The following is a 57,322-nucleotide window of genomic DNA, read 5'->3' on the forward strand; positions in this document are numbered from 1 at the left end:
AAGTCGGCCGAGGTGGCCATCTGGTAACCGGCGCTGCGCTTGGCGTTGGTCGGGGAGTCGGTGCCCGCCGCCTGCGCCAGAATGACGTCACGCATCTGCACGTGGCGCTGGGTCGCCCCCAGACTGCCGATGCGGATGATCCGCTTGACCCCGAAGTCGTTCACCAGCTCGTGGGCGTAGAGCACCATGGAGGGGATCCCCATGCCGTGGCCCATCACCGAGATACGCTGGCCGTTGTAGTAGCCGGTGTAGCCCAGCATATTGCGCACATTGGTCACCTCGCGCGCATCGGTCAGAAAGGTCTCGGCGATATAGCGGGCCCGCAGCGGATCCCCCGGCATGATGACGGTCTCGGCGAAATCGCCCGGGTTGGCATTGATATGAGCGGTCATTATTGTTGTGCTCCAAGTTTGACTCGTGTGGATGAGGGCATCCTAGCCCCCGCTCCCTCGCCCCTTGCAGGACAAAAGTCCTGTTGCCCCGATCGAGATCCCAGTTCCGGCAACTTCTCTAGGGCCGCCCCACGAGCCCCCGTCGCCGCCGCTTGTTTGCTCTTAATCAGCTCTGCCCTTGCGGCAAGCGCCCCGTCACCCGCTTAGCGATAACGCCCCTGCACCCCAAAAAGCGCGGGGGGCCTGATGGCCCCCCGCAAACACACCGGATGAGAAAATGCCTTACTTGGCGGCGCTATCCTTCACGCACTTCTGGACAAAGCTGTTCTTGGCCGCGCCAGCCAGCTTCTTGTCGGCCGCCGCCTTCTCGCACTTGGCCGCCGGATCCATCGCCGCCCCCGTCTTCACGCACTTCTGGATAAAGCTGTTCTTGGCCGCACCGGCCAGCTTCTTGTCGGCGGCCGCCTTCTCGCACTCGCCGGTCGCGGCGCCAGCGGCATCTTTCACGCACTTGCCGACAAAGCTGGTTTTGGCGGCGCCGTTAAGCTTTTTGGCCGCGGCCTGCGCCTCGCACTGTAACTGGGCTGCGTCGTTGGCAAAGACCGGATTGGCCAGCAGTACGCTGCCGCAGAGCAGGCCGAACAGGATGGTACGCTTCATGGGAGATCTCCTCTCTATCTGGTGATGTGTTTGCATGGTCATATTTGCATGACGATGTGTTGCAAATGGCTGTGATTGCAACAGCTGATTGTTGCCGCAGATCCCCCGCCTCGCCAGCTGGGAGACAGAGCACAGGTCAACCATCGCCCGCACTATAGCGCCGATTACCGGAGAGGGATTGTCCCCCAGCCAGTCCTTCCTCAACAGCAAGCCATCCCTCTCTTCCCCGTCACACTCGCCAACCCCAATAAAACCAAGGGCCATGGGAATCCAGTGCCCGGTCAGGGCGATTTGTTGAGCCAGCGCAAAAAAGGCGATTTTTCTGATAGTTACGTCATTTTTTGACTGGCACGACCAGATTCGATTGGCCTATCATAGCCATCCGGTGCCTATTGAACTGTGATGGGTTACTGCCCTCGCTGGTTAATGGAGCATATTGGAAGCTGTAATCCAGGGGCGGTAGCATAGATTTCATGCACCACCCTAATTGCATATTTATTCATGCCTATGGTTATAGAAAATTACACTTCATTAAAAAAATGGAATATGTATGTCAATAATAAAAGAGAACCCTAATGTAGAATACATTCACATATCTAAAGTTAAACTTGAAGGAATACATAAGAGATATAACTTAGAAATAGATTTCAATGATGGCTTAAACATTTTGTACGGTCAAAATGGAACAGGCAAGTCAACACTAATACACATAATAGCGAATGTTGCTAACTGTGACTTTCTACGCTTTGCCTTTATAGATTTCAAAAGAATATCCGTTACATACTCTAACAAAAAAACTATACAAATAATTCAAAAGGCCGATGCAGGAGATAAAAAAATAACAATAAAATCTCCTGCTGGAAAAGTGTTCTCATTTAGCCAAAGAGATGCAATAGAAACTATCAGAGAGTCCGAAGACGAGAGATTTAACTGGACACCACAGCTTACATATAAGATCAATGAATTCATAAAAAAGAATGGCTTAACTATCATTGAAACATCATATTTCCCTGCGTTTAGAACGATGCTTGAAGCATGGTCATCTCAACGAGATCTCAATACTTCACATCCTGTATCATCAAGGGTAAATCGAGCCCGCAGTAACGAAGAAACCATTAGACAAGCAACAATGTTTTCAAGGAATTTATTTGGTCTATTTCTTCCTACGATCAACTATCCCTCACCACTGGAGATTGAGCAAAGTCTAAGAGATCAAATACGTGACTGTCAGATAAGAATTGCAAGATATGAAAGCTCAATTTTTTCAGACTCATTTGTTAAGGTTTTTTCCGCATTGCTTAATGGTAGTAGTATTGATATAAGTACAGAGGGTATTCTAGAAGAAATATCACAATTAACGACAGACTCCAACACAAGCAAAATGGGCGACTTTGAGGAAAACTCCAAAACCTATAAGGAATTACAGCAGTTAGTCAAGAATAGCTCTCAAAATGAAGAATTAACCATCAGTGCATCTGGCGCACTTGCAGTTTATAGAGATGCATTAAAAGAAAGAAGAAATTTTCAACAAGAAGCTTTTAGTGAAGTCGATAATTTCTTTGATGTTGTAAATTCATTTCTTGATAACAAAGAGCTATCTTATGCCTTAGATACAAACAGACGGGTTCCAAAGGTTGGATTAAAATTCCCTGATGATTCATGGAGCAGTATCAAGGTCATGTCATCCGGAGAGCGGCAACTTCTTACTATGTTATATTCTTTAAATAGAATGCGAAAAAATGCCATGGTACTTATTGATGAGCCAGAAATATCCCTTCATATAGATTGGCAAGAAGATTTACTTGAAAGAATGCTTGAACAACTAGGGAATCGACAGATTATTGTTTGTACTCACTCCCCTGCAATTGCTGCTGGATTTGAGGAATATATGAAAGAAGTCACGCCAATCTTCAGAGATACGTCAGACGATGACTCTGACTTAATGTGTGATGAAGAGGAACGTTTTTAATGGAGGTTAAGTACGACATCAATCAATATCTATTAAGCATCAAGATGAGTGCAAAAACAAGAATTTTAGTCGAGGGAAAGGATGATAAAAATCATGTTTGTAATTTGTTGATGTTTTTTAGCAAAAATAACAAAATAAAAATAGACACAGCAGAATCAATCAGAGCTGACTCTGCTGAGACGGGTAAGAATAATCGTGCAAAGTTAGACAAGATACACTCTTTGTGTGACTATATTAGCACACACCGAAATTTTTACATTCTACGTGATAGAGAATATCATAAGTTTCAATTCATTCCCTCAATTCTTGATGAAATGAATGAACATGAGTCTGAGGGGAACCTAAGCTGGACTATAGGCCACTCACTTGAAAACTATTTCTTTCAAGAGTCTATTATGCTGAAAGCATATAGGTTTATTACAGCGTGCGAGTTCAAAACTCATGCATCAGATCTATTTTCTGAAATTTTTTCTTCTGCACTTAAGATATCATCAGCCATTTCAGTCTCAGCCAAAAACATAGGAAAATCCTCCTACCCAATGGGAGTTATTTCTTGGAAGGACTTTACGATAACTGATAATAACAAACTAATATTAGATATTGACAACTGGAATAAGGACGACACCAGCATTATATGCAATGAATTCAAAGCAGAATTCAAAAAGAATTCCATGTCAATTAACAACGTCGATATCAATACAGCAAGAAGAGTTGGTAGAGGGCACACCCTAATGATCATGCTCCAACGTATTTACTCCGCATGTCTCTATCATATAGGAAAAAAAACCGATATTAAAAAAGCCATTGAATATGCAGATGAATTTTCAAAAATAAAAGAATCAACGGTGGCAGGCGCTCTTGGGGAAGCTTGGATCTCTTCAATAGAAAAAGGTAGTAGTAACTATCCTGTGAATTTGGTATCAGCAGTCCTTCCTAACCAATTTGTACAGCTCTAGTTATCACCTTACACAGGTTTGAATCTTGTTTTTTACGCAAAAAAATCTAGACTCAACGCCATCTCTCTGAGCCAGTCATTACACGGCTGGCTATTTTTATAATCAGAAATGTGGGCTCACGGCAAAACCACAAATAAATAATGTAAACAGTCTGGGTAATATCTGGTACATGCTCCAGTTTCCCACCCCGTAACAAAATCATCACCGTGAGAGACTAACAGCAAAGGACTCAGATGGTCAGCCAACACCTGAACAAACAGCAGCCAATGCTTAAGCACCTTTCCCTGTGCATAAAATAAAAAAATCCCCCGTCACTGGGGGATTTTTTATTTCTATCGGTTATCTCAGCTCAGCAGCTTACCCCACCAAAAACGCCCTTAACCGGGCAAACTCCGCTGGCAAATTAACGGAGAGCAGCGGCAGGTCGGCATGTTTGGCCAGCGGGCCGGGCAGCGGCACATCCAGATGCAGGATCTCGTCCACCGACTCCTTGAACTTGGCGGGATGGGCGGTGCACAGGACCCCCCCCACTTCATCCTCGGCCAGCTGTTCCCCCAGCAGATCCCAGGCAATGGCCCCGTGGGGCTCGCAGAGGTAATCCAGCTGGTGCAGCCGTTTCAGCGCAGCGCGGGTCTGGGCATCGTCACGCATGCCAGAACCCAGGGTCTCCAGCGCCCAGCCCTTGCGGCGGCAGAGCTCCTCTACCCGCGGCCAGTTGTTGGGACGGCTGACATCCATGGCATTCGACAGGGTTGCCACAGTCTGGAACAGCAAATCTAGGACATCCACCTCCTTGACGCGCCGTTGCTGGTTCGCAGGTTAGCTCCCCTGCCCCTCCAACCAATACTCCCACTCAATCCCCACACCCGCAACAAAGTCGGGATCGTGGGAGACCAACAGCAGAGTGCCCGGGTAATCGGCCAGTACCTGTGTGAGCAGCTGACGCGAGGCATGATCCAGATGGTTGTCCGGTTCATCGAGCAACAACAGGTCAGGCTGTTGCGCCAATACCATCAACAAACCCAGTTTTAGCCGCTCGCCACCGCTCAGACCATGACAGGGCAGTAAGGCGCGATCGCCACGCAGTGCGATACCCGCCAACCGGGTTCTAGCGTCACTCTCGGAGAGTGTCGGCGCCGCTGCCAGCAGGTTGGCCAACGGACTGACGTCTCGCGCAATCAGGCTGAGCCCCTGATCAAGGCAGGCCATCCGGCCATTGATACGAAAAGTGCCGAAATCGGGCGCCAGCTCCCCGCGCAGCATCTGCAGCAGACTCGATTTGCCGCTGCCGTTGCAACCACTTAGCCGGCAGCGTTCACCCCGTTGCAGTACCAGCGTGACTGGCTGACCATACCAACGCGGGTGACAGGCATCCGTGATCACCAGCGGCTGGGCCGCCCCCTTGCGATCGCTCTCTGCCGGCCACTGCATGTGAAGCGGCTGCACCGCCGCCAGCGCGGCCGCCGCCTCGGCGCGCGCCGCCAGCTGGACACTGTGGCCCCGCTGGTGGCGTTCCAGCACCTTGCCAAGGGATTTGCCCGCCTGCTCTGCTTTGAAATCGAGCAGGATCTTGGCCTGGGAGCCGCGCTCGCGCCGCCCCTGGCTGGCTCGTCTGGCCGCCTGTTCGCGCACCTTTTGCACGCTGCGCGCCGCCGCCTTTTCACGGCGCTCCGCCTGCGCCAGCCGGGCGCTGCGGGCAGCCTGCAACTCGGCCTGCTGCGCCAGAAATGCCTCAAACAAGAGGCTGGCACTCTGCAGCCCCTGCTCGCCCAGCTCCAGGATCTGGCTGGCCTGATTGAGCAGCCGCCGGTCGTGGCTTACCAGCAGATAGCCACCACTGTGGCTGGCCAATCGCTGGCTCAGCCACGCGATGCCACTGGCATCCAGGTGGTTGTCCGGCTCATCGAGCAACAGAAAGTGATCCGGATTAGCGAACAGGGCCAACAAGCGCAAGCGGCAAAGCTGGCCCCCGCTTAACCGATCGAGCGGCTGGTGAGCATCCAGCGCCAAACCGGCCTGAGCCAACAGGGCGGCAAGATCACTGCGCAAGGACCAGCGCTCCGCCAGCAGATCGAAATCACGCTCATCCGTGCTGCCCTGCTCAATCCGCTCAAGGGCTCGTAGCGGCTCTCCCCAACCGATAAAGTCGCCCACGCTGCGCTCCCCTTCTGGTACAAACTGGGACAACCAGCCGATGGGCCTGTGCCACTCAATCTTGCCTGCGACCGGACGGCGCTGGCCCGCCAGTAGTTCGAGCAGCAGGCTCTTGCCGATGCCATTGCGACCAAGCAGGGTTGCACCCGCAGTGGGTAGAGAAAAGGTAAGGGGCTGAGCGCAACCACCGAAGGGAAGCTGCAACTGTTTGATATAACATGCAATATGGGTCATCTGAACTCCTTTGGGCCGATGCTGGAGCAACAGACCAAGAGCCATAGCCAAATGACAGGGACACGTGTCCACGGATTGGAAAATAAAGAGGAGTCAGCATCAACCTGTCACGGTAAGACGCACCCGATCTCCCGGGCGGGAGAGGAATCAAAAGCGGGGTGCGGACAGGTTAAATGCGCATCGGAGGAAGTACTCATATATCAAAGGAGCCAAGAGGCTAACCCGACGTATGCGGGCAGGTCAACACACATCATCTGGATCAGATCCTGTTGTCGGCCAATACCGGCTGCCATAAAGGCTCGTACGAAAACCACCTCTAGAGAGATAGTTCAATACCCATATGGAGCATGATTGATGGATGACATGATCTAGAATGTGCGCTCTTTTTTCATTCGGGATTCGATTATATGAAACGCGCTTTCTTCGCCGCTCTGACCATGCTGACTGCACCCGCCATGGCCGAGCAGACTGTTGCCCACCACTTCGCCACACTGACATACCAGCAGATCATCGATGGCTGCCAGATGTATCGCCTCAATACCCCGCAAGGCGCCACCCTGCTGTTCGGGCACAACTTCAATGACACCGGCGTCAATGCGGAGGGAGGTGCCTCTGCCGGCACCATGGATCTCTACTCCTACATGTATTCGGACCCGAAATATCGCAGCTACGCCCTGCGGGGCACCAATAATCTCTATCAGCCCTCCACCAGCGACTCTTATACCTTTATGACCCTCTCCGTCGGGGCCAGCAGCTCACCCGATAACTTCATGTTGTCCCAGCGCAAGAACATCGAGCGGGCGACCTCTTACTCCAGCGGCAATACCCAGCTCTCGATGCATTTCTACGACGGGCAGGATCAGCCGAAATATGACAAGGCGATGCCGAAATATCTCTCGCTGTGCGGCAACAACATTGCCTCCTTCGACTCATTGACCAGCCTTAGACTGCGCATCGCCAGCTCCACCATCAAGGTGCAGTACCCAAGATTCAACCAGCCTGCCGGGATCAAGGCCAGCAATGATCTGGTCAGCGAAGTCCAGCTCGCCTGGAGCAATGCCGACAACAGCGCCATCACGACCCGTCAGCTTAAATACACCCGCATCTCCCGCGCCGAGAAACTCGACAAGCCGCAAGATCAGAAGTTTGTCGAACTGGCCAAACTTGGCATCAACGACGACCGCTATATCGACATCAATGGCGACCAGAATCCTCTGATCCCCGGCAAGGAGTATGTCTATCAGGTGCAGTACTGCGACGGTTACGACTTCTGCGAAGCGAGCCCTCAGGTGATTGGCAAAGCCAATTAAGCTGCACGCTATCGAAGCAATAAAAATCCCCCGCACTCGGGGGATTTTTGTTTCCTGTTTATCCTGTTTGGCGAGTCACTGTCTGCGCCGGTGCTCGCTATCAGCGATTCTTGAGCGCCTCCACCCTGGCGATCAGGATGGCCATAAAACCGGAGATGATGATCAGCCCTATGCTGACAGGCAGCACAGAGACAGCGTAAGGAACAAAAATTGCGCCGCCGACCAGGGAACCCGAAAAGATGATCAAGGGTAGCGGCAGCAAGAGTAACAGTGCGATATAAACCAGCACCCTGGCGATGACCAAAGGGGTTTTGAGGGATTGCGTTACGACTTTTCGGTACGGCCACATGATGGTTTGCTCCCTGATTCGTTATTATCCAGCCATCGGCCGCGCCCCCGGAAAGGAGTTTCGGCCTTGTTCGTCCATGATGGCTTCATGCAGCACCCTGATTAACAGCCACCGACCGGCTGGTCAAGGGACTCTCCATTACCGGATTTTTCCCATGTTTTTTATTCTTCTGCACGCTGCAATGATGGCGGGGAAAACCTGCATCAAATCGGTGCCGCACGACAGCAATGTCTAACAAGTATTTCTATATCAGCAGTTTATTGATTGCCTGCCATTCGGGGGCTTGTAGCAGCACCCACTCTGGGATAGCCCTTGAGAGCGTTCAGGCAGAAGGCGCGGGGCCCACCGCTGCCAGCAGCGCAGTGCCATAGGAGTTGTCTATGGTGCAGCGCCACTGCCCATCGGCTTCTTTGCGAAACACATAGGTGGCGCGGCGGGTTTCATCAGTCAGGCCCCCCTGACCATCCCGGTAATTGAGCCGGGTCTCCATGATCACCAGGGCATTGTCGGCCCCCTCAATCACCTCCATGACCCCCTGCTCCACCTTGAGCTGCCCCTGAAAGTAATCCGAGATGGCAGTGAAGGCACGGCGGATGGCGGGAATGCCGCGCACCACCATGCCGGGCTTGACCACCAGGGCGGCGTCCTCGGCGTAGAAGGCCATCAGGGCGTCGAAATCGCGCCGGGAGATGGCGGCGTCGCAGGTTTCAATGAGGATTCGAAGGGGATGCTGACTCATCTTCACTCCTTATGGGGCGGCCTGCCCGCCCTGTCACGGATAAAAAGCAACGGATAGAAAAATCCCCCGAGGTCGGGGGATTGGCAGTCAACTTAACCGAGCAGGAAGGCCCTTAACGGGGCAAACTCCGCCGGCAGGTTATGGGACAAGAGCGGCAGCACGGCGTGCTTGGCGAGCGGACCGGGCAGCGGCACGTCCAGTCCCAGGATCTCGTCCACCGACTCCTTGAACTTGGCCGGATGAGCGGTGCAGAGGAACACCCCCACTTCGTCCTCAGCCAGCTGTTCGCCCAGCAGATCCCAGGCAATCGCCCCGTGGGGTTCGCACAGGTAATCCAGCTCATGCAGGCGTTTGAGGGCTGCGCGGGTTTCGGCATCACTGCGCATGCCAGACCCCAGGGTCTCCAGCGCCCAGCCGTTGCGACGGCACAGCTCTTCGACCCTAGGCCAGTTGTTGGGGCGGCTCACATCCATGGCGTTCGACAGGGTTGCCACTGTCTGGTGTGGATCCCACTGGCCGGTTTTCAGGTAACGCGGCACGGTATCGTTGGCGTTGGTGGCGGCGATAAAGCGCTTCACCGGCAGCCCCAGCGCCTTGGCGATAAGGCCTGCGGTGAGGTTGCCAAAGTTGCCGGACGGCACGCTGATGACCGCCTTGGCGCGATCGACTTTCGGCAGCTGGGCCAGCGCCTCGAAGTAGTAGCAAACCTGGGCCAGCAAGCGACTGATGTTGATGGAGTTGGCGGAGTTCAGGCCAATCGCCTTTTTCAGCTCTTCGTCATCGAAGGACTGCTTCACCAGCGCCTGGCAGGCATCGAAGTCGCCGTCGATGGCGATGGTGCGGATGTTGCCCCCCAGGGTGCAGAACAGCGCCTCCTGCAGCGGGCTTATCTTGCCCTTCGGGTAGAGGATCACCACCTCGATCCCCTCCAGCCCATAGAAGGCGTGAGCCACGGCGGCGCCGGTGTCGCCGGAGGTGGCGGTGAGGATAGTGATCTTGTCATTGGTACGGAACGCAGCCAAACACTGGGCCATAAAGCGGCCGCCGAAATCCTTGAACGCCAGGGTCGGGCCGTGGAACAGCTCGAGGGCATAGGTGCCATCCTTGAGCTTCACCAGCGGCGCCGGGAAGGTGAAGGCGGCCTTGACCAGTTCGTGTACCTTGGGCGCGGGCACTTCGTCCCCCAGCAGGTGGCTGAGGATGCGGGCGGAGCGCTCCACCAGCGGCAGCTCCAGCAGGGCATCCACATCGGCCAGCGGCTCGAGCCGCTCGGGGAAGAACAGACCCTGTTCGCGGCCCAGACCCTGACGCACCGCCTGGGCGAAGCTCACCTGTTCACTCTTGTCCTTGATATTGTAAAGATTCATAGCTCGCTTCCTGTTACCCGTGCCCCGGCCATGTCGAGTTTGCAAACCCGGGCAAATCCATCTTCGTTCTGCACGAAATGTGCATCCATCCAATCTTTCATCCGCTCGGCCTGGGCCAGATCCTTCATCACCACGAACACGCTGGGGCCGGAGCCCGAGATGCCGGTGGCCAGCGCCCCGTTCTGGGCGGCCTGGGCCCGCACCTCGGCAAAGCCTTCAATGAGCGCCGCACGGTAGGGCTCGGCAATCACGTCTTTGAGTACACTCGCCGCCAGCCCCTCCTGCCCGGTGTAGCTGGCGTGCACGAAGGCGGCCAGCCGGCGGCCATAGGTGAGGCAATCCTGGCGGCGATACTGGGCCGGTAAAATGGCGCGGGCGGCAGCGGTGGAGACGACTGTGCCCGGGTAGCAGACCACCCAATACCACTGCTCAAACACCGGGATACCCTGGCTGATGACGCCATGCTCTTCCAGCACCAGCTGCATGCCGCCCAGATAGCAGGGGGCGACGTTGTCGTAATGAACGGAGCCGGAGATTTTGCCTTCCATCTCCCCCATCAGCAGCAGCAGGTCGTGTTCATTGAGGGGGGCGCCGTGAAAGGCGTTGAGGCCTTCCAGTGCCGCCACCACGCTGCAGGCGCTGGAACCCAGACCCGAGCCCACCGGCAGGTTCTTCTCCAGCACCATCTCGAGCGGCTTGAGACCAAAGCCGCGCTTCTCCAGTGCCTCGCCATAGGCGAGCCAGCAGTCATGGAGGATGTTCTTTTTCGGGTCAGCCGGCAACTTGTGGGCGTAACGGCCCACAGAAGAGAGGGCAAACGCTACGTCAGCCGCTTTCACCTGCACCCGATCGCCCAGCAGAGAGCCATCCACGGGGGCGAGCGCCGCCCCCAGTACATCGAATCCCACGCTCAGGTTGGCGCTGGAGGCGGGGGCATAGGCGACCACACTTCTGTCATTACCCATGGCGCCTTCCGTCATATAGGGGGGGACATGTCTGAACTCATGCTTACAACTCCTGCTTCCAGTTCTGGGTGCGCAGCACGTCGGCAAAGACGCCCGCGGCAGTCACTTCGGTGCCGGCGCCATAGCCGCGCAGCACCAGCGGGATCGGCTGGTAGTAGGTAGAGAAGAAGGCGAGCGCATTCTCCCCGTCTTTGACCTTGAACAGCGGCTCGTCGGCGCCGACCGCCTTGATGGCGACCTTGCACTTGCCACCCTCGATGGAACCCACGTAGCGCAGCACCTTGCCCTGAGCTTGCGCAGCCGCAAACTGGTCGCGGAACCAGCCGTCAGCCTCCGGCAGGCGGGCCATAAAGGCTTCCACGTCGCCGCTCACATCAAAGCCGGGCGGCAGGGCCTGCTCAACCTCGACATCGGAGAGCTCCAGCGCCATGCCGGCTTCGCGGGCCAAAATGAGCAGCTTGCGGGCCACGTCCATGCCGTTGAGATCGTCGCGCGGATCCGGCTCGGTAAAGCCGTTGCTGCGGGCAATCTTGGTGGCATCGGAGAAAGCCATCCCCTCATCCAGCTTGCCGAAGATAAAGGAGAGCGAACCGGACAGCACGCCGTCGAAGGCGCGCAGCTTGTCACCAGCCTTGATCAGGTTCTGCAGGTTCTCGATGACCGGCAGGCCGGCGCCCACGTTGGTCTCGTACAGGAACTTGCGACGGGTCTGACGAGCGGTGCGGCGCAGCGCCTTGTAGTAATCGAGCGACCCTGTGTTGGCCTTCTTGTTCGGGGTGACCACGTGGAAACCGGCGGCCAGGAAGTCGGCATACTGGACGGCGATGGCCTCGGAGGAGGTGCAATCGACGATCACGGGGTTGATGAGGTGGCTCTCTTCCACCAGCTTTTGCACCGCTTCCAGGCTGAAGCTGTCACGGGCTTCCACCAGCTGTTCACGCCAGTTGGCGAGGTTCAGCCCATCCTTGTTGACCGCCATCTGGCGGCTGTTGGCGATGCCCACCACCCGCAGGCCGGTGCCCTGCTCGGCCAATACCGGCTGCTGGCGGGCAATCTGATCCACCAGCGCCGCGCCGACACCGCCAACGCCGACCACGAACAAGTCGATGAACTGCTGGCTGCCGAAGAAGTTCTGGTGGCAGGCCTTGATGGCTTCCGCCACTTTGCGATCCCGCACTACCGCCGAGATGGAGCGCTCGCTCGAACCCTGGGCGATGGCGACGATGTTGATGGAGGCTTGTGCCAGCGAGGTGAAGAAGCGTGCCGCCATCCCCTTGGAGGTGCGCATGCCGTCACCGATGAGGGAGATGATCGCCAGATCCTGCATGATCTCCAGCGGATCCAGCAGCTGGTTCTTGAATTCGAGCTCGAATTCGCGCTCCAGCACCTTGCGGGTCTTGTCGCAGTCATAGCTGTGGATACAGAAGCTGACACTGTACTCGGAGGATGACTGGGTGATGAGGACGATGCTGACCCCGGCGCGGGAAACGGCGGAGAAGATGCGGCCGGCCATGCCCACCATGCCCTTCATGCCGGGGCCGGAGACGTTGAACATGCACATGCCGGAGAGATCCGAAATGGCCTTCACCTTCAGGTCATCATCCCCCTGCTCGACGCCGATAAGGGTGCCCGGCCCTTGCGGGTTGAAACTGTTCTTGATGAGGCAGGGAATGTGGAACTGGGCCACCGGCGCGATGGTTTTCGGGTGCAGTACCTTGGCACCGAAGTAGGAGAGCTCCATCGCCTCCTTGTAGGAGAGGGTCTTCAGCAGATAGGCGTCCGGCACCAGGCGCGGGTCACAGTTGTAGCAGCCCTCGACGTCGGTCCAGATCTCGCAACACTCGGCGTCGACACAGGCGGCCAGCACGGCGGCGGAGTAATCCGACCCGTTACGGCCCAGCAGCACTGTCTCCCCCTTGTCGCTGCCACCAGTGAAGCCCGGCATCAGGTAGAGACAGTCGGAACGCAGGCCCTTGGCGGCGAAGCGCAGGCGGGAGGCTTCGATGTCGACGTGAGCCTCAAGATAGCCGCCGTCGGTCACCAGCAGCTGCTCCGGCACTATGATGTCCAGCTCAAGGCCGCGCACACGCAACAGCTCGTGCATGAAGGCGATGGAGAGGTTCTCGCCCCGGCTCAGAATGCGCGCCTGCACATTGTCCGGGCAGAGCCCCAGCAGGCGGATGCCTTGCATCAGCCGCTCCACCTGATCCAGTTCGCTGGTCAAGCGAGCCTGCAGCGCCTTGTCATCCAACGCCGGATAGGCTGCCTTCAAGCCGGCCAGCAGGCGGGAGAAGATGCCGTTGATCTCGAACAATGTGCTGCTGGCATCCATGCCGCGGCTGGTCTGCTCTACCAGTGCCACCAGGTGGTTGGTCACCTTGGCCGGTGCCGACAGCACCAGGGCAACCTGGGATTGGCCGTGGGTATTCACCGCGATATCGGCGACCCGTAAAAAACGCTCTGCATCGGCCAGTGACGACCCGCCAAACTTCAACACTCTCATCGCTTTCTCTCCCTGTGATCTTTGCAAATTTGCCCGAAAATGGTTCTGAAAATCATCCAACAAAAAGGCCCGTACTGGGTGGGTACGGGCCTTTTCTGATTTCTGTGCTTGTTCGTCAGCGCATCAACCGGCCCCAGTGCCACCTGTGGTGGTACCGGTAATAATGGTGGTGGTGATGACGTTGGTGAATAACCGCATGACGAACACTCTTGAACGAAGCTGGCTTTTAGCAATACCGCGCCGGGCGCAGAGCTGTCAACCTAAACCTCTTTGCCAAGTTTGCGGGCAAGGTCTTTGCAGAGCAGGTGGAGCATATTCAAATCCCGCTGCGGCAGCATGGGCACTCGGTCCATCACCCACTGATGCAGTTTTTCATCCTGAGAAACCCCAATTTCACCGAGAATTTCTGCTGTTTTGCTTTTCAGCACCCGAACCTGTCCGGTGTTATCAACATTTTCTGCTAGCACCTCGGGTTCATCGAGTAACTGGCTCAGCTCGTAGGCGTACAGCATGATCGCCTGCCCCAGATTCAAGGACGGGTAGCTCACCTTGAGCGGCAGATAGCTGATGAGGTCGACCTGGGCCAGCTGCTCGTTGGAGAGCCCAGACTCCTCGCAGCCAAACACGATGGCGACCTTGTCCAGCGACGGCTTGGCCTTGATCTGGTCGCGGATCTCGGCCGGCGTGAGGTAGTGCTGATAACGACCGCGCTGGCGGGCGGTGGTGGCTACCACCAGATCCATGTCGGCCAGCGCCTCTTCCAGGGTGTCGAACGCCTCGGCCTGGGTCAGGACCTCCTGCGCACCGTGGGCCACCCAGCTCGCCTCCTCCTCTTCGTGCACCCGGCTTGCCACCAGTCGCATGGCATCAAAGCCCATGGTTTTCATGGCGCGGGCGGCAGCGCCCACGTTGGCCGGGCGGGCGGGGGCCACCAGCACAAAATAGAGTTTCATCGGGTTTTCTCCTGGGCAGGGCCGAACGCGCAAACAACAGCGGATCATCGGCAAAACAGGGGCGCAATCTACCGTTTTCACCCGAAAATTGCCACTTGAACAGACGTTTGAATGTTGCCATAGTGGCCGGGAATGTGAACAAATTGCAGCCAATCCCAGGCGCCATCGGCCCGACAGATCACAAGGAAGAGAGAGATGCAGCAGCCATTGGAACAGGCCGTCGCCGAGACGATTCTGCAACGCTTCGAGTCGTTTTACAGCCGGTTTCTCGAGATAACCCAGGGCAGCAAGAGTCGCTTCGAGAACAGCGACTGGCTGGGGGTGCAGCTCGCCGGGCGCGAGCGCATTCGCCTCTACGATCACCACGTCGGCGCCACCACGGCGCTGATCAAGCAGATGATGGGGGCGACCCTGCCAAGCCAGGCACTGCTCAAGCAGGTGAAGGGGGCGTTCAGCGATCTGCTGCCCAAGTGCGAAAACTTCGAGGTGGCGGAGTCCTTCTTCAACTCCGTCTATCGCCGCATCTTCCGCCATCGCAACATCCGCGACGAGAACCTCTATATCCATCCATTTCGCAGCCGGGGAGAACACCCCGACCTGAGCGCCCTGCTGCGCATCTATCGCACCGATCTTGCCCACCTGCCGCAGACCCTGAGCCAGCTGCTGGGGGATTACAGCTTCACCCTGCCCTATGAGGACAAACAGCGGGATATTGTCGACATCCAGCGCCATCTTGCCGAGAACGGGCCGGCCATCCTGCACGATGAACCGTTCGCCATCGAGCTGCTCAAGGAGGTGTTCTACCGCAACAAGGGGGCCTATCTGGTGGGGCTGATCCGGGTCAAGGGGCAGGTGTTTCCCTTCATCCTGCCGCTGCTCAGTACCGGCCAGAGCATCTATGTGGATACCGTCATCTTCGAGCCTGAGCTCGCCTCCATCGTGTTCGGCTTCGCCCGCGCCTACTTCATGGTTTATGCCCCCGTGCCGGCGCTGTTCGTGCTGTTTCTGCGCCAGATCATGCCCCACAAGCCGGACTATGAGATCTACAACGCCATCGGTTGCCAGAAGCACGGCAAGACAGAGCTCTATCGCCACTATCAGCAGCACCTGGCCCAGAGCCGGGAGCAGTTCGTCATCGCGCCGGGCATCAAGGGGATGGTGATGAGCGTGTTTACTCTCCCCTCCTATGACGTGGTGTTCAAGGTGATCAAAGACGAGTTCACGCCCCCCAAGGACGTGAGCCACGAGCAGGTGAAGGCGAAGTACCGGTTGGTTAAACAGCACGACCGGGTTGGCCGCATGGCCGATACCCAGGAGTTCACCAACTTCGAGTTTCCCCTCGATCGCATCTCGCCGGAGCTGCTGGCCGAGCTCAAGACGGTGGCCCCGTCTGCGCTGACCCTCACCGACGACAAGCTGGTGATCAAGCACCTCTATACCGAACGCAAGATGATCCCGCTCAACCTCTATCTGGACAAGGCAGATGAGCAGCAGACCCGGCTCGCGCTGGAGGAGTACGGCAACGCCATCAAGCAGCTGGCGGCGGCCAACATCTTTCCGGGCGACATGCTGTTCAAGAACTTCGGGGTCACCCGTCACGGCCGGGTGGTGTTCTACGACTACGACGAGATCTGCTACATGACGGAGTGCAACTTCCGCCAGATCCCGCCGCCCCGCTACCCCGAGGATGAGTGGAGCGCCGAGCCCTGGTACTCGGTGGCCCCCAACGACATCTTCCCCGAGGAGTTCGCCACCTTCCTGCTGCAAAAGCCGCAGGTGCGCGAGATCATGCTGCAACTGCACAAGGAGATGTTCGACGCCAACTACTGGAAGATGCTGCAGAGCAACATCAAGGAGGGGGTATTCGAGGATGTCTATCCCTATCGGCGCAAGAAGCGCTTCAAGTTTCAGCGGGGGGGCTAGCCTATCCGGGAGCCCAGTTGCAAAAGGGAGTGCAAATAGCAAAAGGGACGCCGAGGCGTCCCTTTTGCGTTGGGCCATCAGCTCGCGCTACGACAGCCCCTGACAAAACCGTCAGTTACTTGGCGGCAGGCATGGCGTCGAAGGTGAGCAGCGCCGCCTTGTTGGCGTCGCTCAATACCAGCTGCTGACCACTGATCTGGAAGCTCGCCACTTTCTCCAGCTTTTGCAGATAGAGCATCTCCTTGCCGGCCAGATCGCCCATGCACATCATGCGGGTCGAACCCATGGGGCCCAGCGCCAGCACACCGTCACCCTGCTGGGTGATGGCACCGAAATAGCGGTTGCAGCCGCCCTTGCCCGCCACCTTGTCACCGGCGACTTGCAGGGTGAAGGTGTCGCCGCTCGCCCCTTGCAGTTGCCAGGTGGAAGCTTGCAGTTGAGTCAGCTTGGAACCAGTTGCCATGGCGCAGCCTCCCAGGGCCAGTACGGCCAGCAGAGTCAGTTTTTTGTTCATGGGTTCACCTCTTGATATCAGCAAAATAGGGGAAGAAACATGGTGATCGGGGCCTGTGTATCATGAGAGCGGAGCAAATCAAAACTGTTTTATTGTGATCGGGGTTCCCTTTACTACCAGCTGGCATGTGCCATGCTTGTATTCCTGTTCCGGACCCAGGGAGGGGAAAAGAATGGTCAAATCATCCGTCATCGCACTCGTCTCATGCCTCAGCCTTACCGCCCAGGCCGCCGACTGGGATTTCCTCAAGAACGACGCCAACAGCCAGCTCTACGTCAAGAGTTACTCCGGCGTGCTGCTCGACAATCAGGCTCATCACAACGACAGTTTCGATCTCTGGCTCATCAATACCGGCTATCAGTATCCGCTGAACGATGGCGTCAGCCTCTACATGGAAGCAGGCCCGGCCATCGGCCCCAGCAGCGAGCAATCAGGCTACAACCTGAGCTCGGGAGTGCGCTATCAGCTCTCCCCCATGCTCAACATCGGCAGCCAGATCAAACAGCTGGAAGTGAACAAACCCAGCACCCTGCTGGAGCTCAACACCAGCCTGCTGCTGACCCCGCAACTGGCCATCACCGCCAACTACGGCGTCAGCGCCTTTAGCACCGAACAATCCCTCAGCGTCGGGGTCGGCTTCAACTTCTAGCTGGGTCAGATCAGCCGGGTGGCGCTCACCAGCACGCCGTTGAGATCGGCGTAGACGTAGTCACCCGGATGTATGGTCACCCCGGCAAACGACACCACCGCATCCAGCTCACCCAGCCCTCGCTTCTCGGTTTTGACCGGACACGGCGCCAATGCCTTGACCCCCAGCGCCAGTGTTGCCAGCGTGCCCACGTCGCGCACGGCGCCGTAGATCACGATGCCTTCCCAGCCCTGCTCCGCCGCCTTGATCGCCAGCTGATCGCCGAGCAGGGCACGGCGCAGGGAACCACCGCCATCGATCACCATCACCCGCCCCTGCCCGGGTCGGTTGACCAGCTCCCGCACCAGGCTGTTGTCCTCGTAACAAGAGAGAGTGACTGCCTGGCCGTGGAACAGCGCCTTGCCACCAAAATTTTGAAACAGCGGCTCCGCCACCTGCAGGGCATCGCCGTACTCGTCACAGAGATCGGGCAGTAGATCCAGCATCATAAGTCTCCTTCCATGGACATGAATTCGCTCATTCTTTCATCAAGCAGAGCCCCTGACAATCCAGTGGGATTCAATTCTGCCCAGATGGTGTGGCTCTCCCGCCAGCAACACCGGCAGCAGCCACAGTTCCCCCTGTTCCACCCAGTAGATGGCATTCTGGCCAAAGCGGGCTGCCAGTTGGATAGCCTCGCTGCGCGTGGAGGCCAGCAGCAGCGATGACTCCTGCCAACTTTCATCCAGCGAACTGCCCCGGCAAGGCCCCATCACCTGCCAGCGAGGAACCGCTGCAATGGCCCGCCACAGGGCCCGCTGATGGCGGGTATTGCGACGCATTCCCAGCTGGCGACTGGCAGGATTCCAGGCCGTCACAATGGCGTAGGCAGGCCATTTCGGCGCCGAAAAGGGTGCAATAAAGCAGATTTTTCTGTAGTTTTCCCACAAATTCATGTCAACCACATGTTACATTCCATTACATTTTATAGGGGCGAAAATGGGGGCAACCCCAAGTATCATGCTGTGAACTCAGGGTTTGACCTATATCAAACCAGAGTTAAAAAGTTGCTATCTGACGGCAAAGAGTGTTGTTATGCGCCTGTTAACTGATAAAATGCAGCCACTTTTGTAATGGACTACCTTTCCAGGCTTCTCTCGATCAGACTTATTGAGAGCCTATGTGTGGCACAGGGATGTTTGCCAACGCTGATGCCAAATTCGCGATAATCCGACCTGACATTCATACCCAGGATGACGTAATAAATTTTCAGGACCGGTCGGGTAACGCCAAAGAGTGTTAAAATTTAGATAACTAACTGATAAGAATCTGGGAATACTCATGCAAACACCACACATTCTGATCGTCGAAGACGAACTGGTCACTCGCAATACCCTGAAAAGCATCTTCGAGGCAGAGGGCTATATCGTGCTCGAAGCCAACAATGGCGACGAGATGCATCAGGCTCTGACTTCCCACACCATCAATCTGGTGATCATGGACATCAACCTGCCGGGCAAGAATGGCCTGCTGCTGGCACGCGAGCTGCGTGAGGACGACAACATCGCCCTGATGTTCCTGACCGGTCGTGACAACGAAGTGGACAAGATCCTGGGTCTGGAGATCGGTGCCGACGATTACATCACCAAGCCGTTCAACCCCCGTGAGCTGACCATCCGTGCCCGCAACCTGCTGAGCCGTACCATGAACGTGGCCGCCGGTGGCGAAGAGAAGAAGCTGGTGGAGCGTTACCTGTTCAACGGCTGGGCGCTGGACATCAACAGCCGCGCCCTGGTCAGCCCGGCTGGCGACATGTTCAAGCTGCCGCGCTCCGAGTTCCGCGCCATGCTGCACTTCTGCGAAAATCCTGGCCAGATCCAGACCCGCGCCGAGCTGCTCAAGAAGATGACCGGCCGTGAGCTCAAGCCCCACGACCGTACCGTGGATGTCACCATCCGCCGTATCCGCAAGCACTTCGAGAGCGTCAACGACACTCCGGAGATCATCGCCACCATCCACGGCGAAGGCTATCGCTTCTGCGGCGAGCTGGAGCAGGAGTAATCCTCCCTCCCCCGAGTTGAAAAGGCGCCGATGGCGCCTTTTCCATTTCTGCACCATCCAGCTTGGTCAAGCTGGCACTATCGCCGGCATCAAAAAACAGACAACAAAAAGCCCACTCGCAGGAGTGGGCTTTTTGCATGAACGCTGGAGCGGGCAGCGGGAATCGAACCCGCATCATCAGCTTGGAAGGCTGAGGTAATAGCCATTATACGATGCCCGCCTGGCATCAAAAACTTGCTTGGTGTGATGGGGAAACCCCACGACAGACAGCCGTTTCGGCTGAGGTGACAACGGCCTTGACCATTATCTGGAATTTGGAGCGGGTGATGGGAATCGAACCCACGTATGCAGCTTGGGAAGCTACCGTTCTACCATTGAACTACACCCGCGTCAGGGCCTCTACTATATGCATTTTGCCGCCGAGCGCAATCACCTCGATACGATTTTTTACCGTAAATCAATCTGTTCGACCAACTAATGAGCAGCGAGCCGCTTTTTCACTCAACCGTTTTCACAAGCCGGAATTTACAAGGTTGCCAAGCCTGGGGGGCGAGGATAGTCTTGCGCCACTCGACGCGAGGATGGTGGTAATGGATAAAAAAACGCAAAAACGACTCTATGGCTGGTTGCGCAATCAATCGAGCCACGGCCGGCGCTGGATCGGCCTCTCCATCGGCTTTGGCCTGGGTCAGGGCATCCTGATGGTGACGCAGGCCTGGCTGCTGGCCACCCTGCTGCACGGTTTCATCATCGAAGGCACCACGCCGGCGCAATCCATTCCCCTCTTCATCGTCCTGCTGCTGGTCACCCTCGGCAAGGCGGTGCTGGCCTATGGCCGTGAAGTCGCCAGCTTCAAGGCCGGCAGCGCGGTGCGCCAGGCCATCCGCGAGCTGGTGCTCACCCGCCTCGGCCGCTTGGGACCGGCCTACATCCAGCGTCGACCGGCCGGCAGCTGGGCCAGCCTGCTGCTGGAGCAGATTGAAAACATGCAAGATTTCTTCTCCCGCTACCTGCCGCAGATGGCGATTGCCGTGTTCATTCCGGTGGTGATCCTGGTGGCCGTGTTCCCGGTCAACTGGGCTGCTGGCCTGATCCTGCTGGGCACGGCGCCGCTTATTCCCCTCTTCATGATCCTGGTGGGGGTCGGCGCCGCCGATGCCAACCGCCGCAACTTCCAGGCGCTGGCCCGTCTCTCCGGCCACTTCCTCGATCGCCTGAAGGGGCTGCGCACCCTGCAGCTCTTCATGCGCACCCAGGCGGAAGGGGATGCCATTCGCGCTGCGTCGGAAGATTTTCGCGAACGCACCATGGAGGTGCTGCGCCTTGCCTTCCTCAGTACCGCCGTGCTGGAGTTCTTCGCCGCCCTCTCGGTGGCGCTGGTGGCCGTCTACTTCGGTTTCTCCTATATCGATCACTTGAACTTCGGCCACTATGGCAGCAAAGTCACTTTGTTTACCGGCCTGTTCGTGCTGTTTCTGGCCCCCGAGTTCTATGCCCCGCTGCGGGAACTGGGTGCCCACTACCACGCCAAGGCGCAGGCCATCGGCGCCGCCGAACAGCTGCTGGAGTTCCTCGAAGCCGAGGTGACGGAACCCGCCTCAGGCCATGCGCCGTTTCATGCCGACGCCCCCATCAGGGTAGAAGCCAAAGGCCTTGAAGTGCTGAGCGCCGAGGGCAAGGTGCTGGTCGGTCCCATCGACTTCACCCTGGCGTCCGGTTCGCGCACTGCCCTCATCGGCATCAGCGGCGCCGGCAAGAGCTCGCTGGTCAATGCCCTGCTCGGCTTTGCCCCCTATCGCGGCGAGCTCAAGGTCAACGGCCAGGAGCTGGCCAGCCTCGACATGAGCCAGTGGCGCCGCCAGCTGGGCTGGCTCTCCCAGAACCCGCAGCTGTTCCACGCCTCGCTGCGCGACAACCTGCTGCTGGCCAACCCATCCGCCAGTGACAGCGAACTGGAGGAGGCCCTGAAACGGGCTCAGGCGTGGGAGTTTACCATGGAAAAGGGGCTCGATTATGCGGTGGGGGATCAGGCCGGTGGCCTCTCGGTCGGCCAGGCCCAGCGCCTCGCCCTGGCCCGTACCCTGCTCAAGTCCACCCAGCTGATGGTGCTGGACGAACCGACCGCCAGCCTGGATCGCCACTCCGAGCGTGCCATCATGACCACGCTGGAACAGGCCACGGCAGGCCAGACCCTGCTGATGATCACTCACCGCATCGACCAGCTCACCAAGATGGACCAGATCCTGGTACTAGAGCGTGGCAAGCTGGTGGAGCAAGGCAGCTTCCAGCAACTGAGTACCGCACAGGGGCCGTTCGCCCGCCTGCTCTCCCAACGTAACGAGGGTTCTCTCGATGACTGATCTCTTGCCGTTTCTGCGCCTCTATCGCCAGCACTGGCTGAGCCTCTCCCTCGGCCTGCTGCTGGCCCTGGTGACCCTGGTCGCCGGGATGGGACTGCTGTCGCTCTCCGGCTGGTTCCTTTCCGCCGCCGCCGTGGCGGGGATGGCGGTCGCCAGTCGCGACACCTTCAACTACATGACGCCGGCTGGCGGGGTACGCTTCTTCTCCATCATCCGCACCGCTGGCCGCTGGGGTGAGCGGGTGGTGAGCCACGATGCCACCTTCCGGGTGCTGACCCGGTTGCGGGTCTGGTTCTGGCAAAAGCTCTCGCCGCTCTCCACTGGCGCCCTGGCAGGCTTTCGCCAGGCGGACCTGCTCAACCGGCTGGTGGCCGACATCGACGCCATGGACCACGTCTACCTGCGGCTGGTCACCCCCATCGGCGCGGCCCTGCTCAGCACCGCCGGCCTGGTGTTCTTCCTCTCGCTGTTCGATGCCGACCTGGCCCTGATACTGGGCGCCATCCTGCTGTTCGGTATGCTGGCCCTGCCGCTGGTGTTCTACTTCCTCGGCCGCCAGCCCGGTCGCCAGCTGATCGCCGAGAAGTCCAACCTGCGTACCCGTCTGGTGGACTATCTGGACGGTCAGGCCGAGCTGCAGATGTTTGCCGCCGCCCCCCGGGCGCGTGACGAGCTGCAGCAGGCCGAACAGGCGCTGATCCAGGCCCAGGCCCGCATGGCCCGGGTGAGCGGGCTGGCCAACTGCTCGGTGCAACTGCTGAGTGGCTGGACCCTCACCCTGATGCTGTGGCTGGCCGGTCACGGGGTGGCAGGCGCCGCGCCGGATCCCATCACGGCGCTGATGGTGTTCGCCACCCTGGCCAGTTTCGAGGCGCTGATGCCGCTGGCCGGCGCCTTCCAGCACCTCTCCACCAGCCTCACCTCGGCCCGCCGCCTCAACGAGATCCTGCAGGAGGCCAAGGCCCCCGAGTGGGGCCACGAAAAGCGCCACGCGCCACAGGGGGCGCTGCAGATAAGCGACCTCTATTTCAGCTACCCAGGCAACCCGCAGCCGGTGCTGCGTGGCTGTACCCTGCAGTTGCAGGCCGGTGAAAAACTGGCGCTGCTGGGCCAGACCGGCTGCGGCAAGTCCACCCTGATGGGACTGCTGACCCGCGAATGGAACCCGCAGGCCGGCAAGATCCTGCTCGATGGCAAGCCGCTCACCGACTACAGCGAAGGGGCGCTGCGCGCCTCCCTCTCGGTGGTGAGCCAGCGGGTGCACCTGTTTGCCGATACCCTGCGCGGCAACCTCAAGCTGGCCGCCCCCCATGCCAGTGACGAGCAGCTGGTGCAGGTGCTGACCCAGGTCGGCCTTGCCAACCTGCTGGAAGATGACAACGGCCACAGCGACAGCGGGCTCGATGCCTGGCTGGGGGATGGCGGCCGGCCACTCTCCGGTGGCGAGCGCCGCCGCATCGGCATCGCCCGCGCCCTGCTGCACGACGCCCCGCTCTGGCTGCTGGATGAGCCGACCGAGGGGCTCGACAGCCAGACCGAGCGGGAGATCATGGAACTGTTGTTCCGGTTGGGGGCAGATCGCACCCTGCTGCTCATCTCCCACCGTTTGCTGGGGCTGGAGCAGATGGACCGGATCGCCCTGATGGAAGAGGGGCAGATCCGCCTCTGCGCCCCACATCAGACGCTGCTGGCGGACGACTACTACCGCAGCCTGCATCAGCGGCTGGCGCCGGCCTGATGACCAACGAGAGAGGGGCGCCCGGTGCGCCCCTCTCTCGTGACACCAGGCCAGTCATCTTTGCCGGCAGCGTGAAGTTGCACAGGCAACACGCGGCCGGATCCTGTTCACACCCCGTCCATACGGCTAAAAATGGGGCTGGTCGATACCGTCGACTGGCCCCTATAATGGCCTCTTCGTTATTCCACCAGATGCCGACATGGAGCGCCTGCGCCTTGCTACTGTCCTCATCACCGACACAAGATACGAGACGATGAAACGCCTGATCCTGATGATGCCCCTGATTGCCTCCGGCTGCGCCGACTTTGCCTTCAACAGCAATCTGGACAAAGAGAACTTCGACGAGTACTTCAAGCCGGGCAGCGTTCAGATCTATGAGCAGGGCCAGCTGGCCGATCTCAACTACCTCTACCTCGGCACCGTCGAAGGGGAGTCCTGCCAGAGCGATGCCAAGCAGCCGATCCCCAACGCTGGCGAGGCCCGTACTCTGGCCCGCCGCCGCGTGGCCGACATGGGCGGCAACGGCGTCACCTTCGACAAGTGCGCCGAATTCAGCGACACCCCGGGCTGCCTGAAGCAGGTGATCTGCTACGGCCAGGCGCTGAAGGTCGCCACCGAGAAATAAGCGTCAACTGCAAGGAGCCTGCATGGCACTGGCCATCGTTCGCCTCGGCACGCCCCGCCTACCCGACGAGGGACTGCGGATCGGCACCGTGCGCCGCCCGCCCCGCGGCGTGCCAAAAACCGAGTTTGCCAGCCAGGATTGGTACGACGTCTGGTTCCCCAATCTCGCCCCCAGCAACGACACCATGAAGCTGGGCCAGGGGGCCGAGACGCCCGCCCAGTGGAGCGCCTTCTGCAAACAGTACAAGGCTGAGCTGGCGACCCCCGCCGCCAGGCACGATCTGGCGCTGCTGGCCGCCCTCTCCCACACCACCAACCTGTCGGTGGGCTGCTACTGCGAGCAGGAGTCCCGCTGTCATCGCGCCATCCTGCGCGAGCAACTGACCGCCGCTGGCGCCGCCATGCGCGCTGAGTAGCGGCGCTCACACCAGACAGAAAAGGGCATCTCTCGATGCCCTTTTGCTTTGCTGCGGCACTTGCCGGCCTCTAGCGGACAAGCTGACGCAACCGCGTCTCCTGCTCGGCCGTGATGCCAGCGGCCACCACAGCGTCCGGCGCGCCGGCCAGCCACTCGGCCACATCAGCCACTGTCTCCTCCAGCGGCCGAAAATTGAGGCCATGCACAATGGCCGCCTCGGCGCTGATACGACCATAACCGGCATACTCGGGCTGCTCATTGGGCAACAGGGTCGGATAGCTCTGCCAGGGCTCCACCCCGGCGGCCAGCAGCGCGGGCCAGGGCGCCCACTCCGGCACGAGCGGGGTCGCAGGAGCCAGCCTGGCGGCCAGACGATCCACCCAGTCGTTCAGTGCGATACCGGGCTTGACCAGATTGAAGGTGCCGCTCAATTGCTGCTCGGCGGCCCGCAGCACAAACTCGGCGCAGTCGCGCACGTCCAGATATTGCAGCCGGTCTTCCCCCTGCCCCGGCAGCAGCCAGGGGCCGCCCTGTTGCACCCGTTTCACCCACCAGGCCACGCCGGTGGGATCATGGAGGCCGCACAAGACGCCTGGGCGCAAGATGCAGAGCCGCTCGCCCCAACGGGCACGATACGTGGCCTCGCACAGCACCTTGAGGGGGCCGTAATCTTCCGGCATCTCCCCCTCGGCAATCTCGTGCAGCGGCGCCGACTCGTCCTGCCCGGGCAGGGCGAAGTCGCGATAGACGCTGATGGTGGAGATGAAGATCAACCGCTCGCAGCGCCCGAGCAGGGCTGCCGAGAGGCTCGCCGCCTGTTCGGGGCGATAGCAGCAGGTGTCGATGGCCAGATCCCAGCTTCCCTGATAGTGATGCAGCGGGGTCAGGTCCTGATCCCGGTCCCCCTGCAGTTGGGTGAGCTCACGCCAGTCCGGGTGCTGGCGTCGGCCGCGATTGAACAAGGTCACCTCGTGGCCCCAGTCCAGCGCAAGCGCCGTGAGATGGCGCCCCAGAAATCCGGTGCCGCCGATGATCAGCAGTTTCATCCCAGTCTCTCCTGTGCGGCGCGGCTCCTGTTCTGGGGTCACGCCGGTTGTAGCGATCCGCCCTGCTGGCGGACGCGCCGTTCACTCATCCTGCGCCCACCCTACGCAACTTGGCGGCGCGATACAGCCCCGAAGCGGCCGGGATGGGAGCGGGATCACGGCAAGCAGGCAGCCACCGGCCGGCGGGCAAACCTGCGTTTTGAGGGCTGCTGTGCTACATTGCCGGGGTTTTCAGTCAGGATCCGCCATGAAGTTCGAAATCGACACCCTGGGTATCATCCGCTCTCCCTACAAGGAGAAGTTCGCCATCCCGCGCCAGCCTGGTCTGGTCAAATCGGCCCGCGCCCGCCTCGAGCTGCTGCCTCCCTACGATCAGCCGGACGTACTGCGCGGCATCGAGCAATTCTCCCACCTCTGGCTCAGCTTCGTGTTTCACCAGACCATGGCGCAGGGCTGGCACCCGACGGTGCGCCCGCCGCGCCTGGGCGGCAACGAGCGGGTCGGGGTGTTTGCCACCCGCTCCACCTTTCGCCCCAACCCGCTCGGCCTCTCGGTGGTCGAGCTGCACGGGGTCGGTCGTGAGCGCGGCAAACTCTGGCTCGAGCTGGGGGCGGTGGACCTGCTCGATGGCACTCCCATCGTCGACATCAAGCCCTATATCCCGTATGCCGACAGCCTGCCGGATGCCCGCGGCGGGTTCGCCCCCGATGCCCCCACCCCACCGCTGGCGGTGAGTTTCAGCCCCGAGGCGGAGCAACAGCTGCAACCCTGGCTCAAGACCCACCCCGAGCTGCGCCTGCTGGTGAGCGAAGTGCTGGCCCAGGATCCGCGCCCCGCCTACAAGAAGGGCAAGCCGGACGACAAGGAGTACGGCGTCAGGCTGTTTGACTGCAACGTACGCTTTCGCATCAGCGAGCCCAGTTGCCTGGTGCTCGCCATCGAGCCGGCCCAGTGAGCCAGCCATAAAAAAACCACCCGTTCGGGTGGTTTTTTGTCAGTCGTCATCCTTGTGCCTGATGGCAATCTGGCGAAATTCCTCCTCGCAGGCAAGGAAGGCGTCGACGATGGCCGGATCGAAGTGGTGACCACGCCCCTCCACTATGATGGTCCTGGCCTGCTCATGGCTGAAGGCGGGCTTGTAGACCCGTTTCGAGATGAGAGCGTCGTAGACATCCGCCAGAGCCATCAGCCGCCCCGACAAGGGGATCGCCTCCCCCGCCAACCCGGCCGGATAGCCGCTACCATCCCACTTCTCGTGGTGAGTCAGGGAGATCTCCCGCGCCAGCCGCAGGAAGGAGTTGGAGCCGAGCTGGGCTTCGGCGCTCGCCAGCGCATCGGCACCGATCTGCGGGTGGCGCTTCATGATGGCGAACTCCTCGTCCGTCAGCTTGCCCGGTTTGAGCAGGATGGCATCGGGAATACCCACCTTGCCCACGTCGTGCAGCGGCGCCGATTTGAACAGCAGATCAATGGTGGCGTCGTCCAGCGGATAGCGCTCCCAGTCGCTGCGGCTCAACTGCTCCGCCAGCACCTTGACATAGTACTGGGTGCGGATGATGTGGGCGCCGGTCTCGTTGTCGCGGGTCTCCGCCAGCGAGGCGAGCCCCAGGATGGCCACGTCCCGGGTCAAGTTGAGCTCGTCCTGGCGCGCCTTCAGCTCACCAATCATCTGGTTGGTGCCGGCGGCAATCAGGCCGAACTCATCGTCCCGGATCACCGGCACCCGCGCCTCCAGATCACCACACTGTACCTGCGCCATGGCGCGAGTCTGATGCATCAGTGACAAGGTAAGGTTACGGCCATAGCCGCGAATGATGAGCCAGAGATAACCGAAGGTCACCACCATCACGAAGGCGATCTCCAGCAGGATGTAGTGCTGGGCATCGAGCCGAGGCAGGCTCTTGTCCACTGTGACCAGCCACTCCAGATCCTTGTTGAACAACAGGAAGAACACAGCGCCAAGCAGAGTCAGTGTGGTGAAGGTGAACAGGGAGAATTTGCGGGAAACCGGCATGGCCAGCGGCTGGTTCAGCACCAGGCAGGCCTGATGCTCTCGCAGCTTGGCCTGCTGCCAATCCCGCTGCAGCGAGAGATCCGCCGCCACCAGAAAACCCAGGGTGCTCATCCCCAACAGGATCTTGAGGTGACTTTCCAGCGGAAAATCATACCGGATACCGTTGTAGCCGGAGAGCAACAAGGCCCCCAGCAGGTAGAAGCCCACCTCCAGCCCGAAGCCTTCCAGCCCCTGACCGGACAGCGTCACCTTGCGCAGCAGTTGATCACGCAGGACAAACATGATGGCGAAGGTCACCAGCACGGGCCCCAGCAGCTGGGGCAGCGTGAGGCTCTCCAGAAACGGGCAGACCTGCAGCCCATAAAAACAAAACAGTGACAGCGTCACCCCGTAGTGAAGGGCGCAGCGCCCCGTGATCCTCTGCATGATGCTACCCAAACCTTATCGTCATGATGGCGGGGAGATGACCCCGCCCCTCACAGGCGCCGCAACAGCAGGCTCCCGATCGAGTAGCCGGCGCCAAACGAGCAGAGCACGCCGCGGGCCCCCGCGGAAAGGTCGCGATTGTACAGATGGAACGCAACAATGGAACCCGCCGAGCTGGTGTTGCCGTAGCTGTCGAGAATGACCGGTGCCTCCTGCTGGCTGGCATCGTGGCCGAGCAGCTTGCGGGCGATGAACTGGTTCATGGTCAGATTCGCCTGGTGGAGCCAGAGCCGGCTCAGGGAGTCCGCCGGCCAGCCCTGCTCGTCGAGTTGGTTGGCGATCTGGTCGCACACCAGCGGCAGCACCTCCTTGAACACCTTGCGCCCCTGCTGGCGGAACAGCTTGTCGTCGCCGTAGCGGGTGCGCGGGCTGAGTCGGTTCAGGAAGCCGAAGTTGTTGCGGATATTGTTGGAGTACTGGGTCACCAGCTTGCTGGCCACCAGTTGCCAGGGGTTGGCCGCCTGGCAATCGGCTTCCCGCTCCAGCAGCACGGCGGTACAGGCGTCGCCGAAGATGAAGTGGCTGTCCCGATCGCGGAAGTTGAGGTGCCCCGAGCAGATCTCCGGATTGACCACCAGCGCCAGTTTGGCGCTGCCGGCCGCCAGCATGTCTGCGGCGGTCTTGATGCCGAAGGTGGCGGAGGAGCAGGCCACGTTCATGTCGAACGCCATACCGCCCGCCCCCAGATAGTGCTGCAGCTCGATGGAGAGGGCCGGATAGGGGCGCGGCATGTTGGAGGCGGCGACAATCACCAGATCGATCTCGCCGGGCTCGCGACCGGCGGCGATCAGCGCCTGCTCGGCGGCGGCCACCGCCATCTCCACCATAATGGAGGGCTTGTCATCGGGCCGCTCAGGCAGCAGCGGCTGCATGATGTCGGGATCCAGCACCCCCTCCTTGCTCACCAGATAGCGGCTCTTGATGCCGGAGGCCTTCTCGATGAACTCACTGCTCGAGTGCTGCTTGGCGGGCAACTGGCCGGCGTCGATGGCGGAGGCGTTCTCCTCGTTGTAGAGATCCACGTACTGGTTGAAGGCGGCCACCAGCGCTTCATTGCTGACGGCAAAGGGAGGGGTATAAAGGCCTGAGCCACTGATCACGATAGAGGTCATCTTTGCTCCTCGCCGGGTTCACTCCCGGCTTGTTGGTCTGTTCGGGTAGAGAGGGTCACAGCTGGTCGATGGCCGCAGCCAGACCCGCCAGGGTCAGCGGGTGCATGCGCCCGCCGATCAATTCGTTCATCAGCTTGATGGAGGGGTGCCAGAGCCACTCCCGGCGCGGGGTGGGGTTGATCCACACCAGCTTTGGAAAGTGCTGCTGCAGGCGGGCCAGCCACACCTGACCGGCCTCCTCATTCCAATACTCGACGCTGCCGCCAGGCCAGGTGATCTCGTAGGGGCCCATGGTGGCATCCCCCACCAGGATCACCTTGTAGTCGCTGCCGTAGGTGCGCAGCAGGCGCAGGGTATCGAAGCGCGCCTCGTGCCGGCGGGCGTTGTCCTGCCAGACGAAGTCGTAGAGACAGTTGTGAAAGTAGAAGTACTCCAGATGCTTGAACTCGTGGCGCAGGGCCGAGAAGAGGCGCTGCACCTCGGCCACGTGGGCATCCATGGAGCCCCCCACATCGAAGAAGACCAGCAGCTTGACCCCGTTGTGGCGCTCGGGCCTGAGCTTCACATCGAGCCAGCCCTGTCTGGCCGTGCTCTGGATGGTGTCGTCGAGATCCAGCTCGTCGGGATTGCCCCGGCGCACCCAGCGCCTGAGCTTGCGCAGCGCCAGCTGAATGGCCCGCTGGCCGAGCGGCGAGTCGTCGCTGAAGTTGCGGTAATGCCTTGCCTCCCACACCTTGACCGCCTTGCCATGCTGGCCCTCTCCCCCCATGCGGATCCCTTCCGGGTGAAAACCGCCGTGGCCGAACGGGCTGCTGCCGCCGGTACCTACCCATTTGTTGCCGCCGGCGTGGCGCTCCTTCTGCTCGTTCAAGCGCTGGTTTAGGGTCTCCAGCAGCTGGTCGAGCCCGCCGAGGGATGTGAGCAACGCCTTCTCCTCGGCGCTCAATAGCCGCTCGAACTCCTGGCGCAACCACTCCTCGGGCAGGCTCTCCGGTAACAGGGGGATGGCGGCCAACCCTTCGTAATACTCGGCGAAGGCGCGATCGAAGCGATCATAGTGAGCCTCGTCTTTCACCAGCAGGCAGCGGGAGAGCTGGTAGAACTCGTCCATGTCGAGGCTGGCCAGCCGGGCTGCCAGCGCCGCGTGCAAGTCCAGCAATTCGCGCAGGCTGCAGGGGAGCTTGTGACGGCGCAGATGGGTAAAAAAGTCGATCAGCATGGGTCAGCTGCCGCGTCTGGCCAGAAAAGCGAGCTTCTCAAAGAGATGCAGGTCCTGCTCGGTCTTGAGCAGGGCGCCATAGAGGGCAGGCACCAGTTTGCCCGGCTCGCGGGTGCGCATCGCCTCGGGGGCGATATCGTCGGCCAACAGCAGCCGGATCCAGTCCAAGAGCTCCGAGGTGGACGGCTTCTTGCGCAGCCCCTCTACCTCGCGCAGCTCGAAGAAGAGATCCATCGCCTCACCGAGCAAGCTCTCCTTGAGGTTTGGGTAGTGGAGCTTGACGATGGCCTGCATCTCGGCCTTGTCGGGGAAGCGGATGTAGTGGAAGAAGCAGCGGCGCAGGAAGGCATCCGGCAACTCCTTCTCATTGTTGGAGGTGGTGATGACCACGGGGCGCTGCAGGGCCTTGATGCGCTCGCCGGTCTCGTAGACGTCGAACTCCATCCGATCCAGCTCCTGCAGCAGATCGTTGGGGAACTCGATGTCCGCCTTGTCGATTTCATCGATGAGCAGCACCGGGCGCTGGTCGGCGGTGAAAGCCTGCCACAGCTTGCCCCGACGGATGTAGTGGCTGATCTCCCCTACCCTGGGGTCGCCAAGCTGGGAGTCACGCAGCCTGGCCACCGCATCGTATTCATAGAGTCCCTGCTGGGCCTTGGTAGTGGATTTGATGTGCCAGGCAATCAGCTCGGTGCCCAGATGGCGAGCCACCGCTTCAGCCAGCTCGGTCTTGCCTGTGCCGGGTTCCCCTTTGATAAGCAAGGGCTTTTCCAGCAAGATGGCGGCATTGACCGCCATCTTGAGCGATTCAGAGGCGAGATAGCGATCGCTTCCTGCAAATCCCATAACGTCCATTCCTTTGACGATGAGAGACCTTTTTGAGATCGAGGCCTCAATAAGAAAGAATAAGCTCTATATCTTGTAATAACATATTGTTATAACAAATCGTCACTTCTCATTCAGAAACCACAGGGTAATCTTGTTTCATCGCCGTAACAAACAGGGATAGCACCATGAGCAAAATTTTTGAGGACAACAGCCAGACCATAGGTCACACCCCGCTGGTTCGTCTCAACCGTGTTACCAAGGGCCGCGTGCTGGCCAAGATTGAGAGCCGTAACCCAAGCTTCAGCGTCAAGTGCCGTATCGGCGCCAACCTGATCTGGGATGCCGAGAAACGCGGCGTCCTGACCAAGGGCAAGGAGATCATCGAACCCACCAGCGGTAACACGGGTATTGCTCTGGCCTTCGTGGCCGCCGCCCGTGGCTATCCCATCACCCTGACCATGCCGGCCACCATGAGCCTGGAGCGCCGCAAACTGCTCAAGGCACTCGGCGCCAATCTGGTGCTGACCGAAGGGCCGCTCGGCATGAAGGGGGCCATTGCCAAGGCCAACGAGATCCTCGAATCCGAGCCGGGCAAATACGTGCTGCTGCAACAGTTTGAAAACCCCGCCAACCCGGAAATCCACGAGAAGACCACTGGCCCCGAGATCTGGGATGCCACCGATGGTCAGGTGGATGTCTTTGTGGCTGGCGTCGGCACCGGCGGCACCATCACGGGTGTCTCCCGCTACCTGAAACAGACCAAGGGCAAGGCGGTTGTCTCCGTCGCCGTCGAGCCGAGCGAATCGCCGGTGATCAGCCAGCGTCTGGCCGGTCTTGAAATCAAACCCGGTCCCCACAAGATCCAGGGTATCGGTGCTGGCTTCATCCCGGGCAACCTGGACCTGACCCTGCTGGACCGCGTCGAGCAGGTGAGCAGCGATGATGCCATCGAGATGGCTCGCCGCCTGATGGAAGAGGAAGGGATCCTGGCCGGGATCAGCTCAGGCGCCGCCGTGGTGGCCGCAGCCCGCCTCGCCGAACTGCCGGAGTTTGCCGACAAGACCATCGTCGTCATTCTGCCGAGCGCCGCCGAACGTTACCTCTCCAGCGCTCTGTTTGCCGGGGTGTTCAGCGAGCAGGAACTGCAGCAATAAGTGATCGGATTATTTCAAAACAACGGCGCTCCCAGGAGCGCCGTTTCTTTATGGGCTAGACTGAGCACTTGGCAGCGCCAGTCGACCCCTTATTTTTCGGGGTAAAATAACAAGCAACCCAGCGACAAAAAAAGCAGACATTCTGTGATAAATCTCATATCCTGTGCCGCGTCACGAGGTGTTTGCCGACTAGGTATCATAAAGTAACAAAGTGTTATTTTTCGTTATAAAATAATGTCAAGCCAGCATTGACGCGGCTTGTAGAGCGATAACGGAAAAGAGTTGAGGCAAACACCGAATACTGCACAGAAAATTGACCTGGATTAAACCATTGCAGGTCTGATTTCGTTACTTTACAACATATCCATACTGACACGGTGCGAGAAGGAAGCGTCAAAAGCGTCCCTCACACCAAAAAATATCAATAATATGGGGTGAAACCATGTACGAGAAGTCTGTTGTTATTACTGCTGAAAACGGCCTGCACACCCGTCCGGCAGCTCAGTTCGTGAAAGAAGCCAAAGAATTCCAAAGCGAGATCACTGTGGTCTCCGGTGGCAAATCCGCCAGCGCCAAGAGCCTGTTCAAGCTGCAGACCCTGGGCCTGACCAAAGGCACCAACGTGACCATCCAGGCCGACGGCCCGGACGCTCAGAAAGCCGTTGAGAAGCTGGTTGCCCTGATGGACGAGCTGGAGTAATCCAGCTTTATTCCTCCCCCACAGTCGTTTTAATAGGAAGGATTATGATATCTGGCATTCTTGCGTCCCCCGGTATCGCATTCGGCAAGGCGCTTCTTCTGAAAGAAGATGAAATCGTTATCAATCAGGGCAAAATTGCTGCCGAACAGATTGATGCCGAAATCAACCGCTTCCTCGAAGCCCGCACCAAGTCAGCCGCACAGCTGGAAGCCATCAAAGAGATGGCCGGTCGCACCTTCGGTGAAGAAAAAGAGGCCATCTTCGAAGGCCACATCATGCTGCTCGAAGATGAAGAGCTGGAAGGGGATATCAGATCCTTCATCAAAGACAACAAGGCCACCGCTGACAAGGCCATCTACGAGGTGATCGAACAGTACGCCAAGATGATGGCCGAGCTGGACGACCCTTATCTGCGCGAGCGCGCAACCGACTTCCGTGACATCGGTACCCGTCTGGTCAAGAACGTACTGGGCATCGCCGTTGTCAACCTGAGCACCATCGACGAAGAGGTGATCCTGGTCGCCAAAGACCTGACCCCGTCCGAAACTGCTCAGATCAACCTGAAATATGTGCTGGGTTTCGTTACCGACATCGGTGGCCGTACTTCCCACACCTCCATCATGGCCCGCTCCCTGGAGCTGCCGGCCATCGTGGGCACCAACGACATCACCGAGCGCGTCAAGAATGGTGACGTGCTGGTGCTGGACGCGATCAACAACCAGATCATCATCAATCCGACTGCCGAACAGCTGAACGAAGCCAAGCAATTCCAGGCCCAGTTCCAGGCAGAGAAAGATGAACTGGCCAAGCTCAAAGATCTGCCTGCCATCACCCTCGATGGCCATCAGGTCGAAGTGTGCGCCAACATCGGTACCGTCAAGGATACCGAAGGTGCCATCCGCAACGGCGCCGAAGGCGTGGGTCTGTACCGTACCGAGTTCCTGTTCATGGACCGTGACGCGCTGCCGACCGAAGACGAGCAGTTCAAAGCCTACAAAGAAGTGGCCGAAGCGATGCCGGATCAGCCGATCATCGTGCGCACCATGGACATCGGCGGCGACAAAGAACTGCCCTACATGAATTTCCCGAAAGAGATGAACCCCTTCCTGGGCTGGCGTGCCGTGCGGATCTTCTTCGATCGCGCCGACATCATGCATGCCCAGCTGCGGGCCATCCTGCGTGCGTCTGCCTTTGGCAAACTGCGCATCATGTTCCCGATGATCATCTCTGTCGAAGAGTTCCGCAGCCTGAAGGCTACCGTAGAGACGCTGAAAGCCGAACTGCGTGCCGAAGGCAAAGCCTTTGATGAATCCATCGAAGTGGGTATCATGATCGAGACCCCGGCTGCTGCCGTGATGGCTCATCATCTGGCCAAGGAAGTGGATTTCTTCAGTATCGGTACCAACGACCTGACCCAGTACACCCTGGCTGTCGACCGTGGTAACGAGATGATTTCCGCCATGTACAACCCGCTGTCACCCTCCGTCCTGACGCTGATCAAGATGGTTATCGATGCATCCCATGCCGAAGGCAAGTGGACCGGTATGTGTGGTGAACTGGCTGGTGACGAGCGTGCCACCCTGCTGCTGCTGGGTATGGGTCTGGATGAGTTCTCCATGAGCGCCATCTCTGTACCGCGTATCAAGAAGCTTATCCGCAACACCAACTTCGAAGATGTGAAGGCCATGGCTGATCAAGCGCTGAGCTTTGCCACCGCCGCCGAAATCGAAGCCTGTGTAGATAACTTTATTAAGCAGAAGGCAGTCTGCTAAGATCGGCTGCAAACAGCGACAATCATCTCTAGGAGCTTTTACTATGGGTCTGTTTGATAAACTGAAGAAACTGGTTTCCGATGACAGTTCTGATACCGGCGGCATCGAAATCTTTGCCCCGCTGTCAGGCGAAATCGTACCGATCGAAGATGTACCCGACGTAGTCTTCGCCGAGAAGATCGTCGGCGACGGTATCGCCATCAAGCCGGCTGGCAACAAGATGGTTGCTCCGTGCGACGGCACCATCGGCAAGATCTTCGAGACCAACCACGCGTTCTCGCTGGAATCCGACTCAGGTATCGAGCTGTTCGTTCACTTCGGTATCGACACCGTTGAACTGAAAGGTGAAGGCTTCAAGCGCATCGCCCAAGAAGGTCAACAGGTCAAGCGCGGTGACACCATCATCGAGTTCGATCTGGCCGTTCTGGAAGCCAAAGCCAAATCTACCCTGACTCCGGTGGTCATCTCCAACATGGACGAGATCAAAGAGCTGGTGAAGATGACTGGTGCCGTGACCGTGGGCGAGACCCCGGTGATCCGCATCAAGAAATAAGGCCGCATGGGCCGAGCGCCCGCCGCTGCAATAAAAAAACCGAAGCCTTGGCTTCGGTTTTTTTATGGGCGTTTTCCGGCTAGGGCCTGCCAAATACCACCCGGTTGCGGCCGTTGCTCTTGGCCTGGTAGAGCGCCTTGTCCGCCACCTGCAGCAGGCTGTCGATGCCCTGTCCCTCCTCCTGGGTGGCACAACCCAGACTCACCGTCAGGGAGAAGTACTCTCCTTGCCAACCCACAGCATGGCCGACAAACTGCCGGCGCAACAGTTCGGCTCGCTCGACCACCTGTTCGGCGTCCACTCCTGGCAAGATCAACAGGAACTCCTCCCCGCCCCAGCGGGCCAGATGCTCTGCGGGCTGCAGTTGCCGCGTCATGATGCGGGCCACCTCGCACAACGCCGCATCTCCGGCGGGATGGCCATAGCGATCATTGATCTGCTTGAAGTGGTCGATATCGCACAGGATCACCGAGAAGGGCTCCCCCTGCAGCCAGAGCGCCTGCAACTGCTGCCCGGCAGCACGCCGGTTGCCGAGCTCGGTCAGCGGATCGGTGCAGGAGAGCCGGCTCACCTCCTCGATCATGCAGTGCAGGTCGTGGATGTCGCGCAGCGTCACTATGTGCCAACCCGGCATGGCATCGGCCGTCAGCTGGGCCGTGATGGTAAACCAGCGCTGCTGGCCACTCTTGCAGTAGAGACAGGCGTTCATCTCGGCCACCGCCGCGCCGTTGGCCAGGCTGGTCATCACCGCCTGGTTCCAGCGCTCAATCGCCTGGGCCCTGCTCTCTTCATCGCGATAGACGGTGGCAAACCAGCTGGCCATGTCAGGCAGATCCGTCAGGTCGTAGCCCAGCTGAGTCACGAAGGCCCGGTTCACGAACCTGTGATGGCGGGCCGGGATCTCCGACAGTCGGGTGGGTATGCTGCCCAGCGTCTCGCTGCAGGCGGATTCCGAAATCAGGATCGGAAACGGGATCACGTCGAAGGAGCGAAATAGGATCTGCTGCAGCTCGGTCAGGATCACAGGATCGGTGATGTTCAAGGTAACTCCCTTACCAAGGTATCGTTCAAAGTTAAGTGAGCGCTGATCGCGGGTAAAGCGCTCATTGTGCGGCTCTGACCGCCTTGGTCGCAGCATTTTCTCCCGGTTGCCACTCCTGATAGGGGCCATGAATGCCGGAGTAGATCTTGTCGAGCTGACCGGAGGCCCTGAGCCGCTCGATGGACTGGCTCAGGAAACGATCGACCACATCCCCTTTCGGCCCCTTGGGGATGATGAACACATCGTCAAACTCGCCGAAATAGACCCGGTGGATATTGGTCAGCCCCATCTTGCGCAGGGTGAAATCCGCCTCCTCCTGCGCCCACAGAAAGGCATCGATACGGCCCCGGCTCAGCTTGCCGAGGGATTGCTCGAGCGAGAGGGAGCGCTTGACCGAGAAGGGCCAGAAGTCGGTCACCCCCTCGATGAGCAGATCCCGCTTGGTGTACTCGTAGCCCAGTACCATGGCGGGAGTAATGGGCGCCGCACTGTTGCTGTAGAGCACGTGGGTCACCTTGCCAAAGCTCGCCGAGCTGAAGCGATAGGGCAGCATGGACTCGTCGATGTAGGGATTGCGCAGCGCCGGCAGATTGAAGTCCGCCTCCCCCACCACCACGCTTCGAGTGGCACGGGACATGGGGTAGACCATCACGCTCACCTCCACCCCGTCATCCAGCCCGGCGATGGCCTTGACCAGGTCGACGAAGGGACCGGTGCCGTTGGAATCGATGAGCCCCGGCAACAAACCAAGATAGGCTGAAAAATGAGTCGGTCGGCCAGGTTCTGCCGCAGCCAGCTGCTCCTCATCACCCCCTGTCATCCCCAACAGCATGGCCAGCAGCATCAAGCCTGCCAGCACGCCCACTCTCAGATGCTTCATGATGCAACCCCTCACCACCCTGGCCGGCATGGCCCTGTTGATCAGAAGCATAGACTCGGCACAGAGTGTGTCGGGCGAGTTGCAAATAAGATGTTAAAAAACACACCGAGATCAAGGTTTTGACACATCTGCGCGGTAACATGAGAGAGAATGGTGCGGGGGCAGGATGCCCGATGCGACCACCCTTGATGCAATGCGAGCCCCGAGAAGGATATGAGCATGTTGAAAAATACCGAACAACGTTATGGCAGCCTGAGCATAGGGCTGCACTGGTTGACCCTGCTGCTGATGATCGCCGTCTATGCGCTGATGGAGTTCAGGGACATCTTCCCCAAAGGGTCGGCGGCCGCGACCTGATGAAGGAGTTTCACTTCATGGTGGGTCTGCTGATCCTGGCGCTGGTGGTCGTGCGCCTGCTGGTGCGCGTGGGTAGCCCTTCACCGCGTATCGTGCCCGAGCTCTCCCCCCTGATGCTCACGCTGGCCAAGCTCGCCCACCTGGCGCTCTATGGCTTCCTGATCCTCACTCCGCTGCTGGGCTGGCTGCTGCTGAGTGCGGGCGGCAAGCCCATCCCCTTCTTCGGCCTGGCGCTCCCCGCCCTCATCGCCCCCGACGACGGCCTGAAGGGCACCATCAAGGAGTTGCACGAGACGCTGGCCAACATTGGCTATGCCCTGATTGCCCTGCACGCGGCGGCAGCCATCTACCACCACCATGTGCTCAAGGACAACACCCTGACCAATATGCTGCCCGAGCGGCGCAGTTGATCCCTTGCCAGCAAAGAGGGGCGTACTCGCCCCTCTTTTGATCAGGCCTGTTTGGCCACCACCTCGGCAGCATCGACAGCCTTGTTTTTACCTTCAGGCTGCAGTTGCTTGACGTTGCCCTTGCTCTCGCCCTTCTGCTCTTCCTGAGACTGGGACTGGCCGACAAACTGGCCTCCCTTGCGGATGGAGAGGCTCCCGCCCTTGAACAACCCCTTCATCTTGCCGTTTTCGAGGATCTCCACCTCGCTCGAGGCACAGGTGCCATCCAGAGTGCCATTGATGATCACGTGGGCGGCGCTGACATCCCCTTCAATCCGGCCGTCTTCCATGATGCGTACCGTCCCGCCGTTCAGTTGCAGCGTCCCGACGAACTGGCCATACACATCCAAATTGCCCTCCACCTGCAACTCGCCCTTGAAACGGGCCCCCTTGGCGATCACCGTGGTCGTGCTCCCCGTCCCGACCATCTCAGACTCATTGCGCTTTCGTCCAAACATCTTGGTTTTCTCCACCATCAACAGCAGCACCATCAGTAGCAATGGCACTATGGGTAATTTGTAATATGCAGATCCCGCCACATAGAGCAGCAACGCCAGGCCCCAGCAGAACCAGATGAGATAAAGCGCGTCACTGCGTGGCCGCATCGCGATGCGAGCCAGGATCCTTTCAGGCATCAATGTCATTGACCATTCCCTCTTGCGGGCAGATGGATGCAAGACCGGGGTCAACCCCTCACTCTCGTTTCCCGCGATACGCGGGCATGGACCTAGCTCAAGCGACCAGATTGCCGAAACACTGAAACAAAAAAGCCCCGCCAGAAGGCGGGGCAGCGATTCATCCGTAAACCCAAGCAGGGCTCAGGGCAACACCACCCGGCTTTCACCGCCACCGAGGGCCTCCACCCGCACCTGCACACCGATCCGCTCCACCAGGGTCTGCACGTGGGAGATGACCCCGATCTGGCGGCGGCCGCCTGCAGGGAGTCGAGACTGGAGAGCGCCAGATCCAGGCTGTCGGGATCAAGCGTGCCGAAGCCTTCGTCGATAAACAGCGATTCGACCTGGGTCTGGCGCGACGACAGGCTGGAGAGGGCCAGCGCCAGCGCCAGCGATACCAGGAAGCTTTCACCGCCGGAGAGGGAATCCACCGAACGCACCTCATCCCCCATGTCGAGATCCACCACCTGCAGCGCCAGATCGGTGCCGGGCACCCGCTCCAGCCGATAGCGGGGGAGAGCTCGGCGAGCTGGGAGTTGGCCTCCAGCAGCAGCCGCTCCAGGGTGAGGCTCTGGGCGAAGGTGCGCAGCTTGGCGCCGCTGGCCGAACCAATGAGATCGGAGAGCCGCTGCCAATGATCCGCCACCGCCTGCTGGGCAGCCAGCTCCTCCTGCAAGGTGCCCGCCTTGAGGGCCGCCGCCTCGGCCTGGGCCAGCGTGCTCTTGCACTGGAACAGCTGCTCGTCGAGAGCGCGGCAGTGCGCCTCCAGCGCCGTCAGCCGGCTGTCGAGCTCCTGTGGCGCCAACGTGGCCAGCTCGGGGTGGTGCTCGCGGTAACGATCCCGCTTGCTCTCCTCCAGCGCCAGCGCCCGCTGCCGCTCGGTCAAACGGGTGCGCGCCTCAGCGCGGGCATCCTCCAGCGCCTGCAAGGCGGCGCGGCGCCCCTTGAGCTCATCCGGGCTCATGGCCAGCAGGCGGCGCAGGTCATATTCGGCGATGCCGAGGCTGCTGGCGTGGGCAGCCCAGCGCCCAAGCACCTCCCGTCGCCGCCGGCTGCTCACCTGCTTCTCCTGCTCCAAATGGCTGAGACGGGTCTTGAGCTCGGTCTGACGCTCGCGCAGGGCGCGCGCCGCCCCCTGCATCGTCTCCAGCTCGCCGGCCAGTTGCTGCAGCCGCTGCTGCCAGCGGCTCTCGACCAGGGCAATCTCCTCCCCCCAGACAGGCAGCGCGGCTGGTGACCAGCCCCTGCCGTTGCTGTTCGTGCTCCTTGTAGTCGCGCTCGAGCTTGTGCAGCAGCTCGCGCTGGGTCTGCAGGCGTGCCTCCTGGGCGCTCAGGGCCGGGGTGAGGCTGGCAATCTCGCCGGTCAGCCGCTCCCACTCGCTCTGGCCGTGCAGCCAGGCCTCGCAGGCCCGCTGCCACTCATGCCACTGCTGGCTGCCCAGCCACTGACGCCAGGGCTGGCCTCCCATCTGCTCGTCGAGCCGGCTGCCCCCCTGCTCAAGGCGCTGGCGCAGGGTCGTTTCCTGCTCGCCCATCCCCTTCACCTCCCCTTCCAGGGCGATGCGCTGGCGGTCGGCCTCCTGCCACTGCTGCTCGAACTGCTGGTGCTGGCTGGCCAGCTGACTCAGCTGCTGGCGCACGGCCTGCAACTGCTGCTGCCCCTGCTGGGCCTCGCGCAGTTGCTGCTGGCTGCGGACCAGCCCCTGCTCCAGACTCTGGCCGCGACCGAGCAGGGTACTCATCAATTCGTTCCACTCAATCGGGCTCTGACGTAGCGGCAACGGATGGCCCAGCAGCTCGGCACCGCCGAGCTGCTGCCAGCGCTGGGTCAGCTGCTCGGCGCGCGTCTCCAGCTCAGGTAGATGTTGCTGACGCACCGCCAGCTGGCGGGCCAGCTCCTGGCGTTCACTCTCGCACTGAATGTATTGGTGATTGAGCCGCTCCCACTCGAGCTCGAGGCTGCGGACGCGCTCCGCCAGCTGCCCCAGAATGCCCGCCACCTGTGGCTGACTCTGGTGATAGGGGTGCTCCTCGGCGCCGCAGAGCGGGCAAGGTTCACCGTCGCGCAGGATATGGCGATGCTGCTCGAAACTGGCGATGGCACGGGACTGTTCCAGTGCGTGACGCGCCTCGTCCCGTTGCAGGGCGAGCCGCTCGCGGGCCGGCGTCAGCTCGTCGCCGAGGATGGCCAGCTTGCCGAGCGCCTGCTCCAGCTGGACGATCTCCTGCTGCAGGCGACCATGCTGCTCACCGTGATTGCGGCCATAGTCCGCCAGCTCCAACAGCTGGCGCAGCTGGCCCAGCTGCTCAGTCTGCCCTTGCCACTGCTCCTGCGCCTTGGCCAGACGCCCCTCCCACTGCTGCTCCTGCAGCTCGTGCTGTTGCTGCTGCAGTCGCGCCTGCTCGCGCTGCCAATAGTCGCGCTCCTGCTGCCCCTGTTCCAGCTGGTGCTGCAACTGCCTGAGGGCGCGCAGCTTGTGTTCGCGCAGGGTGAGCAGTTGCTGCAGCCTGTCGGCATCCTCGGCCCAATCCTGCATGGCGGTGAGCAGGGGCTGCCACTGGCGGGCCACCGGCGCCAGCTCCTTGTGCTCCTCAAGCCAGGCACCCCACTGCTGGTGCTGGCCCTTGAGCTGCTCCACCTGCTGGCACTGCTGGCGCCAGCCCTGCTCCAGGGTGAGCTGCACCTCCCGCTCCTGCGCCCCCTCCTGCTGGATCTTCTGCAGTTGCTGCTGCTTTTCCCGAATGCGGGTGTCGAGCTCCTGCGCCCGTTTGAGATCGGGCTGCAGGGCGCCCCACTCGCGCTCGGCGGCGATCTTCTCCGCCAGCAGCTGTTGTTCGCTGAGGGCGCTCTGCTGGGTCTTCTCCTCCAGCTTGCCAAGTTCAGGACCAAGCTCGGCCAGCGCCTTCTCCTGCTGTTGCACCTCCAGGGTGAGGCGAGCCAGTTCGTCGTGATCCGCGCGGGCCACCTGGGCCTGCTCGGCGCGGACGAACTCCTCGCGCTCGGGGGCGGCCGCAGCGTGGGCCGCCTCGGCCGCGGCAAGGGCCTCCTCTCCCTCCTGACAGGCCTGAAACTGGGCAGCGATACGGCCGTTGAGATCGCGCAAGTCCTGCATCAGCTGCTGTTGCTGCTGCTCGTGCTTGAGGCTGGTGGCGAGGCTGACCTGCTGGCTCACCCACTGCTCGCGGGTCGCCTCGTCCATCAGCGCCACGTCACCGAGCCGCTGGCTGATGGCAGCCTGTTTCTGCTGCTCCTCCCGCGCCCGCTCATGGGTCTGAATCGAAATGGCGGAGTAGAGCTCGGTGCCGGTCATCCGTTCGAGCAGGGCCGAACGCTCGTCGGCGCTCGACTTGAGGAAGGCGGCAAACTCCCCCTGCGGCAGGATGACGGCGCGGCGAAACTGCTCCCAGGAGAGCCCCACCAGCTCGTCGATGCGATCCTGCAGCTCCCGCTTGCTGCCACTGAACACCTGGCCCGACGCCACGTCGGTCAGGCTGCGCTCCTGGGCCTGAAAGCGCCCCTCGGCGCGGTTGCGGGCCCGGCGCACCGCCCAGCGGGCCAGCCAGATGCGGCCGTCACAGCCGCGAAACTGCACCTCGGCAAAACCGCTGGCGTGGCCGCGGCTGAGGATGCCGCGCACGTCGTTGGCCTTGAGCTTCTCCTCGTCATCCATGCGGCCCACTTCGGCGACGTTCTTGCGATTGGCGATAAAGCGCGGCATCTCGTCGTAGAGTGCCAGACAGATGGCATCGAGCAGGGTACTCTTGCCCGCGCCGGTATTGCCGGTGATGGCAAACAGGCCGGCGGCCCCCAGGGCGCCACCGGCAAAATCGATGGTGAATTGACCGGTCAGGCTGGCGAGGTTCTCACCACTCAAAGAGAGGATCTTCATACGCCACACGCCTCCATCCATACCGACCCGATATCGCACGTGCTCTTGCCCCCATCAGCCCGGGTATTGCCGGTGATGGCAAACAGGCCGGCGGCCCCCAGGGCACCACCGGCAAAGTCGATGGTAAAGGGGCCGGTCAGGCTGGCCAGATTCTCCCCTGACAGCAACAAGATTTTCATTGGCTAGACTCCTTCACCTGCTCCAGGATCTCTTCAAACGACGCCACCAATTCGGCCTCCGGCTCCCCGTCGAACTGACGCTGATAGCAGAGGCGAAACACCTCGGTGGGGGAGAGCTCATCGAGCCGGCGCTGGCCGGCACCATCCGCCAGCCCCTGGCCCGAGCCCTGATAACTGGTCGTGATGCGGGCAAGGCGCACCGGCTTGTCACCGATGGCGGCCAGCACGCGCTCGCGGATGCGGGCCTCGGGTTTGGGCAGCAGCAGCCGCACCTCGAGGAAGGGCTGGGCCTGCTGCGGGCAAGCAGGCAGGTCCAGCGCCTCGATGGCCCGGAGCGCCTCGTCGAGGCCGCTCTGGGGCAGCCGGATCATCTCCACCGCACGGGGCACCGGGATCCGCTCAAGCCGGGTCAGCTTGCCCCCCTCAAACGTCACCTCCAGCACCTGATGGTTGTAGTTCGCCTCGGCCAGCGAGAGCGGCAGCGGCGAGCCGCTGTAGTGCACCCCCTCGGCCGGGCTCTGCGCCAGGTGCAGGTGACCCAGCGCCGTGTAGTCGGCGGCGGCAAACAGCTCGGCAGGCAGAGCATGCTGGTTGCCGCCGAGCACCCGCCGCTCGGATAGCTCGGAGAGCTGACCCGCCGCCAGATAGGCGTGGCCCATGGCGATGAGGGCCTGATCCGGATGGCAGCGCGCACGCCCCTCGCTCAGCACCGCCTCATAGACCTGGCGTACCCCTTCGATGAGTCTGTCCTGCCCCTCGTTGAGCCCGTCGGGGCGCAGATCGCTGCTGCGCAGAAACGGCACGGCGGCGCACCAGGCGGCCACTTCGCCATCCTTGCCTCGCAGCGGCACCAGCAGGCGCTCGGTCTCGAGACGCCCTTCGTCGTCCCGGCTGATGCTGCCCACCAGATGCAGGTCGAAGGCGCGCAGCAGCTCGTGGGGGGCATCCAGCTTGGAAGGAGAATCGTGGTTGCCGCCGATCAGCACCATATCCAGTGCCGGGTGCTCGGCGCGCAGCCGCGCCAGAAAGCGGTAGAGCTGCTGCCAGGCGCTGGCGGGAGGGTTGGCGGTATCGAACAGATCGCCCGCCACCAGCAAGGCGTCGATGTCGCGGCGCTTGATGGTGTCGGTCAGCCAGTCGAGAAAGGCATCGTGTTCAAAACGGCGATCGTGGCCATGGAGTTGATGGCCAAGATGCCAGTCGGCGGTATGCAGGATCTTCATGAAAAACGGCTCGTATGGAGGAGGTGTCAGCGGCACCCGATGCAGACAAGATGAGGATATGCCTCCCCTTTTTCAAGCCATACCCGGCGTGGCCGGCAGATTCAGGCGGGCTCGCAGCACATCTGGTACTGGGGATGGCCGGTGAGGGGATCGGCCACCTCCCCCTCGATCACGAAACCGTGGCGACGATAAAAGCGCACCGCCAGATCGTTTTCCACGAACACCCGCGCGTGCAGTCGGGCCCCCTTGGATTTGGCCTCCTGCAGCAGGGCATGGCCCACCCCCGCCCCTGGCGGTCGGGGCGCACGAACAGGGCCGCCAGGTAGTCATCCACCAGCGCCATGAAACCGAGCAGCTCGCCGCGCTCCTCGAACACCCAGATGCGGGCGTGATCGAGATAGCGGGTGCGCAGATCTTCCTGGGCCTGCCACCAGCAGGAGGCATCGACAAAGTCGTGGGCCTGCAGGGAGGCCAGCAACCAGATTTCGACGATCTCGTCCATGTCGTCGGACCGACTCGCCCTCAACATATTGGTATCCTTGTTAACAACCTGAACATCCGCAGTCTAGGGGAGTTTGATGACGGCTTTGGGGACGAATATGACTCCCTGTGAAGTCGATCGCCCTTTATTTAACAAGAATGATTGGCTGATCACAAAGCGCCTCTCTAGTACAATGCCCGCCGGACAATCTATGAGACCGAGGACGCCATGTGGTTTAAAAACCTGCAGATTTATCGCTTTACCCGCCCCTTCGAGCTGACCGTCGAGCAGCTGGAAACCCAGCTGGAAGCCTGTGCCTTCACCCCGTGCGGCAGCCAGGACATCTCCCGGTTCGGGTGGGTCAAGCCCCTTGGCAAATTCGGCTCCACCCTGACCCACTCCGCCGCCGGCCACATCCTCATCTGTGCCCGCAAGGAAGAGAAGATGCTGCCCGGCACCGTGGTCAAGGAGATGCTGGCGGAGAAGGTAGAAGCGATCGAGTTCGAGCAGGGCCGCGCCCTCAAGAAGAAAGAGAAGGAAGCGCTCAAGGAGGAGATCCTCCACACCCTGCTGCCGCGCGCCTTCAGCCGCACCAGCCAGACCTTCGCCTGGATCAATCCGGCCGACAACCTGATGGTGGTGGACGCGGGCTCCGCCAAGAAGGCGGACGACCTGCTGGCCCTGCTGCGCAAATCCATCGGCACCCTGCCGGTGGTGCCGGTGGCCCTCAAGAACCCGCCCGAGATCACCATGACCGAGTGGCTGAACGAGGGCAACCTGCCCGCCTCCTTCACCCTGGAGGACGAGGCCGAGCTGCGCAGCGCCATGGAGCACGGTGGCATCATCCGCTGCAAGCAGCAGGATCTGATGACGGACGAGATCAAGAACCACCTGGCCAACGACAAGCTGGTCACCAAGCTGGCCCTCAACTGGGGCGAAACCCTGAGTTTCGTGCTGGGGGACGATCTCTCCATCAAGCGCCTGAAATTCAGCGAAGAGCTGCGCGAGCAGAACGATGACGTCACCAGCGAAGATCCGGCCGCCCGTCTGGATGCCGACTTCGCCCTGGTCACCGCCGAGCTGGCCCAGTTCATCCCGGCCCTGTTTGCCGCCCTGGGTGGTGAAGAGCAGTCCATCTAAGCGAACTGGCTCAGCCTGATTGCAAAAAAACCGCCTCCGGGCGGTTTTTTTTATGGGCATGTGCCCAGTGCGACTTGTTGATAGATGAGTAACTTGTTGATCTGGTTCAACAACTTGAGTCATTAGCGCCAATCGTGACATAGTCCCCCACTCATGCTCATAAAACAGACAAGGAGAGTGTCATGTTGCGCAAACCACTGGGGCTGGCCATCGCCCTCGCTCTGCTGGCCGGCTGCGCCGCTCAGCAGAGCCTGCAAGCGCCCCCCGCCCACACCCTGATCGCGCCGGAGGCCGCCAGCGGCTGGCAGGACAAGCAGGGCTGGCAAGGCCGCGACTTCATGGTGGCCGCCGCCAACCCGCTGGCGGTGGAGGCAGGCTACCAGATGATCCAGGCCGGCGGCAGCGCGGTGGACGCCGCCATCGCGGTGCAGCTGGTGTTGACCCTGGTGGAGCCGCAATCCTCCGGCATCGGCGGCGGCTCCCTCATGCTGGTGTGGGATGGCCAGAAAGTTGCGGCGGTGGATGGCCGCGAGACGGCCCCCGCCGCCGCCACCGATCAGCTGTTCATGAAGGATGGCAAGCCGATGGCCTTCTACGACGGCGTGGTGGGCGGGCGCTCGGTGGGCGCCCCCGGCACGGTGCGGGCGCTGGCGCTGGCCCACCAGCGTTACGGCAAGCTGCCCTGGGCTGCGCTGTTCGAGCCCGCCATCGCCCTCGCGGAGCAGGGATTCGTGATAAGCCCGCGGCTGGCCGCGCTGCTGGCCAAGGACCCTTACCTTGCCAAGGACCCGGATGCGCGGGCCTACTTCTATCAGGCCGACGGCAGCCCCAAAGCGGCGGGAACCCGACTGACCAACCCGGCCCTGGCCAAGGTGCTGCGAACCCTGGCAAGCCAGGGGCCGGACGCCTTCTATCACGGCCCGCTGGCCGAGGCCATGGTGGCCAAGGTGCACGCCCACCCGACCAACCCCGGGGTGCTGAGCGCGGTCGATCTCGCCAGCTATCGTGCCAGGCTGCACGATGGCCTCTGCTTTGACTATCGCCAGAGCCGGGTGTGCGGCTTCCCGGCACCCTCGTCCGGCACCATCGCCCTCGGCCAGATCTTCGGCATGCTGGAGAGCCGCGACATGGCGGCCCTCAAGCCGGTACAAGGTGAGCAGGGCCAGCCGGCCGCCTCCGCCGAAGCGATCCACCTCTACAGCGAGGCGGCGCGGCTCGCCTTTGCCGATCGCAACCAGTACGTGGCGGACAGCGATTATGTGGCGGTCCCCGTCAGCGGCCTGCTCGACAAGCACTATCTGGCTCGGCGCGGCGCCCTCATCGGCGAGCGCTCCATGGGACTGGCCAAAGCGGGCACCCCGCCACTGGCGCCGGCTCGCGGCCAGGATGCCACCCCGGAGCTCCCCTCCACCAGCCACGTCTCCATCGTCGACAAGGCGGGGATGGCGGTCTCCATGACCAGCTCCATCGAAGATGGCTTCGGCTCGCGGCTGATGGTCAACGGCTACCTGCTCAACAACCAGCTCACCGACTTCTCTTTCACCTCGCTGGACGCCGCCGGGCTGCCGGTGGCCAACCGAGTGGAGCCGGGCAAACGGCCGCGCTCCTCCATGTCCCCTCTGCTGGTGTTTGACAAGGGCAGCGGTGAGCTGGAGATGAGCCTGGGCTCGCCGGGGGGCTCCGCCATCATCAACTACGTGGGCAAGGCGCTGCTCGGCACCCAGGATTGGGGGCTCGACCTGCAGCAGGCCATCAACCTGCCCAATTTCGGCAGTCGCAACGGCCCCACCGAGCTGGAGGCTGGCCGCACCCCGGCCGCAGTGGTAGAGGCGCTCAAGGCGAAGGGGCACGAGGTGGTGCTGAGCGAGCAGACCTCGGGCCTGCAGGGCGTGCAGCGCAACACCGGCGGCTGGCTGGGCGCAGCAGATCCGCGCCGGGAGGGGATCGCCAAGGGTCATTGAACCCGGGGTCTGCCCCCAGCTCTGAATGCAACGAAGCGGCCGGTCGGCCGCTTTTTTTGTGAGTCCAGGATCCGTTCGCCCTGGCCACAAAAATCATCACCGATTGATTAATGTTGCCAAGCCTGGCTAATAAAAGCCGCACCACTCACCTTAAAAACACAACTTATCCACTTTAAATAGCAAAATAATCTTTAAATGTGGATAAACATTGCTTTTTCACCAAAAACGTATTATTTTTCAACAGAAACGGCAACTGTTGTCCCTCTGACACGCCCCGTGCACGGGACCAGCATCTGTCTCTTTCGCCCCCTGCTCATTGACAGCTGCCCTCTTCGTCCGCGCGGTGATCTGGTAGCCCCCTGACTGCCATTAGCGAGGTGACGACATGGACCACTCCCTTCCCCTGATTACCACCCTGGTCGGCGGCTTCGTGCTGGCCTACATCCTCGGCATGCTGGCCCAGCGCCTCAAGATCTCCCCCATGGTGGGTTATCTGGCGGCCGGCGTCATCTCGGGCCCCTTCACCCCGGGGTATGTGGCCGACATGAAGCTGGTGCCCGAGCTGGCGGAGCTGGGGGTGATCCTGCTGATGTTCGGAGTGGGGCTGCATTTCTCCTTCCGTGATCTGATGTCGGTGAAACGCATCGCCATCCCCGGCGCCATTGCTCAGATCGCCGTCGCCACCTTGCTAGGCATGGGGCTCTCCTCCCTGCTGGGCTGGGATCCGGTCGCCGGCCTGATGTTCGGCCTCGCCCTCTCCACCGCCAGTACCGTGGTGCTGCTGCGGGCGCTGGAGAGCCGCCAGAATCTGGAAACCCTGCAGGGGCGCATCGCTATCGGCTGGCTCATCGTCGAGGATCTGGTGATGGTGCTGGCACTGGTGATGCTGCCGATCATCGCCGACATCCAGTTCGGCGAGCAGGCCCTGAGCTGGCAGAGCATAGCGCTGGATCTGGGCTGGACCCTCGGCAAGGTGAGCCTGTTCGTGGCGCTGATGATGGTGGTGGGCAGCCGCTTCATCCCCTGGCTACTGGCCCACACCGCCAGCACCGGCTCGCGCGAGCTGTTCACCCTGGCGGTACTGACCTGCTCGCTCGGCATCGCCTTTGGCGCGGTCAAACTGTTTGGCGTCTCCTTCGCCCTCGCCGCCTTCTTCACCGGCATCGTCATGAACCGCTCCGAGCTGAGCCACCGCGCCGCCAACAATACCCTGCCGCTGCAAGACGCCTTCGCCGTGCTGTTCTTCGTCTCGGTGGGCATGCTGTTCAACCCGGCGGTGCTGCTGACCGAGCCGCTGGCGGTGCTGGCCACCCTGTTCATCATCATGTTCGGCAAGTCGGCGGCGGCTTACGCCATCGTGCGGCTGTTCCGCTACAGCCGGCGCACCGCCCTCACCATCTCCGCCAGCCTGGCCCAGATCGGCGAGTTCTCCTTCATCCTCATCGGGCTGGCCATCGTGCTCAAGCTGGTGCCGGAAGGGGCCCGCGACCTGATCCTGGTGGGTGCCAGCCTCTCCATCATGCTCAACCCGCTGGTGTTCAACGCCGTCGAGCGCTACCTGGAGAAACACCCGGACGCCGACAACGCCAAGATGCTGGCCGAGTGCAAGTGCCCGGCGGTGGAGATGAAGGCCCACACCATACTGGTGGGCTATGGCCGGGTCGGCCGCCTGCTGGTGAATGGCCTGCAGCAGGCCGGGCGCGAGCTGGTGGTGATCGAGCAGGATCCGCACCGGCTAGAGAGTTTGCGCCAGGCCGACATTCCCCACGTCAACGGCAACGTGGCAGATGACGAGGTGCTGTGCCGCGCCGCCATCACCGACGCCAGCTGGCTGCTGGTGGCCATCCCCAACAGCTTCGAGGCCGGCGAGGCCATCGCCCAGGCCAAGCTCATCAACCCGGCGCTCCGGGTGATCGCCCGCGCCCACAGCGACGACGAGGTAAGCTTCCTCACCAAGCAGGGAGCGGACAAGGTGATCATGGGCGAGCGGGAGATAGCCCTCGGCATGCTGGCCCAGGCCACCGCATAAACCGCCATCCAGTGAACATCCAGTGGAAAAGAGGGGCCTTGGCCCCTCTTTTTTATGCCTCTTTGTCCACCCGCGCTTTTGAGCACCCACCGCTTCCCCACCCATTCTCGCCGGCGTCTCGCGCCGATATGGCACAATTTGACTCCCTTTGTCAGCCCCCCAGGTCAGGGCCGCACGCCGCCTCTGCGGCGGGCACGCTGCGCAGCTTCCCCTCGCCAGCACAAAGCTCCAGCGGTTACCCCCAGCGGGGCGCAGTAGACAGCAGATCCTGCAGCGGCCCCCACCGGACGGGGGTAGGGTCGCGCCAGATGGGCAAATTCGCCAGTCAGCCACCTTGGCTAGACTGGGCCAGTCGTCTTATGACACCCACTTGGCACACATGCCTGCAACTCAATCTGGAAGGATCCGCTATGAAACCCTTGTTGACCGCCCTCTTGCTTCCCCTGCTGCCCCTCGCCGTACAGGCCGCCGAGCCCGTCTGGATCACGGTCGGTGCCGACAGCGGCGTTGAGCTCAAACAGGTCAAGGCCAAACTGGCCCCCCTGTTCAGCGCCAGCGGCGCCCCGGTTCAGCTGGCCCAGGTCGAGGCGAGCGAGCTTGGCACCCTCTCCCACCTGATGCACGAAGGGCACCAGCGCTGCGGCGGCTATGTGGTGCACAGCACCCTGGCCGACGCCCTGCAGAGCATGGCCCAGCCCATCAGCCAGAACCTGTTCAGCGCCCCGCCGCTGACCCAGGGGGCCAGCGTCAACCGGCTGCTGCCCTATCTGGATCAGGGCAACATAGTCGGCACCATCAGCCAGCTCGCCAGCTGGCGCAACCGCTACTACACCACCACCACAGGGGTGCAGTCGGCGGACTGGGTGGCCGGCCAGTGGCAGACCCTGAGCGCGGCCCTGCCCTGGGCCAGCGTCAGCCGGGTCAAGCACAGCGGCTATCCGCAACAATCCGTGGTGCTGACCCTCAAGGGCAGCCGCTACCCGGACGAAGTGGTGGTGCTCGGCGGTCACCTCGACTCCACCGCGGGCTCGGCCCCCAACAGCCGCACCCTGGCCCCCGGCGCCGATGACGATGCCTCCGGCATCGCTACCCTGACCGAGGTGCTGCGGGTCATCGCCGAGCAGGGCCGCCAGCCGGAGCGCACCCTGCAGTTCATCGGCTATGCGGCAGAAGAGGTCGGGCTGCGCGGCTCCAAGGACATCGCCACCCGATACAAGGCGGCTAACACCAAGGTGCTGGCGGCGCTGCAGCTGGACATGACCAACTACCAGGGCTCGGCACAAGACATCGTCTTCATGACCGACTACACCGACAAGGGGCTGACCGGCTATCTGGCCCAGCTGCTGGACACCTATCTGCCCCAGATCCGCTACGGCTATGACAGCTGCGGTTACGGCTGCTCGGATCACGCCTCCTGGCACAATCAGGGCTACCCGGCCGCCATGCCGTTCGAGTCGCGCTTCAACGACTACAACCCCAACATCCACACCGCCCAGGATACCTTGCAGAACTCTGATCCCTCGGCTGCCCACGCCCTCAAGTTCGCCCAGCTGGCCACCAGCTTCGCCATCGAGATGGGCAAGATAAACTGAGCCGCCAAGACGAGGTGACGCACCGAAAACAAGAGGGAGGCCAGGCCTCCCTCTTTTCGTCTCTGCATCTGCCACTCAGGGCTGCCGATGCTCCCCGTTAAGCGGAGGGGTCGGGCGCGGCAAGCCTTGCTGCGCACGGACCGTGGCAGCATGGGACTGGTGCATTTCAAGGCGCTCGAAGGTGCGCAGCGCGCCATCGCGGGGTGCGGGATCCGCCGGCCAGCAACTGGCGGGCAGCGCCTGCACGCCCAGCAGGGCAACGGACAACAGCAACAGATAAGGGGCCATCTTGCGGCATTCCGGTGGCAGCAGAGTGTCTATTATTGTCGAGGACCGATGACAGCTTGATGACGGGACGGGATCGTCATTTTACAACATCTGACGAGGCGGGCCGGCGCCGAGATACATATGGCGACATTTATGCCAAATCTACGCGGACCAGTTAATTTATGCCCTAAAAAGTAGCCAAGAGGAAAACGTTATCCCTGAAAAGAAAACGTTATCTGGTCAAAACGTTGTTTCTGGATCATAAAAAGTATCCAAAAACTGGTGTATATTGCACGGCGGAAACTCCTTAACCATGAAGACTGACATGAAAAAGACCAAAATCGTCTGCACCATCGGTCCCAAGACCGAATCCAAAGAAATGCTGGCCAAGATGCTGGACGCCGGCATGAACGTCATGCGCCTGAACTTCTCCCACGGCGACTACGCCGAGCACGGTGGTCGCATCAGCAACCTGCGCGCTGTCATGGCCGAAACCGGCAAGCACGCAGCCATTCTGCTGGACACCAAGGGTCCGGAAATCCGTACCATCAAGCTGGAAGGCGGCAACGACGTTGCCCTGGTCGCTGGCCAGACCTTCACCTTCACCACCGACCAGACCGTGGTTGGCAACAAAGACAAAGTAGCCGTGACCTATGCCGGTTTCGCCAACGACCTGCGCGTCGGCAACCGCATCCTGGTTGACGATGGCCTGATCGGTCTGGACGTCATCGAGATCACCGAGCGCGAAGTCATCTGTAAAGTACTGAACAACGGCGATCTGGGCGAGAACAAGGGCATCAACCTGCCGGGCGTCTCCATCAAGCTGCCGGCCCTGGCCGAGAAAGACAAGCGCGACCTGATCTTCGGTTGCGAGCAAGGCGTTGATTTCGTTGCCGCTTCCTTCATTCGCAAGAAAGAAGACGTGCTGGAAATCCGTGAGCACCTGAAAGCCCACGGTGGCGAGAACATCCAGATCATCTCCAAGATCGAAAACCAGGAAGGCCTGGACAACTTCGACGAGATCCTGGCTGTCTCCGACGGCATCATGGTTGCTCGTGGCGACATGGGTGTAGAAATTCCGGTTGAAGAAGTGATCTTCGCCCAGAAGATGATCATCGAGAAGTGCAACAAAGCCCGCAAAGTGGTCATCACCGCCACCCAGATGCTGGACTCCATGATCAAGAACCCGCGTCCGACCCGCGCCGAAGCCGGCGACGTGGCCAACGCCATCCTGGACGGTACCGACGCAGTGATGCTGTCCGGTGAGTCCGCCAAGGGCAAATACCCGCTGGAAGCCGTGACCATCATGGCCACCATCTGCGAGCGTACCGATGCCGTGATGCCGTCCAACCTGTCTGCTGCCAACGACAGCAACAAGCTGCGCATCACCGAAGCGGTCTGCAAAGGTGCGGTAGAGACCTCCGAGAAGCTGGACGCCCCGCTGATCGTGGTTGCCACCGAAGGCGGCAAGTCTGCCAAGGCCATCCGCAAGTACTTCCCGAAAGCCTGGATCCTGGCCATCACCACCAACAAGAAGACCGCTGCCCAGCTGGTACTGACCAAGGGTGTGGTTGCTCACGTGGTTGACAGCATCGCCTCCACCGACGATTTCTATCGCATCGGTAAAGAAGCGGCGCTGGCCAGCGGCATGGGTCTGAAGGGTGACGTGGTTGTCATGGTCTCCGGTGCCCTGGTACCGAGCGGCACCACCAACACTGCTTCTGTTCACGTTCTTTAATCGGAACTGAACAAGCTGAAAACGGCGCCTGCGGGCGCCGTTTTTTTTATCTGCCCCCCTGCTGCCCATTCCTGCCCGGTGTTAGAATCCACGCGGATTTAATCCAAGTGGGAAATCTCCCAAATATCGCGTAATAACCCGGAAGTTTTATGCTCTCAACACGCTTCAAAAGAGCCTCGGCCACCCTGTTGCCGCTGCTCTGCTTACTCGTCAGCCTCTGCGCCCCGCAGGCCATGGCGCAGGATGTGCCCTCACGTGCCAGCGTGCAGCGGGCGCTCGATGCCCTTGGCAAGTCTGATACCCTCACCGTCAGCCAGCAGGCCGACCAGAAATTCCTGACCGACACCCTCACCCTGCTCGACAGCATCGAGAAGGAGAAGAGCAAGGCCAAGAGCCAGAGCGAGCGCATTCGCTCCCTGCCGGCCGAGCTCAGGGACATCAGCGCCAAGCTCGATGCCCTGACCCAGAACAAGAGTGCCGAGCAGATCAAGAGTGAATACGCCAGCATGAGCCTGAGCGAGCTGGAGAGTCGCCAGCCCGACGTCATGGCCAACATGCAGGATGCCCAGGAAGCCCTCGGCACCATCGGCAGCCAGATCACCAGCCTGCAAACCCTGCCGGAGCGGGCCCAGGCCCTGATGAGCCGCGCCTATCAGCGCAGCCAGGAGATCCGTACCCGTCTCAATGCCGGTGACGGGGTGAGCGGTGCCGAGAAGATGAAGCTGGGTGCCGAGCTGGCCTTGCAGGAGCTGCAACTGGCCAACCTGCAACAGCAGCTGGACAACCGCACCAGCATGCAGGATCTGGCGGTCAAGCAGCGCGACTACCAGAGCGCCCGCCTCACCAACGAGGAGCAAAAGCTGCAGCTGCTGCAAGAGCAGAGCAGTGCCAAGCGCCTCGGTGACACCGAAAAGACCGCCGAGCAGACCGGCGAGCTGGTCGCCGCGGATGACAATCCGCTGGTACAAAAAGAGCAGGAGCTCAACCATCAGCTCAGCCAGCAGCTGGTCAGCGCCACCACCAACCTCAACTCGCTGGTGCAGAAGAACCTGCAGGCCAAGAGCTGGCTGGAGCGCGGCACCCAGACCGAGCGCAACCTCAACGAACAGGTGCAGATGCTCAAGGGCAACCTGCTGCTGTCACGCATTCTCTACCAGCTCTATCAGCAGCTGGAGTCGTCACCCTCCACGCTGGTGAAGAACCTGGAAGAGCAGATCGCCGACCTGCACCTGGCCCAGTTCGAGCTGAGCCAGCAGCGCGACCAGCTGTTCCAGAAGACCCAGTATCTGGACAACCTGGTCGCGAGCAGCAGCGAACCGGTGAGCCAGGAGGACAGAGCCAGCCTCTCCAAGCTGCTCGACACCCGCATCAGCCTGCTCGACCAGCTCAACCGCCAGCTGGATGCCCAGCTGACCAACGCCATCAGCCTGCAGCTGACCCAGCAGCAGCTGGCGCGGATCTACTCCTCCATCGAATTTACCCTGCAGCAGCACATCTTCTGGGTGAGCAGCAACAAGCCCATCGATGGCAAGTGGTTCATCAACTGGCCGGCCCAGGCCTACAAGCAGGCCTCCGACTGGGTGCTGAAACCGGACTGGAGCGGCTGGGGTGAAACCTTGCTGCCGATCACACTGCTGGCCCTGCCGCTGCTGCTGATCGGTGGCCTGCTGATCTGGAAGCGCTCGGCGCTGGTGGAACGGCAGAAGAAGATCACCAAGGACCTGGGGCGTTTTCGCCAGGACAGCCAGTGGCACACCCCGGTTGCTCTCTGCTATACCGTGCTGCAACGCCTGCCGGGCAGCCTGTTCATCCTGGCTGCCGGTCTGCTGCTGACCGACTGCGGTCTGCTCAGCTCCAAGCTGATTTTCCAGATCACCCTCAATCTGGCGCTCGGTTACCTGGTGTTCAGCGTCTATCTGGCGGTGATGCGGCCGGGCGGCATTGCCGAGACCCATTTCCGCATTGCCAGAGCCGAGCTGCAGGCCAAGCGCACCAGCATGCGCTATCTGTGGGTGCCCTTGCTGCCGCTCATCATGCTGTCGACCAAGGCGGTGGTAGAACCCTCGTCGCTGGGCAACGACGTGGTGGGTCAGGCGCTGACCCTGGCCCTGCTGGGGCTGGCCGCCTACCTGGTGTTCCCCATCTCCCGCGCCCGCATCAAGGGCGAGGCGAGCATGCAGCAGTCCATCACCGCCATCGCCCTGGCGCTGGCACCGGTGGCGCTGATGGTGCTGGTGGGGCTGGGCTACTACTACACCGCCCTCAAGCTGACCGGCCGGCTGATCGAATCCTTCTACCTCATCATCATCTGGAGCCTGGTCTACCGCACCGCCCTGCGCGGCCTGGAGCTGGCGGCCCGCCGTCTGGCCTATCGCCGTGCAGTGGCCAAGCGCGAGCACAAGTCTTCGGAAGATGCGGAAGGGGGTGAGTCCATCGAAGAGCAGCCCATGGATCTGGAGGATGTCAGCCAGCAGTCCCTGCGCCTGACCCGCACAGTGCTGCTGCTGGTGTTCGGCGTCGCCTTCTACTGGCTCTGGTCCGATCTGGTGGCGGTCTTCTCCTACCTCGACAGCATGGTGCTGTGGCACAAGAGCGTGGGCTCCGGCGCCAATGCGGTGCTCTACCCCGTCAGCCTGAGCGATGTGCTGACCGCCATCTTCATGCTGGGAGCGGCCTGGTCGCTGGCCCGCAACCTGCCGGGTCTGCTGGAGGTGCTGGTGCTCTCCAAGCTGCGTCTGGCCCAGGGCACGGCCTACGCCATCACCACCATGCTCAACTACGTGCTGATCGGGGTCGGTACCCTCACCGCCCTCTCCCTGATGGGTATGCAGTGGGACAAGCTGCAGTGGCTCGCCGCCGGTCTGACGGTCGGTATCGGTTTCGGTCTGCAGGAGGTGGTCGGCAACTTCGTCTCCGGCATCATCATCCTGTTCGAGCGTCCGGTACGGATCGGTGACACCGTCACCATCGGCACCTTCTCCGGCACCGTCTCCAAGATCCGCATCCGCGCCACCACCATCACCGACTTCGATCGCAAGGAGGTGATCATCCCCAACAAGGTGCTGATGACCGAACGGCTGATCAACTGGTCGCTGAGCGACACCGTCACCCGCGTCATCGTGCGGGTGGGGGTGGCCTACGGTTCGGATCTGGAGCTGACCCGTACCCTGCTGAAACAGGCGGCGGACGACAACAGCCGCGTCTTGAAAGACCCGGCCCCCATCGTCTACTTCCTCACCTTCGGCCCCAGCACCCTGGATCACGAGCTGCGCTTCTTCGTGAGCGAGCTCGGCGATCGCAACCCGGCGGTGGACGAGCTGAACCGCAAGATCGACGCCTTGTTCAAGGCCAACGGCATCGAGATCGCGTTCAACCAGATGGACGTCTACATCAAGAACATGAAGGGCGAAGAGCAGAAGGTGGAGTCCGATTCCACCCAGCCTCCCGCCCTGCCGGGTGCCCAACCCGGCTAAGGCAGCACGCCATGCCACTCGAAGGCCCCGCAAGGGGCCTTTTTTATGGTCGGCGGCCAACAGTCCACACTGGTTTTGTGACACGCCGGCCAGAATGGGCCACCGTTTGCCGCTAGCCTGAAGCGCTTACCTCCCCCAGTGAGGGGTCTGCCAATCCGGGTCGGCCGCGATACACTGAGGGGCCAACCCCCACATTTGCCAAGGTGCGCCAATGAGTTCTCAACCCTCTCTGCTCTCTTTTCT

General features: G+C 60.8%; 44 protein-coding genes, 2 tRNA genes and 5 pseudogenes (2 of these 51 cut by a window edge). 23 read left to right on the top strand and 28 right to left on the bottom strand.

Annotation, left to right across the window (positions count from 1 at the left end):
• On the bottom strand, window positions 1-392 hold the 5' portion of the coding sequence (deoD, locus tag ACPDZI_RS14845) for a purine-nucleoside phosphorylase (RefSeq protein WP_005303072.1). It extends 310 nt beyond the left edge of the window; the window shows 392 of its 702 coding nt (coding positions 1-392); the start codon lies at window positions 390-392; its stop codon lies beyond the left edge, outside the window.
• 282 nt (window positions 393-674) lie between these two features.
• Window positions 675-1,052 carry a hypothetical protein gene (locus tag ACPDZI_RS14850; RefSeq protein WP_181363641.1) on the bottom strand — a complete coding sequence of 126 codons (378 nt, stop codon included), beginning with the start codon at window positions 1,050-1,052 and terminating at the stop codon, window positions 675-677.
• Window positions 1,053-1,602: 550 nt separating this feature from the next.
• Here ACPDZI_RS14850 and ACPDZI_RS14855 point away from each other — a divergent pair.
• Both ACPDZI_RS14855 and ACPDZI_RS14860 read left to right on the top strand, forming a co-directional pair.
• Window positions 1,603-3,021 carry an AAA family ATPase gene (locus ACPDZI_RS14855; protein WP_438833387.1) on the top strand — a complete coding sequence of 473 codons (1,419 nt, stop codon included), beginning with the start codon at window positions 1,603-1,605 and terminating at the stop codon, window positions 3,019-3,021.
• Complete coding sequence (locus tag ACPDZI_RS14860) at window positions 3,021-3,977, top strand: hypothetical protein (RefSeq protein ID WP_438833388.1); 957 nt, start codon at window positions 3,021-3,023, stop codon at window positions 3,975-3,977. Before ACPDZI_RS14855 ends, ACPDZI_RS14860 begins: the two co-directional genes overlap by 1 nt.
• Window positions 3,978-4,334: 357 nt before the next feature.
• On the opposite strand, the pseudogene ACPDZI_RS14865 reads toward ACPDZI_RS14860, so the two are convergent.
• Window positions 4,335-4,742, bottom strand: a pseudogene (locus ACPDZI_RS14865) (threonine synthase); the annotation flags it as partial.
• 54 nt (window positions 4,743-4,796) lie between these two features.
• Window positions 4,797-6,365 (bottom strand): ATP-binding cassette domain-containing protein, encoded by a 1,569-nt coding sequence (locus ACPDZI_RS14870; protein WP_438833389.1) that lies wholly within the window; start codon window positions 6,363-6,365, stop codon window positions 4,797-4,799.
• Window positions 6,366-6,772: 407 nt separating this feature from the next.
• On the opposite strand from ACPDZI_RS14870, the gene ACPDZI_RS14875 reads away from it, so the two are divergent.
• On the top strand, window positions 6,773-7,675 hold the full coding sequence (locus ACPDZI_RS14875) for a hypothetical protein (protein WP_438833390.1): 903 nt from the start codon (window positions 6,773-6,775) through the stop codon (window positions 7,673-7,675).
• Between the two features lie 100 nt (window positions 7,676-7,775).
• On the opposite strand, the gene ACPDZI_RS14880 is transcribed toward ACPDZI_RS14875, so the two are convergent.
• From ACPDZI_RS14880 to ACPDZI_RS14905, 6 genes are all read right to left on the bottom strand, one after another.
• Window positions 7,776-8,024 carry a hypothetical protein gene (locus ACPDZI_RS14880; RefSeq protein ID WP_101150212.1) on the bottom strand — a complete coding sequence of 83 codons (249 nt, stop codon included), beginning with the start codon at window positions 8,022-8,024 and terminating at the stop codon, window positions 7,776-7,778.
• A 322-nt stretch (window positions 8,025-8,346) separates the two neighbouring features.
• Window positions 8,347-8,763, bottom strand: coding sequence for a YybH family protein (locus tag ACPDZI_RS14885; RefSeq protein ID WP_438833391.1), 417 nt, complete (start codon window positions 8,761-8,763; stop codon window positions 8,347-8,349).
• Window positions 8,764-8,855: 92 nt separating this feature from the next.
• On the bottom strand, window positions 8,856-10,130 hold the full coding sequence (gene thrC, locus ACPDZI_RS14890; protein ID WP_408798374.1) for a threonine synthase: 1,275 nt from the start codon (window positions 10,128-10,130) through the stop codon (window positions 8,856-8,858).
• Window positions 10,127-11,095, bottom strand: a complete 969-nt coding sequence (gene thrB, locus ACPDZI_RS14895) for a homoserine kinase (RefSeq protein WP_438833392.1) — start codon at window positions 11,093-11,095, stop codon at window positions 10,127-10,129. Before thrB ends, thrC begins: the two co-directional genes overlap by 4 nt.
• A 43-nt stretch (window positions 11,096-11,138) precedes the next feature.
• Entirely contained in the window at window positions 11,139-13,598 is a 2,460-nt protein-coding gene (gene thrA / locus ACPDZI_RS14900; protein WP_016351497.1) for a bifunctional aspartate kinase/homoserine dehydrogenase I, read from the bottom strand.
• Between the two features lie 260 nt (window positions 13,599-13,858).
• Complete coding sequence (locus tag ACPDZI_RS14905; protein ID WP_101150207.1) at window positions 13,859-14,551, bottom strand: tRNA/rRNA methyltransferase; 693 nt, start codon at window positions 14,549-14,551, stop codon at window positions 13,859-13,861.
• Window positions 14,552-14,746: 195 nt separating this feature from the next.
• Between ACPDZI_RS14905 and aceK the strand changes: the two genes are divergently transcribed.
• Window positions 14,747-16,474 carry a bifunctional isocitrate dehydrogenase kinase/phosphatase gene (gene aceK, locus ACPDZI_RS14910; protein ID WP_438833393.1) on the top strand — a complete coding sequence of 576 codons (1,728 nt, stop codon included), beginning with the start codon at window positions 14,747-14,749 and terminating at the stop codon, window positions 16,472-16,474.
• A gap of 115 nt (window positions 16,475-16,589) precedes the next feature.
• Here the strand turns inward: aceK and ACPDZI_RS14915 are convergent, their stop codons facing one another.
• Window positions 16,590-16,988, bottom strand: coding sequence for an META domain-containing protein (locus ACPDZI_RS14915; RefSeq protein ID WP_024943684.1), 399 nt, complete (start codon window positions 16,986-16,988; stop codon window positions 16,590-16,592).
• A 172-nt stretch (window positions 16,989-17,160) separates the two neighbouring features.
• Here ACPDZI_RS14915 and ACPDZI_RS14920 point away from each other — a divergent pair, with 172 nt between their 5' ends.
• On the top strand, window positions 17,161-17,637 hold the full coding sequence (locus tag ACPDZI_RS14920) for a hypothetical protein (protein ID WP_168966926.1): 477 nt from the start codon (window positions 17,161-17,163) through the stop codon (window positions 17,635-17,637).
• Window positions 17,638-17,642: 5 nt separating this feature from the next.
• On the opposite strand, the gene ACPDZI_RS14925 is transcribed toward ACPDZI_RS14920, so the two are convergent.
• A complete protein-coding gene (locus ACPDZI_RS14925; protein ID WP_010633331.1) occupies window positions 17,643-18,122 on the bottom strand; it encodes a putative 4-hydroxy-4-methyl-2-oxoglutarate aldolase in 480 nt (159 codons plus the stop codon).
• Between the two features lie 42 nt (window positions 18,123-18,164).
• On the bottom strand, window positions 18,165-18,581 hold the full coding sequence (locus ACPDZI_RS14930) for a DUF3293 domain-containing protein (RefSeq protein WP_323945246.1): 417 nt from the start codon (window positions 18,579-18,581) through the stop codon (window positions 18,165-18,167).
• Between the two features lie 376 nt (window positions 18,582-18,957).
• Here ACPDZI_RS14930 and arcA point away from each other — a divergent pair, with 376 nt between their 5' ends.
• Entirely contained in the window at window positions 18,958-19,677 is a 720-nt protein-coding gene (arcA, locus tag ACPDZI_RS14935) for a two-component system response regulator ArcA (protein ID WP_011706824.1), read from the top strand.
• 145 nt (window positions 19,678-19,822) lie between these two features.
• On the opposite strand, the gene ACPDZI_RS14940 is transcribed toward arcA, so the two are convergent.
• Window positions 19,823-19,897 (bottom strand) — tRNA-Gly (locus ACPDZI_RS14940).
• 95 nt (window positions 19,898-19,992) lie between these two features.
• Window positions 19,993-20,066, bottom strand: a tRNA-Gly gene (locus ACPDZI_RS14945).
• 201 nt (window positions 20,067-20,267) lie between these two features.
• Here ACPDZI_RS14945 and cydD point away from each other — a divergent pair.
• The 4 genes from cydD (at window position 20,268) to ACPDZI_RS14965 (ending at window position 24,815) form a co-directional block, all read left to right on the top strand.
• Window positions 20,268-22,037 carry a heme ABC transporter permease/ATP-binding protein CydD gene (gene cydD / locus ACPDZI_RS14950; protein ID WP_438833394.1) on the top strand — a complete coding sequence of 590 codons (1,770 nt, stop codon included), beginning with the start codon at window positions 20,268-20,270 and terminating at the stop codon, window positions 22,035-22,037.
• Window positions 22,030-23,775 carry a heme ABC transporter ATP-binding protein/permease CydC gene (cydC, locus tag ACPDZI_RS14955; protein ID WP_438833395.1) on the top strand — a complete coding sequence of 582 codons (1,746 nt, stop codon included), beginning with the start codon at window positions 22,030-22,032 and terminating at the stop codon, window positions 23,773-23,775. The genes cydD and cydC overlap by 8 nt, the downstream gene beginning before the upstream one ends.
• A 253-nt stretch (window positions 23,776-24,028) precedes the next feature.
• The gene (rcsF, locus tag ACPDZI_RS14960) at window positions 24,029-24,400 is read left to right on the top strand and encodes an Rcs stress response system protein RcsF (protein ID WP_010633326.1); all 372 of its coding nucleotides are present in this window, start codon (window positions 24,029-24,031) and stop codon (window positions 24,398-24,400) included.
• A 22-nt stretch (window positions 24,401-24,422) separates the two neighbouring features.
• Window positions 24,423-24,815 carry a DUF488 domain-containing protein gene (locus ACPDZI_RS14965; RefSeq protein WP_101150202.1) on the top strand — a complete coding sequence of 131 codons (393 nt, stop codon included), beginning with the start codon at window positions 24,423-24,425 and terminating at the stop codon, window positions 24,813-24,815.
• A 70-nt stretch (window positions 24,816-24,885) separates the two neighbouring features.
• Here the strand turns inward: ACPDZI_RS14965 and ACPDZI_RS14970 are convergent, their stop codons facing one another.
• Window positions 24,886-25,863 (bottom strand): NAD-dependent epimerase/dehydratase family protein, encoded by a 978-nt coding sequence (locus ACPDZI_RS14970; RefSeq protein WP_438833396.1) that lies wholly within the window; start codon window positions 25,861-25,863, stop codon window positions 24,886-24,888.
• Between the two features lie 247 nt (window positions 25,864-26,110).
• On the opposite strand from ACPDZI_RS14970, the gene tsaA reads away from it, so the two are divergent.
• The gene (gene tsaA / locus ACPDZI_RS14975; protein ID WP_206818451.1) at window positions 26,111-26,818 is read left to right on the top strand and encodes a tRNA (N6-threonylcarbamoyladenosine(37)-N6)-methyltransferase TrmO; all 708 of its coding nucleotides are present in this window, start codon (window positions 26,111-26,113) and stop codon (window positions 26,816-26,818) included.
• Window positions 26,819-26,857: 39 nt separating this feature from the next.
• Here tsaA and ACPDZI_RS14980 read toward each other — a convergent pair whose 3' ends face one another.
• From ACPDZI_RS14980 to ACPDZI_RS14995, 4 genes are read right to left on the bottom strand one after another with little or no spacing between them, the layout of a single operon-like run.
• Complete coding sequence (locus ACPDZI_RS14980) at window positions 26,858-28,303, bottom strand: HD domain-containing phosphohydrolase (protein ID WP_438833397.1); 1,446 nt, start codon at window positions 28,301-28,303, stop codon at window positions 26,858-26,860.
• 50 nt (window positions 28,304-28,353) lie between these two features.
• Window positions 28,354-29,475 carry a beta-ketoacyl-ACP synthase III gene (locus ACPDZI_RS14985; protein WP_438833398.1) on the bottom strand — a complete coding sequence of 374 codons (1,122 nt, stop codon included), beginning with the start codon at window positions 29,473-29,475 and terminating at the stop codon, window positions 28,354-28,356.
• A gap of 55 nt (window positions 29,476-29,530) precedes the next feature.
• Window positions 29,531-30,694, bottom strand: a complete 1,164-nt coding sequence (locus ACPDZI_RS14990) for a vWA domain-containing protein (RefSeq protein WP_268029362.1) — start codon at window positions 30,692-30,694, stop codon at window positions 29,531-29,533.
• Window positions 30,695-30,697: 3 nt separating this feature from the next.
• A complete protein-coding gene (locus ACPDZI_RS14995; RefSeq protein WP_438833399.1) occupies window positions 30,698-31,540 on the bottom strand; it encodes an AAA family ATPase in 843 nt (280 codons plus the stop codon).
• Between the two features lie 167 nt (window positions 31,541-31,707).
• Between ACPDZI_RS14995 and cysK the strand changes: the two genes are divergently transcribed.
• The 4 genes from cysK (at window position 31,708) to crr (ending at window position 35,701) form a co-directional block, all read left to right on the top strand.
• Window positions 31,708-32,676, top strand: a complete 969-nt coding sequence (gene cysK / locus ACPDZI_RS15000; protein WP_042871008.1) for a cysteine synthase A — start codon at window positions 31,708-31,710, stop codon at window positions 32,674-32,676.
• 442 nt (window positions 32,677-33,118) lie between these two features.
• Window positions 33,119-33,376, top strand: coding sequence for an HPr family phosphocarrier protein (locus ACPDZI_RS15005; RefSeq protein ID WP_005303128.1), 258 nt, complete (start codon window positions 33,119-33,121; stop codon window positions 33,374-33,376).
• Between the two features lie 44 nt (window positions 33,377-33,420).
• Entirely contained in the window at window positions 33,421-35,148 is a 1,728-nt protein-coding gene (gene ptsI / locus ACPDZI_RS15010) for a phosphoenolpyruvate-protein phosphotransferase PtsI (RefSeq protein WP_011706834.1), read from the top strand.
• Window positions 35,149-35,191: 43 nt separating this feature from the next.
• A complete protein-coding gene (gene crr, locus ACPDZI_RS15015; protein WP_005303134.1) occupies window positions 35,192-35,701 on the top strand; it encodes a PTS glucose transporter subunit IIA in 510 nt (169 codons plus the stop codon).
• A 79-nt stretch (window positions 35,702-35,780) separates the two neighbouring features.
• Here crr and ACPDZI_RS15020 read toward each other — a convergent pair whose 3' ends face one another.
• Together ACPDZI_RS15020 and ACPDZI_RS15025 are read right to left on the bottom strand one after the other, a co-directional pair.
• Window positions 35,781-36,743 (bottom strand): diguanylate cyclase domain-containing protein, encoded by a 963-nt coding sequence (locus ACPDZI_RS15020; protein ID WP_438833400.1) that lies wholly within the window; start codon window positions 36,741-36,743, stop codon window positions 35,781-35,783.
• Between the two features lie 61 nt (window positions 36,744-36,804).
• Window positions 36,805-37,623: an ABC transporter substrate-binding protein gene (locus tag ACPDZI_RS15025; RefSeq protein ID WP_257703052.1), complete on the bottom strand. Its 819-nt coding sequence runs from the start codon at window positions 37,621-37,623 to the stop codon at window positions 36,805-36,807.
• Window positions 37,624-37,842: 219 nt separating this feature from the next.
• Here ACPDZI_RS15025 and ACPDZI_RS15030 point away from each other — a divergent pair.
• Window positions 37,843-38,390, top strand: a pseudogene (locus ACPDZI_RS15030) (cytochrome b).
• A gap of 41 nt (window positions 38,391-38,431) precedes the next feature.
• On the opposite strand, the gene ACPDZI_RS15035 reads toward ACPDZI_RS15030, so the two are convergent.
• The 5 genes and pseudogenes from ACPDZI_RS15035 to ACPDZI_RS15055 all read right to left on the bottom strand — a co-directional run bounded on the left by ACPDZI_RS15035 (window position 38,432) and on the right by ACPDZI_RS15055 (window position 44,927).
• Complete coding sequence (locus ACPDZI_RS15035; protein WP_438833401.1) at window positions 38,432-39,073, bottom strand: bactofilin family protein; 642 nt, start codon at window positions 39,071-39,073, stop codon at window positions 38,432-38,434.
• Window positions 39,074-39,247: 174 nt separating this feature from the next.
• Window positions 39,248-42,996, bottom strand: a pseudogene (locus ACPDZI_RS15040) (AAA family ATPase).
• 38 nt (window positions 42,997-43,034) lie between these two features.
• Window positions 43,035-43,175: pseudogene (locus ACPDZI_RS15045) on the bottom strand (exonuclease SbcC); the annotation flags it as partial.
• Window positions 43,172-44,398: an exonuclease SbcCD subunit D C-terminal domain-containing protein gene (locus ACPDZI_RS15050; protein WP_438833402.1), complete on the bottom strand. Its 1,227-nt coding sequence runs from the start codon at window positions 44,396-44,398 to the stop codon at window positions 43,172-43,174. The gene ACPDZI_RS15050 and the pseudogene ACPDZI_RS15045, both read right to left, overlap by 4 nt.
• A 101-nt stretch (window positions 44,399-44,499) precedes the next feature.
• Window positions 44,500-44,927, bottom strand: a pseudogene (locus ACPDZI_RS15055) (GNAT family N-acetyltransferase).
• A 180-nt stretch (window positions 44,928-45,107) separates the two neighbouring features.
• Between ACPDZI_RS15055 and rdgC the strand changes: the two are divergent.
• The 4 genes from rdgC to ACPDZI_RS15075 all read left to right on the top strand — a co-directional run bounded on the left by rdgC (window position 45,108) and on the right by ACPDZI_RS15075 (window position 51,601).
• Complete coding sequence (rdgC, locus tag ACPDZI_RS15060; protein ID WP_011706841.1) at window positions 45,108-46,019, top strand: recombination-associated protein RdgC; 912 nt, start codon at window positions 45,108-45,110, stop codon at window positions 46,017-46,019.
• 182 nt (window positions 46,020-46,201) lie between these two features.
• Window positions 46,202-47,980: a gamma-glutamyltransferase gene (gene ggt, locus ACPDZI_RS15065; protein WP_438833403.1), complete on the top strand. Its 1,779-nt coding sequence runs from the start codon at window positions 46,202-46,204 to the stop codon at window positions 47,978-47,980.
• A gap of 385 nt (window positions 47,981-48,365) precedes the next feature.
• Window positions 48,366-50,009, top strand: a complete 1,644-nt coding sequence (gene ybaL, locus ACPDZI_RS15070) for a YbaL family putative K(+) efflux transporter (RefSeq protein WP_438833404.1) — start codon at window positions 48,366-48,368, stop codon at window positions 50,007-50,009.
• A gap of 410 nt (window positions 50,010-50,419) precedes the next feature.
• Window positions 50,420-51,601 carry a M28 family metallopeptidase gene (locus tag ACPDZI_RS15075; RefSeq protein ID WP_438833405.1) on the top strand — a complete coding sequence of 394 codons (1,182 nt, stop codon included), beginning with the start codon at window positions 50,420-50,422 and terminating at the stop codon, window positions 51,599-51,601.
• Window positions 51,602-51,676: 75 nt separating this feature from the next.
• On the opposite strand, the gene ACPDZI_RS15080 is transcribed toward ACPDZI_RS15075, so the two are convergent.
• Entirely contained in the window at window positions 51,677-51,889 is a 213-nt protein-coding gene (locus tag ACPDZI_RS15080) for a hypothetical protein (RefSeq protein WP_438833406.1), read from the bottom strand.
• Between the two features lie 304 nt (window positions 51,890-52,193).
• On the opposite strand from ACPDZI_RS15080, the gene pykF reads away from it, so the two are divergent.
• The 3 genes from pykF to ACPDZI_RS15095 all read left to right on the top strand — a co-directional run.
• Window positions 52,194-53,606 carry a pyruvate kinase PykF gene (gene pykF, locus ACPDZI_RS15085; RefSeq protein WP_010633307.1) on the top strand — a complete coding sequence of 471 codons (1,413 nt, stop codon included), beginning with the start codon at window positions 52,194-52,196 and terminating at the stop codon, window positions 53,604-53,606.
• A gap of 149 nt (window positions 53,607-53,755) precedes the next feature.
• On the top strand, window positions 53,756-57,079 hold the full coding sequence (gene mscK, locus ACPDZI_RS15090; protein WP_438833407.1) for a mechanosensitive channel MscK: 3,324 nt from the start codon (window positions 53,756-53,758) through the stop codon (window positions 57,077-57,079).
• A gap of 211 nt (window positions 57,080-57,290) precedes the next feature.
• Window positions 57,291-57,322, top strand: partial view of a hypothetical protein gene (locus ACPDZI_RS15095; RefSeq protein ID WP_268029372.1) — the 5' portion only. 802 nt of this gene lie beyond the right edge of the window; only the first 32 of its 834 coding nucleotides appear in the window; its start codon is at window positions 57,291-57,293; its stop codon lies off the right edge, out of view.

It is taken from the genome of Aeromonas oralensis, assembly GCF_049665575.1.
GTDB classification, from domain to species: domain Bacteria; phylum Pseudomonadota; class Gammaproteobacteria; order Enterobacterales; family Aeromonadaceae; genus Aeromonas; species Aeromonas hydrophila.

What these genes read in the sequence shown, in the direction of transcription:
- ACPDZI_RS14880 (WP_101150212.1), bottom strand. Translation starts at nt 8,024, where the DNA reads ATGTGGCCGTACCGAAAAGTCGTAACGCAATCCCTCAAAACCCCTTTG.
- aceK (WP_438833393.1), top strand. Translation starts at nt 14,747, where the DNA reads ATGCAGCAGCCATTGGAACAGGCCGTCGCCGAGACGATTCTGCAACGC.
- ACPDZI_RS14885 (WP_438833391.1), bottom strand. Translation starts at nt 8,763, where the DNA reads ATGAGTCAGCATCCCCTTCGAATCCTCATTGAAACCTGCGACGCCGCC.
- ACPDZI_RS15025 (WP_257703052.1), bottom strand. Translation starts at nt 37,623, where the DNA reads ATGAAGCATCTGAGAGTGGGCGTGCTGGCAGGCTTGATGCTGCTGGCC.
- thrA (WP_016351497.1), bottom strand. Translation starts at nt 13,598, where the DNA reads ATGAGAGTGTTGAAGTTTGGCGGGTCGTCACTGGCCGATGCAGAGCGT.
- ACPDZI_RS14860 (WP_438833388.1), top strand. Translation starts at nt 3,021, where the DNA reads ATGGAGGTTAAGTACGACATCAATCAATATCTATTAAGCATCAAGATG.
- ACPDZI_RS15080 (WP_438833406.1), bottom strand. Translation starts at nt 51,889, where the DNA reads ATGGCCCCTTATCTGTTGCTGTTGTCCGTTGCCCTGCTGGGCGTGCAG.
- arcA (WP_011706824.1), top strand. Translation starts at nt 18,958, where the DNA reads ATGCAAACACCACACATTCTGATCGTCGAAGACGAACTGGTCACTCGC.
- rcsF (WP_010633326.1), top strand. Translation starts at nt 24,029, where the DNA reads ATGAAACGCCTGATCCTGATGATGCCCCTGATTGCCTCCGGCTGCGCC.
- crr (WP_005303134.1), top strand. Translation starts at nt 35,192, where the DNA reads ATGGGTCTGTTTGATAAACTGAAGAAACTGGTTTCCGATGACAGTTCT.
- ptsI (WP_011706834.1), top strand. Translation starts at nt 33,421, where the DNA reads ATGATATCTGGCATTCTTGCGTCCCCCGGTATCGCATTCGGCAAGGCG.
- ACPDZI_RS14925 (WP_010633331.1), bottom strand. Translation starts at nt 18,122, where the DNA reads ATGCTGGATCTACTGCCCGATCTCTGTGACGAGTACGGCGATGCCCTG.
- pykF (WP_010633307.1), top strand. Translation starts at nt 52,194, where the DNA reads ATGAAAAAGACCAAAATCGTCTGCACCATCGGTCCCAAGACCGAATCC.
- tsaA (WP_206818451.1), top strand. Translation starts at nt 26,111, where the DNA reads ATGAAGTTCGAAATCGACACCCTGGGTATCATCCGCTCTCCCTACAAG.
- ACPDZI_RS14850 (WP_181363641.1), bottom strand. Translation starts at nt 1,052, where the DNA reads ATGAAGCGTACCATCCTGTTCGGCCTGCTCTGCGGCAGCGTACTGCTG.
- mscK (WP_438833407.1), top strand. Translation starts at nt 53,756, where the DNA reads ATGCTCTCAACACGCTTCAAAAGAGCCTCGGCCACCCTGTTGCCGCTG.
- ACPDZI_RS14905 (WP_101150207.1), bottom strand. Translation starts at nt 14,551, where the DNA reads ATGAAACTCTATTTTGTGCTGGTGGCCCCCGCCCGCCCGGCCAACGTG.
- thrC (WP_408798374.1), bottom strand. Translation starts at nt 10,130, where the DNA reads ATGAATCTTTACAATATCAAGGACAAGAGTGAACAGGTGAGCTTCGCC.
- cydD (WP_438833394.1), top strand. Translation starts at nt 20,268, where the DNA reads ATGGATAAAAAAACGCAAAAACGACTCTATGGCTGGTTGCGCAATCAA.
- thrB (WP_438833392.1), bottom strand. Translation starts at nt 11,095, where the DNA reads ATGGGTAATGACAGAAGTGTGGTCGCCTATGCCCCCGCCTCCAGCGCC.
- ACPDZI_RS14990 (WP_268029362.1), bottom strand. Translation starts at nt 30,694, where the DNA reads ATGCTGATCGACTTTTTTACCCATCTGCGCCGTCACAAGCTCCCCTGC.
- ACPDZI_RS14920 (WP_168966926.1), top strand. Translation starts at nt 17,161, where the DNA reads ATGGTCAAATCATCCGTCATCGCACTCGTCTCATGCCTCAGCCTTACC.
- ggt (WP_438833403.1), top strand. Translation starts at nt 46,202, where the DNA reads ATGTTGCGCAAACCACTGGGGCTGGCCATCGCCCTCGCTCTGCTGGCC.
- ACPDZI_RS14875 (WP_438833390.1), top strand. Translation starts at nt 6,773, where the DNA reads ATGAAACGCGCTTTCTTCGCCGCTCTGACCATGCTGACTGCACCCGCC.
- ACPDZI_RS14855 (WP_438833387.1), top strand. Translation starts at nt 1,603, where the DNA reads ATGTCAATAATAAAAGAGAACCCTAATGTAGAATACATTCACATATCT.
- ACPDZI_RS15035 (WP_438833401.1), bottom strand. Translation starts at nt 39,073, where the DNA reads ATGACATTGATGCCTGAAAGGATCCTGGCTCGCATCGCGATGCGGCCA.
- rdgC (WP_011706841.1), top strand. Translation starts at nt 45,108, where the DNA reads ATGTGGTTTAAAAACCTGCAGATTTATCGCTTTACCCGCCCCTTCGAG.
- ACPDZI_RS15005 (WP_005303128.1), top strand. Translation starts at nt 33,119, where the DNA reads ATGTACGAGAAGTCTGTTGTTATTACTGCTGAAAACGGCCTGCACACC.
- ACPDZI_RS14870 (WP_438833389.1), bottom strand. Translation starts at nt 6,365, where the DNA reads ATGACCCATATTGCATGTTATATCAAACAGTTGCAGCTTCCCTTCGGT.
- cysK (WP_042871008.1), top strand. Translation starts at nt 31,708, where the DNA reads ATGAGCAAAATTTTTGAGGACAACAGCCAGACCATAGGTCACACCCCG.
- ACPDZI_RS14970 (WP_438833396.1), bottom strand. Translation starts at nt 25,863, where the DNA reads ATGAAACTGCTGATCATCGGCGGCACCGGATTTCTGGGGCGCCATCTC.
- ACPDZI_RS15075 (WP_438833405.1), top strand. Translation starts at nt 50,420, where the DNA reads ATGAAACCCTTGTTGACCGCCCTCTTGCTTCCCCTGCTGCCCCTCGCC.
- ybaL (WP_438833404.1), top strand. Translation starts at nt 48,366, where the DNA reads ATGGACCACTCCCTTCCCCTGATTACCACCCTGGTCGGCGGCTTCGTG.
- ACPDZI_RS14915 (WP_024943684.1), bottom strand. Translation starts at nt 16,988, where the DNA reads ATGAACAAAAAACTGACTCTGCTGGCCGTACTGGCCCTGGGAGGCTGC.
- ACPDZI_RS14985 (WP_438833398.1), bottom strand. Translation starts at nt 29,475, where the DNA reads ATGACCTCTATCGTGATCAGTGGCTCAGGCCTTTATACCCCTCCCTTT.
- ACPDZI_RS15050 (WP_438833402.1), bottom strand. Translation starts at nt 44,398, where the DNA reads ATGAAGATCCTGCATACCGCCGACTGGCATCTTGGCCATCAACTCCAT.
- cydC (WP_438833395.1), top strand. Translation starts at nt 22,030, where the DNA reads ATGACTGATCTCTTGCCGTTTCTGCGCCTCTATCGCCAGCACTGGCTG.
- ACPDZI_RS14995 (WP_438833399.1), bottom strand. Translation starts at nt 31,540, where the DNA reads ATGGGATTTGCAGGAAGCGATCGCTATCTCGCCTCTGAATCGCTCAAG.
- ACPDZI_RS14965 (WP_101150202.1), top strand. Translation starts at nt 24,423, where the DNA reads ATGGCACTGGCCATCGTTCGCCTCGGCACGCCCCGCCTACCCGACGAG.
- ACPDZI_RS14980 (WP_438833397.1), bottom strand. Translation starts at nt 28,303, where the DNA reads ATGCAGAGGATCACGGGGCGCTGCGCCCTTCACTACGGGGTGACGCTG.